The organism is Tidjanibacter massiliensis, assembly GCF_900104605.1.
GTDB lineage: Bacteria > Bacteroidota > Bacteroidia > Bacteroidales > Rikenellaceae > Tidjanibacter > Tidjanibacter inops.
This window is the reverse complement of the sequence record NZ_LT629960.1, coordinates 2,016,082-2,073,752: the sequence shown is the minus strand read 5'-3', so window position 1 is coordinate 2,073,752 and position 57,671 is coordinate 2,016,082. Positions and strand designations below refer to the sequence as shown.

Below are 57,671 nucleotides of genomic sequence, written 5' to 3'. Positions count from 1 at the left end.
GCTGGAAGCCATCGGGCAAAGGGCCTTCTCCAATAACGGCATTACCAGCCTGGTGATTCCGGATAAAGTGAAACGAATCGATTTCAGTGCCTTCGCGTACAACAACCTTGAGACGATTGACCTGCCCGCGTCGATAGAAGTGCTGGCCTCCACCGCCTTCCATTGGGAATCGCCGGCACTGAAAACCGTGATATGCCGTGCCGCGGCCGTACCGGAGATGCCGACGTCCTATACGGACGACTTGGGCAGCCATACCTATCCGGCCTTCATCCGTATCAACAAAGCCAACGTGATACTGAAAGTTCCGGCAGCTTCGGTCGAAGAGTACTAAACGGCATGGGGAAGCTATTTCAGCTCGGTCGAGGCCATTGAGTAGGCACCGACCGCATTCCGCCACATGAGGGGCACCCTTCCGGGTGCCCCTTTTTGCCAAAACGGGGTTGGTGAAAACGACATGGGACTGCCCGTCATACGGTTCCGACCGGCAAAAGTATTCGGAACAACAGTCTAAGGGGCTTTCTTTCGGACAGACCGGGATAAGTCACAGCACTGCACGTAGCCGGAGAAACGTTTTTTCCACAAACACGGCTGCCGGAAACAGCCTCCGTACAGACAGCTCCCTCTCCCGCCACGAAGCCGGCGCTCCGAAAACCGGACCGGCAGCCGATTCCCGCCGTCCCTTCCGGCGAATCCTCTCCGAATCGGCTCAAAGAGCCGATTCGGGTACCGAAAACCGAACCTGCACCGACCTCCGCCGCTCTTTTTCATCGAATATATCCTATATTTGCGGTACTTTCGCGGCCGTCGGCAGGAACTGCGAAAGGTCACCGTCTCTATCAGAAAATGACAACAGGGAAAAAATGGCTGCTCGTCGCGAGCAGCGTCATCATGTTATCGGTCGGGTGGCTCCGCATCAGCGGACTTCCGCTGCTCGCGGCCCTCGTCCCGCTGCTTCTCATCAGCAACAGCTACGACTCCTCGCGCCGGTCTTTCTGGCGTATGGCGGGCTGGACGGCGCTCACCTTCTGCCTCTGGTCGGTCGCCACGATATGGTGGGTATGGAATGCGGCCCCCATCGGCGTCTTCGCCGCCACGGCAGTACAGGTAGTGCTTTTCGGCGCAGTTTTCATGTTCTACCACTACACGAGCAAGCGCAGCCGCCCCGCACTCGCCAACGTCCTGCTCGTATGCGGATGGATAGCGGCGGAGTACATCTACCTCAACGGGCAAATCTCTTTCCCATGGCTACTGCTGGGCAACGGCTTCGCCAATGATACATGGGCGATACAGTGGTACGAATTTACGGGTGCTCTCGGCGGTTCGCTTTGGGTACTGGTCTCCAACCTGCTGATATTCCGGGCGCTGACATCCCGCAGAAAAGTGTGGTGGCTGCGCGAAACGGCCTGGGCGGCGCTTCCCGTCCTCCTGTCGCTCGTCCTCTTCTGGAGCTGGAAGGAGCCTGCCGGAGAGCGGGTGACGGTGACCGCCATCCAGCCCAACATAGAGCCCTATACCGAAAAGTTCACGCTCCCGCAGCAAGAACAGGACTCCATTATCCTGGCCCTCGCAGCCTCCTCGCCGGCCGATGCAGATTTCATCATCGCCCCCGAAACGGCCGTGGACGACAACATTTGGGAGAACCGCATCGGCAGCTCCGCCGCGGTGGCCCGATACCTCGCATTCATCCGGAACGAGCGGCCCGAAGCGCAGTTCATTACCGGAGCGACGACGCTGAAACTCTACCGCAGCGAAAGAGAGAAGACCTTTTCGGCACGCCCCCTCGGCGACGGACGGTGGTACGATGTCTACAACAGCGCGCTGGCGATAGATTCCGCAGGCGGCATCGCCGTCCACCACAAGGCCAAGCTCGTGATAGGGGTGGAGATGATGCCCTTCATGGAGCTGCTGGCTCCCTTCACGGATTTCATCGTGGACCTCGGCGGAACAACCGGACAGCTCGGCACGGACAACTACTACCGGATATTCCGGCTGCAGCGCGACGGCCGCGAGATACGCACTGCGGCACCGATATGTTACGAATCGGTCTACGGCGAACACTTCGCCACTTTCGCCCGGCACGGGGCCGAACTGCTGTTCGTCATCACCAACGACGGCTGGTGGGGCGACACCCCCGGCTACAAGCAGCATTTCGCCTTCTCTCGCATGCGGGCGATAGAGACGCGCCGATACGTGGTGCGCAGCGCCAACACGGGCATATCGGGCTTCATCAACTCCCGCGGCGACGTGCTCGACACGCTCGGCTGGGACTTTCGCGGAACGGTCACGGACACCGTACCGCTGTCGGACGAAGTAACGCTGTACGTCCGTTACGGCGACGTGCTCGGCCGGGTGAGCGGCTACGTCTTCCTGCTCTCCGTACTCTACTACATCGTTTACCGGTTCCGGCGCAAAAGCCATCTGGTGGACGAATAAACGCCCGGCCCCGGCGGAATTGAAAACAGACCGATACAAACACACAGCAAATCCATGACCTATCAGGAGGCCCTCGATTTCCTCAACGGAAATTTCGTTTCGTTCCAGACTGCAGGCCGTACCGCATACAAGGGCGGTCTGGAAGCCATCACGGGGATGTGCCGCGCCATGGGAGACCCCCAGCGCGACTACCTCTCCATCCACATCGCAGGCACCAACGGCAAAGGCTCCGTGGCCCACATGCTGGCCTCCGTCCTGCAGGCGGCGGGGTACCGGACGGGACTCTACACCTCGCCCCATCTGCACGATTTCCGGGAGCGCATTCGCGTGGACGGCGAGATGATACCGCAGGAGAAGGTCGCCGCCTTTCTCGACCGGTACGGAAAGGAGATGACCGAACGGGGGCTCTCCTACTTCGAGATGACGACCGCAATGGCTTTCCACCGCTTCTCCGAGGCGGGGGTGGAAGTGGCCGTCGTGGAAACGGGACTCGGAGGAAGGCTCGATGCCACGAACGTCCTGCAGCCCATCCTGAGCATCATCACCAACATCGGACTCGACCACAGCGATATTCTCGGCCCCACCGTCGCACACATAGCGGCCGAAAAGGCGGGCATCATCAAGCCGGGCATCCCGGTACTCGTCGGAGAAACCGACCCCGAAAGCGCGCCCGTATTCACGGCCCGCGCAGCGGAATGCGGCTCACCGCTGGTCTTCGCCGACCGGACCTACGAATGTACCGGCAGCACGCTCCGGCCGCCCCTGCAATACTGCACCCTGCGCCGCATCGGCGACGGTGCCACCCGCACAATAGCCATCGACCTGCTGGGGGGATACCAACGCAAGAACCTCGTCACCGTCCGCACCGCCGTCAGCCTGCTGCGCCACCGCACGCAGCTCGACATCAGCCGTCGGGCGATGCTCGACGGCTGCCGGAACGCCATGGCCACCACCGGGCTTTCAGGCCGCTGGCAGGTGCTCGCCGAGACACCCCTGACGGTGGCGGACGGAGGGCACAACCCCCACGGGATAACCGAAATCGTCCGCCAGCTCAATGCAGGCGGATACGAACGGCTCTATATGGTACTCGGCTTCTCGGCCGACAAAGAACTGGACGACATACTGCCGCTCCTGCCGGGAGCGGCGTACTATCTTTTCACACAGGCCGCCTCGCCGCGCGCCCTGCCGGCCGCGGAACTCGCCGCGAAAGCGGAACGGTACGGACTGCACGGCGAAACGCTTCCGGAGGCCGCGGCAGCACTCGCCCGCGCCCGCGCCCTCGCTTCGCCGCACGACATGATATTCATCGGCGGCAGTTTCTATCTTATCGGGGAAATTATCTGAAATAACCGAACATGCGAGCATTCCGGAGGGCCAGAACGCGCGACAGCAGCTTACCGTCCGGTGAAGAAACAGGAAAAGAGAACGCCCCGGAACCTACCCTTTCGGAGAGCAGGCAGCAATCTTCCCCACACCTGCCAGCTCCCTGCCCGACAGGCAAAGGAAAGCTATCCGTTTGTGCCGGCCTCCCTGCCGCTTTCTCAACCGTCGTATTCCAGCAGGTAACGCTCCAGCAGCCGCGGCACGGCATAATCGCCCACCGCGGCGGTATCGACCGCCAGCGCAGCGGCCGCCGCAGACAACGAGGGGGTTTCGATGCGATAGACCGTCGCATGAATGGTCTGATGGGAGAGCTGATGGCGGGGCATGACCACCGTTCCGACGAGTCGCCACTCCGCATCTCCCAGCAGTTCGCGGAAGTCGGACCGTGCGGCCAACGCGGGGAAGTCCGCCGGACCCTCCGTTTCGAGCAGCGGAAATTCATAAAGCCCCTGCCAAATATCGCGCCCCTCCCGGCGACACAGCAGTGTCCGCCCTTCACAGCTAATGTGCAGATAATGGAACCACCGTTCACGCACCTTCGTCCGTCCCTGCTTCACGGGACGCAGGGCGACCGTCCCGGCCGCGAGGGCGAGACAGCATCCGGCCAACGGGCACTCCCCGCAGCGGGGCTGCGCCGGAGTACACAGCAGCGCCCCGAAATCCATCAAAGCCTGATTATAGGTTCCCGGCCGCTCCGTATCCAGCAACGACTGCGCCAACTCCACAAAAATCCGACGCCCCGCCCCGGTATCGACGGGCACCTCTACGTCGAAAAGCCGGGCCAGCACCCGGAAGACATTGCCGTCCAGGACGGCGTACGGCAGGCCGAACGCCATCGAAGCCACCGCAGCAGCGGTATAATCGCCCACGCCCGGCAGCGAACGGAGGGCGTCCGGCTCCGCAGGGAACTCTCCGCCGAACCGGCCGACGATCTCCCGGGCGGCGGCGTGCAGATTCCGGGCACGACTGTAATACCCCAATCCCTGCCACAACTTGAGTATTTCGTCTTCCGAAGCGGCCGCCAGCGAACAGACATCGGGAAAACGCTCCGTAAAGCGCAGGTAATAACCGAGCCCCTGCCCTACACGCGTCTGCTGGAGGATGACCTCCGAGAGCCAGATACGATAGGGGTCGCGGGTACGGCGCCAGGGCAGGTCGCGCCCGCTGCGGGCGTACCAATCGAGCAATATGGGGGCGATTCGATTCATAATTCGCCGCAAAAATAGGATTTTTCCTTTTTCAGAATTATATTTGAAATTGCAAAAACCGCGAAGGGGAACGGGAGGCAACGACGGCGAGCAAAACCCGGCCATGCCTCCGGGCCAAGACGACAAGAACATTTAACCAACAAACGACTACGGCTATGAAAACCCATTTACTACTCAAAGTCATGCTGATGGCCGGCCTTCTGCTGGCGGGCGCCTGTACCCCGACGGGGCAGGAGGAGGGCGAATACACCCTCTCGAGCGACAAGACCTCCGTAAACATCAACGAAGAGGTAACTTTCACCGTCAAATCGGAAGAGGGGCGTGACGTCACGTCCGAATGGAACTTCTCCGACGACACGGGCATCCGCGAAGGCAACCGCTTCGGCTGGTCGGAACCAGGAACCTACACCGTCACCGCCGTCGCCAAAACGAATCCTGCCTTGAAGGCTGCGAATACGGTCACCGTGACCGTCAGCGAGACGGAGGTGACCTATACCATCTCCTGCGACAAAACCGAGGTCAAGGTAAACGAGGAGGTGACATTCACCGTCACATCGAGTGCCGGCGAAGACGTCACCGAAGCATGGAATCTCTGCGACGAGAGCATGTGCCGCGTAGGCAACAAGTTCGGCTGGTCGGAACCGGGTACGCACACGGTAACGGCCCACAGCAAGGCGAATCCCGAGATAGAGGCGGAGAACACCATCACGATTGAAGTGAGCGGCTCGGTCTACAAACTGTACGCAGACCAGGATGTCGTTTACGTGCTCGACGAAGTGACCTTCCATGTAAAGGAGATTATCGACGGCGTGGAACAGGAAGAGGATGCCTACGGTTTCGAGGCAGGCATCAAGGGAGGCGAAAGATTCAGCCAGTTCGGCGCCATGGCCAATGTCTTTCCGGAAGCGGGCGTCTATACGGTGGATGCCGTGAAGTACGACTTCAAAGGCGCCGAGATAGCAAGGGCCGAAAATACCGTGGAGATAATCGTGAAAGAACGCGACATCACAGGGTACGAAGACCGGTACTACCGCCGCTCGCTGATGGCAGAAGGAACGGGCACGAACTGTACCGGCTGCCCGGCAATGGCGGAAACCATCGAATACACGGAAACCTATCTCCTGCCGGACCGGATGATACCGCTGGCATTCCACCTCAACGACGATGCATGCAATGTACCTCTGTACCGTAACTTCTTCATCCTCACCAACGACTACGGCATCTTCGCCTACCCGTACTACATCATCGACTGGAATCTTACCTACAAATCCACCAGCTCCGACGCCGAAGCGCTGAAACACAGCATCGAGGCTTCACAGGCAAGATATGCCCAGACACCGGGGCTCGCCGTCGAAACGACGCTGTCGGGCCGGGAGCTGACGGTGAAGATAAAAACCACCCCACGCGAAACGGCCGAATACTTCCTCGGCGCCTACATCGTGGAGGACGACATCTACACGGAACAGTCGGGTGCCGACGACGGCATGATGATGCAGCGGAACGTGGCTTACTACTGCCTGACCGAACCCGAAGGCAATCAGGATGACCTGCCCGAAGAGGGAATAGGCAAATACGGCAGGCTTGGTCTGGAACCGCTCGGAACGCTGGAGGGCGAACGCGAATATACCTACGACTACCGCTTCACCATTCCCACCCATGAACCCATCGACCACAACCTCGACAACTGCCGCCTCGTTTACTTCATTTGCAAAGCCGACGCTACGATAGAACCCTACGGTTACTTCTGCGCGAATGCCGCCACCTGCCGGCTCGGCCAATCGCAGGAGTACGAGTTCGAACCGATATACGGCGAATAACCCCCCGGAACAAGAGGAAACGGTGAGTGCCGGGCCGAACGGGCCCGGCACTCACCGTTTCCTGTACAAATCCTGCCGAAGTTCCGGCGTCACGGATTCATGACGACGTTCTGGCGGGCAATACTCTCCATATGTATCGCATCGAGTATTGTCCGGATGAATTCGGGACTCAAACCCAATTCTCCGGCACGGGCCACCATATTGTCCACAATTTCGTCCCAGCGCCGCCGCTGCAGGATAATCACGTCATTTTCACGTTTTATCCGCCCGATATCCTCGGCTATTCCCATTCTGCGCGACAGAAGCGCGAAGAGCTGCGCATCTATCTGGTCTATTTCAAGCCGTAGGCGCTCCATATCCGCTTCAAACTGCGGTACATCGACCGTCTCGCGGCGCCACCGTATCCCTGCGAGCAGTTCGCCCAGCTGCTCCGGCGTCACTTGCTGGGCGGCATCGCTCAGTGCCTCGTCAGGACGGACATGGCTCTCCATGAAGAGTCCGTCGTATGAAAGGTCGGCCGCTTTCTGCGCCGTAGCGGCAAGCCCCTCCCGACGGCCGCAGATATGCGAAGGGTCGCACAGCATTTTCAGTTCCGGAAAACGGCGCCTCATCTCAAGGGCCACATGCCACACGGGGGGATTGCGGTACTCGTTGCCGGAAGTCTGCGCAAAACCGCGGTGTACCAACACGAGCCGCTCCGGCCCGACACCTGCCGCAAGCATCCGCTCCACGGCACCCGTCCACAAACCGGTATCGGGCATCTGTGCATTCTTCACCAACACCAACACCTCCGTTCCACGGAGCGCATCGGCCACCTCCTGTACGCTGAACGGATTACCCGTCGTACGCGCCCCTATCCACACCATATCGGCGCCCGCACCGAGGGCTGCCTCCACATGGCGGGAGTTGGCGACCTCGACCCCGAACGGAAGCCCCGTTTCCGCTTTCGCCTCCGCCAGCCACTCCAGGCCGACCTCGCCCACCCCCTGAAAACACGACGGATAGGTACGGGGTTTCCACACCCCTCCCCTTATCATATTCACGCATCCGCAGGCAGCCAGTCCCCGGTATGTCGCAAGCGTCTGCTCGCGGCTCTCGACACTGCACGGTCCGGCTATTATCACAGGTCTTCTCGCTCCTTCTGCTGCCATAACCATCGAATTCTTTCCGTCGCAAAGTTACGAATAATGCGGGAAAGTGGATAGCGGACGTGTCTCCGGCACTATCCGTCCCGAAAAAGCTGCATATGCGACATGCGGTTCCGACCGCGACAACCGAGCCTTTCGGAAAGTACCGGAATGCAGAAAATAAAAATCCCGTGTCCTTCTCGGATACGGGATTCGGTTCATCTCCAACTTTTCATTACACCCTATAATATTGCAGCAAACCTTTGTCAATTCCATCATCCTTCCCGAAAAGGAAGGAGGCAGCTGTTAAAGAGATGACGTAATAAATGTATTTTCGCATTGCAAATATATACATAAATTCCATATCAACAAGGATTATATGCATTTTTTTCTGGCATTCTTCCTGCATGATGTGTTTTTATTCGTATTTTTATGCTATATGCACAAAATACGGGCACTCGCCCGCAGAAAACTCCCGCAGCAACCGACCGAAAAGGTAAACCAAACACAAAGAGAGATTTGTAAACGACACCCGGACTTCCCGACCGGCGAGATGCTACCGACGACAGAAGACGTCTCCCGCTGCCGCAGGCAATACACCCTCAAGGCAGGTCGGACTGTCGTCAAAGGCGGAACGATATCCCCGGCGGCCTCTCTCAGAAAAGCGTCGTGCCGTCCGAAAGCGGAGCGATACCGAGGTGCGAATAGGCGAGCGCCGTTACCTCCCGGCCGCGCGGGGTACGCTTCAGGAACCCCTCCTTTATCAAGAAAGGTTCGTACACCTCTTCGATGGTACCGGCGTCCTCGCTGACCGCCGTAGCGATGGTATTGATGCCGACCGGGCCTCCTCCGAACTTGTGGATGATGGTAGAGAGTATCTTGTTGTCCATCTGGTCGAGACCGCGGGAGTCTATATCCAGGGCCTTGAGCGCCGTCCGTGTAATGGGCAAGTCTATGACGCCGTCCCCTTTCACCATGGCGAAATCCCGTACCCGCCTGAGCAGGGAGTTGGCGATACGGGGCGTTCCGCGGCTTCGCAGCGCGACCTCCTGTGCCGCATCGTCGTCTATGTCTATACTCAGGATGGAGGCCGAACGCTTCACGATACCGGTCAGCACATCCGTGTCGTAATATTCGAGATGACACTGGATACCGAAACGCGCCCTCAGCGGCGAAGTCAGCAATCCGCTCCGGGTAGTGGCCCCTATCAGGGTAAACGGATTCAGTTCGAGCTGTATGGACCTTGCCGAAGGCCCCTTGTCGAGGACGATGTCTATCCTGTAATCCTCCATGGCGGAGTAGAGGTACTCCTCGATTATCGGACTCAGGCGGTGTATCTCGTCAATGAACAGCACATCTCCTGCATTGAGGTTCGTGAGCAACCCCGCCAGGTCGCCCGGTTTGTCGAGCACCGGGCCGCTGGTCACCCGGAGCGTCGACCCCATCTCATTGGCGATGATGTTGGCGAGGGTGGTCTTCCCGAGCCCCGGAGGGCCATGGAGCAATACATGGTCGAGCGAATCGCCGCGCATCAGTGCTGCCCGTATGAAGACACGCAGATTCTCCGCCACCTTCTCCTGGCCGCGGAAGTTGTCCAATTCTTGCGGGCGTATCCGGTTCTCGAACTCCGAATCGCTCTCCATATTCCTTCTGTCCCTGTCGAATGCCATACCGCAAAGATAGCGCTTATCCCGAACTTTACCTAAGACCGGGAAGATGCGGCGGCCCGCTTCCGTTCCCCGGCCACCAGCTCATCGAACCGTTCACGGACGATATCGCCGAAGTTGCGGCCGGTTATCTTGCTCTTAAGCCACGAGATGAGGTCGAAATAGTAGAACGTGCGGCGCTCGTAAGGATGGTTTTCATAGGGTTTCAACCGTTCGTACAACACCTGGAACTCCTTCTTCAGCTCCAAAGTGGCCAGGTTGTTGAGCTTGCGGAAAAAGGCGAACAGCTCCCGCTTCATGTCGGTCATATCCTTCATCTTGACGATGAAAGTGAACACCGAACGTATCTGGTAGTCGAGGTTGTGGTCGATGCCCGCCTCATAAGAGGCTACCAGATTCAGCATGCGCGCGTAGCACTGCAAATCGCGCCGCACCTGCGGGTCCTTCACGGCGATTATTCCGGAGAGATGCTCCATGCACTTGGCGTAATTGCCGTCGCCGAAATAGAGCAGGGCTATCTTGTAGTCGAGCATCATGCGGTCGTACAGGCTGAGGTATTTGGCATACCGGCGCAGATAGCCGTCCACGCTGCGCGCCATCCACAGTCCCTCCTTGAAGGCCCCCTCCAGAATACATTTATTGATACGGGCCGTAAAAAGCACCTGCTGGGAAATCATGACGGCATTTTCGTTCAGACTCCCGGTAATCCGGCTCTCCCGCTCGAAATCCTCTATCGCCTTCACGAAAAGCCCGTATTTCCTCATCAGGTACATCCCCTCCAGAAAACGCGAATAGCCGTGCAGATAGCTGTCGTACATGACCTCCTTCATACACGGCTGCTCCTCGAACATGTCTATCCACGCCCGTCCGTACCGGTAGGCATAGGCGAAATTGTGGCGGATGTAATGGTACCATGTCATTGCCTGATAGAAATGGAAACGTTCCGTGAAGGAGAGCCTATGCCGCGAATAGACGCAAAGGCGGGGCTTGAAATAGTCGTTCAGCAGGTCGAGGTCTTTTTGGGAACGGGCGTAACCGAGCTGCAGGTGGAGCGAATAGAGTCTGACGGCAAGGTTGGAAATTTCATTGGTACGCTCCAGTTTGTCGCACGTCTCCATGATACTGCGGTTGGAGGCCGCGGCAAAATGCGTCATCTCATCGGAGACCTTGCATTCGTACACCTGACGCCGGAGTCCCGTCACTTGCAGCATCAGAGCGTGCTGTTCGAGCTCCGCCGCCATGCGCTCCGCCTTGTCGAGCTGCTTGTCCGCCTGATTGTAGAGGCCTTTGTCGAAGAGAATGCGGGCGAAATCCAACTGCTCCTGCAGTTGGAGAAGGGGCGAATGCTGCACGCCCAGCAGGCGCAGGCTGATGAGTATCTGACGGTGCAGATGCGCCTTCATATTGGGAAGCTGCTCCTTCCTGATGGAGGGGCACCGGCTGAGTATCCGCTCCTCGTCGTAGGATTCCATTCCCTCCAAGCAGTCGAACAGGATGATGAATTTGGATTCACGAGGGTCACCCTGCCTCGCGGCATACAGTTTGAAATTGCGTTTCTCGGCCTTGCTCATCGAGCGTATGAGGTCGAAAACACTCTCCCTCCGGTCGTAATGTTCCATCGCATATCACACTTATAGTCCGTGTAAATATAAGGATTTATTACGACAGCCAAAAACGGACGCGTGCCCGAACGCCCTCCGCTGCCAGACACGTGTACACGCCGCAGTCCCGCAGACAGTCTCAAGATTCCGCGAATATGCGGCGAATCAGAACAATACCGCCTTTACGATAGCGAAAGTCATCAAGAGGGAAACTACGAGCTTCAACCCCGTACCGAGTACAAAGGCGAGAAAAGAGCCGAATGCCACGCGGAACGCCCGGGCATTATCGGTACGGTCGTGCAGCATCTCTCCGATAAAGGCACCGGCGAAGGGACCGAGCACCAATCCCCAGGGCATGAAGAACAATCCGGCCACGGTGCCTATGGCCGCCCCCCGTGTCGCCTGCCGCGAGCCGCCCAGCCGGCCGGTTATCCATGCCGGAAGCAGGTAATCCGCCAGCGTTACCGCCCCCGTCAGCACCGCCCACAGGGCAAGGTATTCGCCCGAAAACTGCGCATAATCGGTCCAATGCACCAACAGCAGGCCGAGGTAAGCCACCGGCGGCCCCGGCAGTACGGGCAGGAAACATCCCGCGACACCCGTAAGGCCGCACACTACCGCCAATATCGAAAGAAGCGTATCCATCCGTGTACTCTTTTCCGTCTACCATCCTAACGCCCCCGGAACGGAATTATTTTCCCGGCCGAACGGATACGCCATGCAGCGACACGACCGGTCCCGCCGGAAGGCCGGCCTCAACGGACACCCGCCGAAGAGCGGGCAGCCTCCCGCTTCGTCCGCGGCACTTCCCAATGGTAACGGTCATTCAACCGGGAGAAAAGGTACCACATCAGCAGCGCGACGAGCAGGCCGAGTATCCAGCCGAACAATATCTGGAACGGCCAATGGACGCCGAGGTATATCCGCGAATAGGAAGTAAGCAGCGTATAGGTGAGCATCATCCATGTAAACCACCGCCTGCGGACGGCGAGCGACGTGAACAGGAAGATGCAGAAACTCGTCGAGGCATGGCCCGACACCGTTCCCATCAGGCCGCCCAGATACCCCTTGACCGTATGCAGATAAGGCAGCATATCCTCCGTATGCGTGGGACGGAGGTAGGGGACATTCCGCTTGAAAAAGTTGCACACCTGGTCGCAAAGTCCTACACCCAACCCCACGAAAAGCAGCGCGAAAAGCATATACTTCCACCCGTAGTTACGGTAAACGATATAAAGCACCGCCAGGTAAAGCGGTATCCAGTTCGGTATTCCGGATGCGAACCACATGACGGCATCCATCACGGGGCCGCCGTCGAAATTAAGGGCGAGCATGACGCTCCTGTCCAATTCATTCATATATGCCTGTCAATTTACTGTACTCTTTCGTTCCGTCGCTCCGACCGCCGCCGTCAGAACTGGAAATAGATGAACGGCTGGATGTCCGCCGACTTCACCTGCATCACCACCCATATTATCACCACGATAAGCAGAGCATTCACTGCGAGCGGATTCCGGATGACGGCATCGCATGCCCGCTCCTGCAGCCGCCGGGGGATGAAATGGGCGACATAGCCGACGAGCATCATGGCGAAGATTTCCCAGTATCCGGTTATTATGTTCGGAATAAGTGAAATATCGAAATTGGTGAAGACCTGTTCGAGGATATCCGCTCCCGTACCCACGTCGCGCGCACGGAAGAATATCCAGCCGAGACATACGAGATGGAATGTCACGAAGATACCGGCGATGCGCCATCCTCTTTTCATATCCGCACCGGTGGCTTTCATCCGGGGAAAGAGCCGCATCAGAAACTTATGCAGTGCGAGCAGCAGGCCGTGGAAACCGCCCCACAGGACGAATCTCGGCGCCGCACCGTGCCACAGCCCCCCGAGCAACATGGTGACAACGAGGTTCACATAAGTGCGGAACCGGCCTTTCCGGTTGCCGCCGAGCGAGATATAGAGATAATCCTTGAGCCACGTCGAGAGCGAGATGTGCCAGCGCCGCCAGAACTCCGTTATCGTGGCCGACTTGTAAGGCGAATCGAAGTTTTTCGGGAACCGGAAACCGAGCAGCAGCGCGATGCCGATGGCCATGTCCGAGTAACCGGAGAAATCGCAGTAAATCTGGAGTGCATAGCCGTAAACGCCCATGAGGTTCTCGAAGCCGCTGTACAGCATCGGATTGTCGAACACCCTGTCCACGAAATTGACGCTGATATAGTCCGATATGACCGCCTTTTTGACAAGACCGGTCATAATCAGAAACAGCCCCCGGCCGAACATCTCCCTCGTCACCCGCAGCGGGTTCTGTCTTATCTGCGGAATGAAATCGCGCGCACGCACGATAGGACCTGCGACGAGCTGCGGAAAGAACGAAAGATAGAAGAAATAGTCCAGCCAGCAGGTCAACGGCGTGAGCTGCCGCCGGTAGATGTCAATCGTGTAGCTCATCGACTGGAACACGAAGAAAGAGATGCCTACCGGCAGGAAGATGTTCCGGAAGGCCAATACGTCGTGCCCTGCAAGGTCGTTCGCTATCTGTATGAAGAGATTGGTATATTTGAAATAGGCGAGCATACCGAGATTTATCAGTACGCTCAGCGCGACAAGTCCCCGCCGGTAAGGCTTCGCCTCGGTGGCAGCCAGCAACCGTCCGATGACAAAATCGGTCACGGATACAAGTATCAGCAGGAAAAAATAGAGACCGCCGGTCTTGTAATAAAAATAAATCGAAAAGAGGGAGACATAGACCATGCGCAGCACGGGTGTCCGGCGCATGAAAGAGTAGAACAGAGTGAACCCTGCAAAGAGAAAAAGGAATATCCCGCTGCTAAATATCATCGGGCTGGCCGGATTGTATCGCAGCAATTCGGCAACGGCCTCCGTTATGCGGGAAATATCGACCATCTGTTCTCTGCAAGGGATTACTATTCCGCTGCGGCATCCGTCAGCCCCGTTTCCGCGCCCTCTTCGGCCGGTTCCTCCGTCCCTCGGCCGACATCGGATGAAGCAGCAGCCGTCTCCCCGCCTGCTGCCAAAGAAACGGCATTCCCGCCGGCATCCGGAACCTCTCCTCCCTGCACCCGCGCCGCAGAGACAGGCTGAGAATTCGAATTTCCATCCGGCGATACGAAGGGCATTCCCTCCTTCCGAACGCCGGGAGCAGCGCTGCCGTTACGCACCGCTCCGGCATCTGCCGTGGGCACGGAGAACTCCGTCCCTGCATCGCCGCCGAGACCGGAAGCACCCATTATAGGTTCCTCCGCGCCATCGGAAGCTACGGCTTCGACGTCGCTCTTTCCATCGGCCGTCCCGAAAGAGAAGGCTCCGCCCGAGACCTCCCGCAGCCTGTCGGAGAGGCTGTCGTCGAGCAGCGTCCCCCGGCCGAGCAGAGTCGCCGCACGCCGCTTCTCCTCCTCCCGTCGTAGCTGCTCGGCACGCCGGGCCTTCTCGGCATCCTGCTCCCGAACGTTCTCCACCGCAGCATTGATGAATTTCACAAACTGTTCGGCGATGTATTTGCCTCCCGGATAACCGATATGGGTATAATCCTTCGCAGCCCAGTGGCGCTCCACGAATTTGGGCATCGAGTTGTCGCCCCCCATGGCCTCGTACGTATTCCAGAAACCGACGCCGCACTCCTCGGCGGCACGCTCCTGCGTCTTCAGCATGGCCTTCACGGCAGGCATGGTGACGGCGGTACCGTTCTGCATGGTACTCCTGTCACCCACGCTCATGACCACGACGGCGCTGCCCGGAAAACACTGCTTTATGTAATTGATGATTTTGACAAGCTGTTTCTGGTAATAGCCGTAATCGGTCACATCCGCCGACATGGCATTCAGTCCGTATTGAAGGATAACCATGTCGTAATTCATGTATTCGTCGAACTCCCGATTGATGCGGTAATCCGTACCGAGCAGGGCGAGTCCGCTGTTGCTGCGTACCGAAAAATTGTGGACGCTGACGCCCACACTGTCTTCGAGCACCGCCCCGTAACCGATGAAACCGGCCGTATGGGAGAGATTTATCCGCAGCTCCGAAATATCGGGCCGGCCGATGAATATCCGCTGCACCTGTTCGCCCGAATCGGGGGCATAATTACGCCTTTCGTCGCCATTGACGGTAACCTCCAGCACTGTATGTTTCCGGTTGACGAAAAAGAGGGAGGCCGTATTGGTCTTCTCGATACGCCGACGGAACTGCACCCCCTTATACTCCGCCGAGGCGTTCTCCCCGGGAATGGAAAGCATTCCCGACACGAAAAACCACTCCTTATACTCCTCCGGCACGCTCTTGCGCTTTATCAGGTTGTAGTCGGTCCACCCCTCGTGATTGTGCGTCACCGTACCGCGGTATTTAGACAGGGGCGTGGAGAAAGGGACGAAGCCGACTCCGCTGCCGCCGTATGCCATCTGCAGCTGTTCCCTCATATCGGCAGTAATGATATCGGCCTCGATGAAAGAATCGCCGAGCACCGCTATGCGTACCGTACGTTCGTCGGCTTCGTATGCCAGCGCATGGTAGAAACGTGCCATCATCTGTTCGTCCGGACTGTAATCCGTTATTGGAACGATACCGGGCCCCTCCACACAGGGGACCGACAACCCCTCCGCATCGGTTCCGTCCTCGCCCGGAATTCCCTCCGGTCCCGTAACACCCGTGGCATCCACCACCTCCTGTACGGGCACGGGCTTGAAATCATCGAGGAACGACGTGTCGAGCAAATCCATATCGGAAACGGGCACGAGCCTTTCATCCTGAAAGGTCACGACATCCGAAAGGATATTGGCCCTTTTCACCACCACGTTTCCCACCCGGAAACTCGGAATGAACGAAACGCACAACAGCAGTATGATGACGAGCGAAGTGATATAAAACCCGCTTCTTGTATAATCCTTTGGCCCCGGCATACGATTCTAAGGTATAACGTCGACAAAGATAAGAAAAAGAAAGATTGGCGCACTATCCGTTGTCCGCCTATTATCGCCCCGAACCCTTTCGGAGTCGCACCGTTCACGGAACTGTCCCGCAGGCAGAACCGACTGCCCGAAACCGGAAAGCACCGCACCCGCCGCATGCCATCCAATCCGCCGGTGCACCCAACATGCGCTACAACAAGGAAACACCGGACACAAGCACAGGATACCAGCCCCGATTCCGTCCCCGGTCCGCATAAGCAGCCTCCAGCCCGGAGCGTGCATCGCACGACACACATTCCGTCAGATACGCACAACGATACAGACAAACCCGACAACGGTCGTCATGTCCTGCCCGCAGGCAACCGCCAAACGCCTCCCGGCCGGACCGCACGAAAAAAGGCGGCGCCTTCAAAGCGCCGCCTTCGTATCATATCTTTTCTGCTCGATTAGAGAGCCTGGAACTCAGGAGAGTTGAAGAGCCTTGCAAACTCAACATCGGTCTTGGCAGCCTCCCGGAGCGACGGTTTGAGAGCAATAGCGTTGCGCAGATAGCTGATAGCACCCTGGCTGTCGCCCTCCCTCATGGCTATGATAGCACGGAGATATTCGGAATCCGCACACTTGCAGTTGCCGAGAGCCTGTTTCGCATTCGCATAGTTGCCGTTCAGCACCTCCACCACAGCAAGGTTGTACCCTTCGAGGTCGCGGGTAGCTACCACGTAGTCGCCTTCCTGGAGAGCAACGAGTCCTTTGTTCATCTGAGCCTCCTTGCTGTTGAGTGCAGAGAGGTACTTCTTGGCAGATTCGAGGTCGCCCTGTGCGATGGCCACGGCTGCGAGGTTGTTGGTCACCGTCGGGTTGCCGTTGATACGCGCAGCCTTGTCGATAGCCTGCTTTGCACCGGCTACATCGCCGTTCATCATCAAAGCGACTGCCAGGTTGTTGTAAGCGGCCACGTCGTTGTACTTCTCGGCTGCCATCCTATAAGCGGCAATCTTCTTGGCCGGGTCGTTGATAAGCGTAGCGCCGTAAAGTATCTCATCGAGTCTGAGGCTGCCGTCCTTGGACTGAATGGCGGCCACAATCTCCTCGTCGCTGAGGCCTACTACATCGGCCGAAGCAACGAGCTGGGTACGGCGGAGTTCCGGAAGAATCTTGGTCTTGAGCTCGTTATATACGGCGGAAAGGTTCTTGATTTCCTGTTCGCGGCGTGCGGAGGAATCGTACATCGAAAGCACCTGAAGAATAAGGTCCTTGTCGGCGATATCGGAAGCGGCAACCAGTTCGCGGAAGCCTTCCCAGTCTTCACCGTAAGCGGCTGCGTCGTACTGTACGTCGATACCCTTGAGGTTCTCCTTGATAGCCTTTTCACCGCTCTTGCTGCGCTCTGCGGAGAGTTTCTGGTTGAAGTTCTCCGGACCGTCGGGCGATGCGTAACCCTTTGCATAAACGGTTCCCATCGTCACATCCTCGGCAGCGGAGTTCTCACGCACGAATGCCTCGAAAAGTTTCACCTGCTCCAGGGAGAGCTGGTTCTTGCGCACTACCGGGCTGTTTATCTGATAATGGATATCGGCCTCGCCGGTAACAGTCCTGACTCTCTTGAAGTTGTGGTCCATAAGAATCATGTAGGGCATATCGGCCAGCGACTGTACGGTGCTGATACCCTGCGCAACCACTACGGAGCCAAAGTCGCCGAAAGTTTTGAACTTGTCACGACGGCACTGGTCGGCCGTACGGCCCTCCACGCGGAGAACGAGCGTCGAAAGATTGGCCCTTTCGTCATACGGGAAAACGACCTTCTGCGTAAATACGCCACCATTCTTCCACGAAACCGGGGTGTAGTTGTCCCTTACGTCCTCGCCCTGGAAATATTTCGGGGTGCCTGCAACCTCGCCGCCCTCGAACACGAGCACCGGGGTTACCTTGAGAATCATTTCCTCATAGAAGTACTTCTTGGGGAAAGTATAAGTGATATCGGCTTCAACGGTCTGTCCCTTAAGCGCAAGCACCTCGGGAGTCGCGTAAGCGTCTATCTTGCCGACATTCTTCTGCATCTTGTTGTACGGATTACATCCGACGAGCAGAACCATCATTGTGGTAAGCGCCAGGCCCACCTGAGCTAATCTTCTCATAATTAATGTATTAAGATAGTTTGTTATTATTTATTGCATCTCTTTTCCCACACGACTAAACGGCGTTAGTAAAGCAAAAATAAGAATATATTTTATTTCCGCATAATTTTCACCTACAATTCTTTCTTTGCCCGACGGAAGTTAAAAACGACACGCTTTCCCGGCAATCCCTCTGTTCGGTTCGAATCAGGCGTCAAAAACTATACCATTCATTTCTTATGTTCACGCCTTTCATGCTTGCCGTCGCGTTTTTCGGACCTCTCTCCCCGGTCGCGCCGTTCACGCTTTTCGGGCTCTTCGTAACCCTCCGGTTTCGGGAGCAGTGCCTTGTGGGAGAGCTTGAGCTTGCCGGTCTTGGGGTCCATGCCTATCAGCTTGACCTCTATCATGTCGCCCTCCTTGAGGCCGGTCTCGTCCATCGTCTCGAAACGTTTGTAGTCTATCTCGGAGATGTGCAGGAGCGCATCCTTGCCGGGAAGTATCTCCACGAAAGCGCCGAACGCTACGATGGAGCGTATCTTGCCGTTATAGACCTCGCCCACCTCGGGAACGGCCACGATGGCCTTGATACGGGCGAGCGCGGCATCCATACCCTCCTTGTTCTCGCCGAAAATATCCACGATACCCTTGTTGTCCTCCTCGGTGATGGTGATGGTCGTACCAGTCGTCTTCTGGATTTCCTGAATGACCTTGCCGCCCGGGCCGATAACGGCTCCGATGAAGTCGGACGGAATGGTAATCTGCACGATACGCGGTACGAACGGACGGAAGTCCTCGCGCGGTTCGGCTATCGTGTCGGTCAGTTTGTCCATAATGTAGAGACGGCCTACGCGGGCCTGTTCGAGGGCTTTGGCCAGCACCTCATAGGAGAGGCCGTCCACCTTGATATCCATCTGCGTGGCGGTGATGCCGTCACGCGTACCGGCAACCTTGAAGTCCATGTCGCCCAGATGGTCCTCATCGCCGAGAATATCGGACAGGATGGCATACTTGTCCGATTCGGAGTCGGAAATAAGCCCCATGGCGATACCCGAAACCGGTTTCTTGAGTTTCAGCCCCGAATCCATGAGTGCCAGCGTACCGGCGCATACGGTAGCCATCGACGACGAACCGTTCGATTCGAGAATATCCGACACCACCCGCACCGCATAGGGATTCTCCTCCCCGACCGGCACCATGGGCTTGAGGGCTCTCCATGCGAGGTTGCCGTGCCCTATCTCACGGCGCGAAAGGCCGCGGGCCGGTTTCGCCTCTCCCGTCGAGAAGGGCGGGAAGTTGTAGTGCAGGACGAACTGTTCGGAACCCTGTACGAGTACCTGGTCGATCTGCTTTTCGTCGAGTTTCGTACCGAGCGTCACGGTCGTGAGCGACTGGGTCTCGCCACGAGTGAATATCGCCGAGCCGTGCGCGGCGGGCAGCGGACCCACTTCGCACCATATCGGACGAATCTCGTCCGTGCGGCGGCCGTCAAGGCGTTTGCCCTCGTCGAGTATCATACGGCGCATCGCCTTTTTCAGCACGTCGTCGTGGAAATAGCGCTTGATGAGCGGCAGCTTCTCGGCGAGCTCCTCCTCGGTATAACGGGTGCAGAATTCGGCCTCTATCTCTTCGAACTTTTCGGTACGCTCCTGCTTGCCGGATGCACTCGTAGCCACCGCGTACACCTTGTCGTAGGTCTCCCGGATGACGAGCTGGCGCAGTTCCTCGTCGTTCACTTCGTGGCAATAGGTCCGCTTCACATCCTTGCCGAGCTCCTTCATGAGCTCTATCTGCACGGCGCACTGCTTCTTTATCTCCTCGTGGGCGAATTTGATGGCCTCCAGCATGTCGGCCTCGCTCACCTCGTTCATCTCGCCTTCGACCATCAGAATGTTGTCTATCGTAGCACCGACCATGATGTCGATATCGGCACGGGCGTTGTCGCTGAAAGTGGGGTTGATGACGAACTTACCGTCGATACGCGATACGCGCACCTCCGAAATGGGACCGCCGAAGGGAATATCCGATACGGCGAGCGCCGCCGATGCGGCGAGGCCCGCGAGCGCATCCGGCTGAATGTCCTTCGCCGCCGAAATCAGATTCACCGTCACGAAAACCTCCGCATGGTAATCCGCCGGAAAGAGCGGACGGAGGGCCCTGTCGATGAGCCTCGCTATGAGTATTTCGCTGTCCGACGGACGTGCCTCCCTTTTCAGGAAGCCGCCCGGATAACGGCCGGCAGCGGCGTATTTCTCTTTATATTCCACCGAAAGCGGCATGAAATCCACGTCCGGCTTGGCGTCTTTGGCTGCGACCACGGTCGCCAGGAGCATCGTATCCCCCTGTTTGACCACGACCGCACCGTCGGCCTGCTTGGCAAGTTTTCCCGTCGAGATGGTAATCTCGCGGTCATCCCCCAGCGGAATGACCTTCGTCGTCTCTTTGTACATCATCATATTTTTTATCCTCCAAAAATGTCTTATCCAATAAAAGCGAAGGCAATTACTGTCTAATTGCCTTCACTTGACTCCAGCCTTGCAGGAACCGTATTATTTCCTCAGGTTCAGAGCTTTCACAATAGCCCTGTAACGTTCTATATCAACCTTCTTCAGATAATCGAGCGACTTGCGGCGCTTACCGACGAGCCTCAGCAACGCGCGCTGGGTCCCGTAGTCGTGCCTGTTCCTCTTGAGATGTTCCGTAAGGTGGTTGATACGGTAGGTGAATAACGCAATCTGGCTCTCAGGCGAACCAGTGTCGGTATTGGAAGAACCGTACTGCCCAAAAAGCTCCTGCTTCTTTTCAGCTGTCAAATAGCTCATGACTAAAAATTATTTAGTGTTCCACTTTACGATGCATCCGCCTTACCGGGTGACATCAAAGCGTGGTGCAAAGATAAATCTTTTTTATCTTTACGCAAAAAGACCCCCTTTAAAATTATTTATTATCATTATTTTACCTCCGTATGCGGAGAGACAGCCAGAAGAGGGGTTACTAAAAATATTTAATAACACATATACACCGAACGGGAATGGACGGCAATCCACCGCAGCAATTCTCCGGTCCGGCAGACAGGGAAATCCCCTGCCGATTGGTTATATTTGCAGTCGGAACGTCCGCCGATGCGGACAGCCATCCAAAACCATACGCCCATGCACAAGCTCTGTACGGCAATACTGTTCCACCTCCTGCTCTTTGCCGCGGCGGTATCGGTCCGCGGGGCGGAGATATCCGCCCGGGAAGAAGCCGCCCCGTATGCCGGCGCGACGGTCTATCTCCTGCCCATACGCGAAGATATCATGCCCGCGACGGTCAGGCAGGTCACCAGATGCCTGGAAGAGGCGACGGCGCTGAACGCCTCCTGCGTGATCATCGACATGAACACCTACGGAGGAGTGCTCGACGCAGCCGACTCGATACGCACCATGCTGCTGGACTACCCCGCCCCCACCATCGCTTTCATCAATAACCAGGCCGCCAGTGCGGGAGCGCTGATTGCCCTCGCCGCCGACAGCATCTACATGCGCCCCGGCGCAAGCATCGGAGCAGCCACGGTGGTAGACGGAAGCGGCGCAGTGATGCCCGACAAGTATCAGAGTTTCATGCGCTCCATGATGCGTGCCACGGCAGAGGCGCACGGCCGGGTTCCCTCGGCCGAACGGGGCGACACGGTGTGGCGGTGGCGGCGCGACCCGCAAATAGCCGAGGCCATGGTGAGCCCTTCGACAGCCGTTCCCGACCTTGCTGACGGCACGCAGGTGGTTACGCTGACGGCTGACGAAGCCATCGCATGGGGATTCTGCGAAGGGAAAGCCTCCTCGGTGGAGGAGCTTCTTGCACTGGCCGGCATCGACGACTATACGCTTTACGAATACGCCCCCTCCTGGCTCGACCGGTTCATCGGTTTCCTCACCAATCCCACCTTGCAGGCGCTATTCATCATACTCATCATCGGAGGCATCTATTTCGAACTCCAGACGCCGGGCGTAGGATTTCCGCTCGTGGTCGCCATTCTGGGTGCGGTACTCTACTTCGCTCCCCTCTATGCGGAAGGACTGGCCGCCCATTGGGAACTGCTGCTGTTCCTGACGGGCATCGTACTGATAATCCTCGAAATTTTCGTCACTCCCGGCTTCGGAGTTCTCGGCATACTCGGTATCGTCGCCATGATTACGGGACTGGCTTTCGCACTGATAGACACCGCATTGCTTCGCTACGTACCGACCGGGGAGCTTCCCGTATCGGTCGTGCTCGGCCCCTTCCTGATAGTGATTATCTCCGCCGGAGTCGGACTCCTCCTGTCGATATGGTTCGGCAACCGTTTCCTGCGCGGCAAATCGGGTTTGCGCAGGCGCGTCGTACTTGTCTCGGACATGAAGCCCGCCGACGGGTACGTCTCCGTCGCCGCCGACCGGGGGCTGACCGGCCGGGAAGGCATCACCTCCACGCCGCTCCGCCCGGCCGGGAAGGTGGTCATCGGCGGCCGACACTACGAAGCGGCGGGAGACGACGCCGCATTCATCGGAAAAGGCATCGCTGTCATCGTCACGCGCGACGAAAACGGCATCCTCTACTGCCGGAAAAAAGAGGCGTGAGCCCTCCGCCCACACACCGGACGGAGCGTAAAAAAACGAACGAATACCATGCAGACAAGAGAGACATCGGGACAGGGCCGCAAACGGCACCGGAACAACATCGGAAGGAGAAACGCGCTGGCAGTCGGGGCCGCCATTCTGCTCGCAGCCTGCGGACGGCCCGCCGAAACGGCAGAAACCGTCGAGGGATTCGCCCTCGGCACCGTCTACAAGGTAACGGTATCGGACAAGGCGCCGGACAGTCTACGGGAGAAGGTAGAAGGGATATGCGCTGCGGCCGACAGCTCCATGTCGGTATTCAACCCCCGCTCGCTGCTCAGCCGCATCAACCGCAACGAGACCGATTCGCTCAACGAAGACATCATCCGCAACATCGAGCTCGCCCGCAGTGTCAGCGAACTCTCCGGCGGCAAGTACGACATCACCGTACAGCCCCTCGTGGACGCCTACGGTTTCATCGACGGCCGACAGGCAGCCGAGGTGAACGTGGATTCGCTGCTGCGGTACGTCGGTTACGAGAAGATAACCATACGCGAAGGACGACTCATCAAGCAGTATCCCGAGATACAGATAGGTCTCAACTCCATCGCCAAAGGCTACACGGTGGACAAGATAGCCCGCATGTTGGAACAGGAAGGGGCATCGGACTATCTCGTCAATGTGGGCGGCGAGATTTTCTGCCGCGGCGTCAATCCCTCCGGCGAACGCTGGCACATCGCCATCGACACCCCCTATGAGGGAAATTACCTTCCCGGCGCCAGCACGAGCACCGTCATCAATGTATCGGAGGCGGGTATCGCCACCTCCGGCAATTACCGCAATTTCCACACGGGGCCCGACGGACGGAAATACACGCACATCATCGACCCTACGACGGGAGGAAATACCGAAAGCAACCTGCTTTCGGCCACCGTCGTGGCGGAGAGTTGCACGCTCGCCGACGCGATGGCGACAATGTACATGGCACTGGGACTGGAAGGATCGCTGGCCCTGCTGGCGGAACATCCCGAATTCGCCGTCCTGCTCATCTATGCCGACGGGAACGGAGAGATGAAAATGCACATCTCCCCCGCCATGGAACAATACATGTGACCTCCCCCCCCCGAAGTTTTCCGTATCCATCCCATACATACGCCGCAGCCTGTCCGGACAACGGAGTGCAGGCCGCCCAGGGGCGGGCATACCGTGCGGCCGATATGCTGCGGGAAACATTCCGCAGCAGCCGTCCGTTCCGTATCCATCCGGAAAAGAGGTAATCCTTCAGGTAAAATGTATAAGGCGAGAATGGCACAATCTCTGTATCTTTGTTCATCTATCAATAAAAAACGAAACACTATGCAGAGCGTGACACTGAACAACGGCGTTGAAATGCCGCAGTTGGGGTACGGAGTCTATCTGGTTGCCCCCGAAACGTGCGAACGGTGCGTGCTCGATGCGATTGGTGCGGGCTACCGCAGCATCGACACGGCCCAAGCCTACTACAACGAAGCGGGCGTCGGCGCCGCCATCGCCAAATGCGGCATTCCCCGCAGCGAACTCTTCATCACCACCAAGGTATGGATTAGCAATGCCGGCGAAGAGCGGGCGGCAGCCAGCATCGAAGAGTCCCTGCGCAAGCTGCATACCGACTACATCGACCTGCTGCTGATACACCAGCCCTTCGCCGACTATTACGGAACGTATCGGGCCATGGAAAAGGCTGTACGGGCCGGCAAGGTACGCGCCATCGGAGTAAGCAACTTCTACCCCGACCGGTTCGTGGACCTGGCCGAAAACGTAGAGATTAAACCGGCTGTCAACCAACTGAAGACGAATGTCTTCAGCCAACAGTGGGATTCGGAAAGGGAGATGGAACAATACGGAACGAAAATCATGGCGTGGGCACCGATAGCACAGGCCGATGCCGACCTGTTCGAAAATCCGACGCTCCAAGCCATCGCCGAAAGCCACGGCAGAACGGTTGCGCAGGTGGCCCTGCGGTACCTCATCCAGCGCGGCATCATCGCCATCCCGAAAACCACGCACATCGACCGCATGAAGGAGAATCTGGATATTTTCGATTTCGAGCTCTCCGCCGCGGAGATGGATTCCATCCGGCCGCTCGACCGGCCCCGCGAATTTCAGGGGTCGCACCGCGACCCGGAGCTGGTCCGCTTCCTGCTCGACTACGACAAGAAGTTCAATCCGGCCAACAAATAATCCTGCCCGAAAGGGAGACACGAAAGGGACGGACGGCGTTTTCGTCGTTCGTCCCTTTTCTTTCTCCTCCCGAAAAGGGCCGCCGACGGAGACCATGCAAACTATTCCTGCCGGTATATACCGTTTCCGATATAAATGCCTACCTTTACCCATGGAGAAAGCCATCGGCACAAGACAGGGACACGGCCCGGAAGCACCGTCGGGCTATCCTTCGCCTCCGCCTGCACGGCCTCCGGAACATACTCCGGAATTTCCCGAAGAGCAGGGAAAAGCACGGACCCCGTTCCCGGTACTCCACGGCCTGCCCGGTTCTCCGTCGGAAACATTACAGTATATGTTACGAAAAGTACTCTTCATCTATAATCCCTCTTCGGGAGAGAGCCCGGTAACCGGCCGCTTCGACCGCATCATCGAACTCTACCAGGCTCACGGCCTACACATGCTGTTTCACCGTCTTGCGTTCGATGCCGGCGACGAAGCGGTCCTCGCCGCAGTGGACGGCAGCTTCGACCACCTGCTGTTGGCCGGAGGCGACGGCAGCATCAATTACGCAGTGAATCTGATAAAGGGGATGGGACTGAACCTGCCCGTCGCAGTACTGCCTGCAGGAACGGCCAACGATTTCGCCACCCTACTCGGCATGCCGACCGACATCGAAGAGGCATGCCGGGCGATACTCGCAGGACGCATTCACGCCATGGACCTCGGACGGGCAAACGGCCGCTACTTCGCGAATGTCTTCAGTTGCGGTCTCTTCACCGACGTATCCCAGAAAACGCCGACCGCATGGAAAAACAACCTCGGCAAAATAGCCTACTACATCAACGGGATAGGCGACCTGCCGCGTTTCCGTAAGATGGAGCTCTCCATCACCTCCGACGGAGGCGACTTCCGAGGCAATGCCATCATCTTCTTCGTCTTCAACGGACGCACGGCCGGCACGCTGCCGCTCGCCTATCTCTCCGAGGGGGACGACGGCCTGCTCGACATTTTGGTACTCAAAGGCGATACGCCGCTCGACACCCTGCACACGGCCATCCGGTACCTGCCCCGGCTGCTTCACCGCCGGCGCTACCCGGAAGGCATCGTTCACATCCGGTGCAGCCGACTTCACGCGGAGTGCGACCGGGACGAACATACGGATGTGGACGGCCAGCCCGGCCCATCGTTCCCCATCGACATCACATGCGAGCACGGTGCGCTGCCGGTCATCCTTCCCGACCGAAAACGCTAAGGGCCGAACGATACGGCTCGCCACCCCGGCGCCCAGATAGGGAAAGGTGCCGCAACACTATTTTAACCCCATTTTTTGTAAAAACAAAAAAGTATATTACATTTGCATCCGCGTATCCGCTGAAGGGTACGCTATATGGTGGATGTAGCTCAGTTGGTTAGAGCACCAGATTGTGGTTCTGGGTGTCGTGGGTTCGAGCCCCATCTTCCACCCCGAAGGCCTTCTTAGAGGAAGGCCTTTTTTATTGCCGAACGGCTTCCGGAACATACGGTCCCAGCAGGCCTACCAGCCCATCCGGAGTACCTCACACCGCCCGATTAGCCCTTTCTCCACACAATCGTCCCGTCCCGCAGGCCATCGTCTTCCGAGCAGCCCCCGGCCATTCCTTTTAAACTTTTTTCTTACACAATACCTCTTCCCGCGCGCACGCCAGTCCGTACTTCGGATTCCACACTTCGTTTTTCCGTCATCCATAGCCCTGCATTCCGGTTTGCTAAACCAGCCCCATACATTGACTTTCTCCGTCACCCGTAGCTCCGGCCCCCGGCCGTCCCCGCTATACTACGACAGTTGCACCGACATACCGTTCCCGGCCGACACGCCCGAAAACCGTTCCGCAACGGCCGACGGTTCCTGTCCGCCTCGTCGGCCCCTCCCTTGCTTTCCCATCCCCCGTCTCACTCCTGCGGCAGGAGAGGGAACGGTTCCGCAGCGGCAGGCAACAAAAAAATGCGGGCGCCCTTCCGGCCGCCCGCAAAAACTACGTATATATTCTACGACTAATTGTATCCCAGCGATTTGGACGCCGCATAAGTCACACGAAGGGCATTCGCCTTACGAAGCTCCTGCTTCACGTCGGTAATGATACCCATTCTCGTATAACGGTCGGCCTTGATACAAACCGACATGGCATTGCGGTCGCTTTCGTTGAGCTTGTCGCGCTCGGAAGCAATGAAGTCCAGAATATCCTGCGGAGTACGATAGGTATCGTTCAACTGGATACGGGGTGCCGTACCGAACTGGGCCTGAAGCTGCTTGGTAGGCTGTCCCACATAGATGTAGCTTACGAGACTCTTCTTCTCCAGCTTCTGGATTTCGGTAGCCTCCGGCAGCGTGAATGCCACCCTCAACTCGGTCTCCTTCATGGATGTGGTCGTCATAAAGAAGAACAGAATCATGAAGATTACGTCGGGCAGGGAGGCCGTCGAAATGGGCGGCACACCCTTGTTACCTTTTTTCCTTATAACTGCCATACTAATTTCCTCCTATGTTTTTAGGTTCGGCCTCGGATATCTTGGTCTGAACCGCCTGCTGGATAGCCTTGCGTTTCGCCTCGTCGAGCTCGCTGAACGAAGCACCGAACCGCTCGCGCGCCACGGCATCACGGATTTCGTTAAAGGCACGCGTCAGTTCGTTCTGTACCTTGATATACATGTCGTAGCTCGTACCGCGGTCGTTCTGGAGCGATATCACCCCTTCGCTGACCGGATAGGGCCCCAAAAGCTCTATGTCGGTCATGACCTTTTCGGGAAGGTCTTCGCTGTTCCCCAGGTTCAGGATAAAATCCTTTGCGAGGTCCTTCACCTGCAACAGGTGCACCAGCTTGCCCTGAACCTGTATCTGGTCATACTGATTGACCTTTACCTGCATCAGGTTACGCTCCTTGATGGGAGGCGCATCGTCCGTAGGATTATCGACCCAGGGGGGCAGGACACGCTGAATACCGGTGTCCGTGTTCATGGTGGTGGCGACAAGGAAGAAAATCAGCAGCAGGAAGGCAATGTCGGCCATCGAGCCGGCATTGATTTCCGGGATTTTTCTTTTATCTATTGCCATATTAATTTACTTTTCAAATCAGCCTTTCTTTACCGCACTCCTTATCTCTCCCCAAAGGATGACCAGAATTGCAATGACAAAAATAGCGTAACCCGCATACAGGCCGACATCGGTCAGCTTAAGCACGGCCGAATTGGTAAAATAACCGTTCGCAGCAGGATTCGGCACCGGAGCGTCGCTCGAAAGGAGATAGCTCACGAAGAATATTACCAACATCGCCACAACGCCAATCAGGGTACGCATGGCGCCCTTGGGATTACTGATGATGTTGATAAGGGGGAACATGATGGCAAGTACCAGCGCGACGGCAAATACCACATAGGCATAAATCAGCATGACATTCACACCCATCGCATTGCCCACGGTACCCACCGGGAATTCCGTCGCAGGCTCCGGATAGAGTACCGAAGCGACGACGAAATATACGAATACCCCGACGCCGAGCAGCAACAGCACGTAGCTGAGGTATTTGATATATTTGAAAATCTTATTGTTCATATTACTGTAAGGTGGTGTGAAACTGATTATTTTTTATTGTACTCCGTAAGCATATCCACCAGGATGATAGAGCTGTCTTCCATGTTGATGACCAGCGTGTCTATCTTGGAAACGATGTAGTTATAGAACAACTGCAGGATGACAGCCGCGATAAGACCGGCGAGCGTCGTCAGAAGGGCCACCTTGATACCGCCTGCCACCAAGGTAGCGGACACGTCGCCTGCTGCCTGAATGGCGTCGAAAGCCTGAATCATGCCGACCACGGTACCCATAAATCCCAACATAGGGGAGAGGGCGATGAAGAGCGAAATCCACGTAAGACCCTTCTCCATGAGACCCATCTGTACGGAACCGTAGGAAGCCACGCTCTTCTCAACGACCTCAAGTCCTTCGCCGTAACGGCTCAGTCCCTGATAGTAGATGCTGGCAACCGGACCGCGCTGGTTGCGGGCAATCTCCATAGCGGCAGGAACGCCGCCCTTCTTGAGGGCCTCCTCAATCTGCGCCATGAACTTCTTGGTGTTGATGGAAGCGAGGTTGAGATAAAGTATACGTTCGATAGCGATAGCCAGACCGAAGATAAGGCACAACAACACCGGCGTCATCCAGCCTGCACCGCCCTCGAGGAATTTCTGCTTGATGGCCTGGTGCATCGGAGTACCCTCGACTTCGGTTTCGGGGTTGATGCCCACCACCTCGGTCTCTACCTCGGCTGCCACCTGCTCCGTAGCTTCAGCTTCGGGCGCCTGGGTTTCTGCCTCCTGAGCGTAAACATTCACAGCCGAAAAGCCCATAACGCCTACCGCTGCCAGAATCAAAAAAAGTTTTTTCATAGCTTTAATTTAGAATTGATTAGACTTATTGTTTTTATCGTTAGTCAAATAAAAGCTCTCCCTTTCCGTGCGGGCCGTTCAGACCGCACTGCATCGCAGTCAAAAAACACTGTCCGCCTCTCCGAAAAAAACGGGCCGGACGAACTGCGGAGAAAGCGGGATTCGAACCCACGATACCCTTTTGGGGTATACGCACTTTCCAGGCGCGCACCTTCAGCCACTCGGTCATTTCTCCCTTTTTGCAGATAAAAAGCAGATTTTCAATTATTTAAACATCAAATCCGCTTGATACCCAAACCGGCATGTCAGTAAAAAGACATACTGCCAGCTTAAAAACCTCCGAAATATAGAAATTTTTTTTCTTCTAAAAAAATACACCTATTATCCCGGTCAGACCCTGTTCCCGCTGTTTCCGGGGCATCCTGCCATTTGCCGGAACGGTCTCCCCGCGGCGGGCGGGCCTCACTCCTCGGTCATCTCACCCCGAACGGAGTGCCTCATGAGCTCCACGAACTCGGCCGTACCGCAGCCGCGGCCGAGCAGGCACATCATTTTGGCAAGCGCCGCCTCGGTCGTGATGTCGCGGCCGCTGATGACGCCTGCCTCCTGCAGGCGCCGACCGGTTTCGTAAATATCCATATTCACCGAACCGCTCACGCACTGCGTCACGTTCAGCACATGTACCCCCCGCGATATGGCCTCTTCCAGCGCTCCGATGAACCATCCGAACGTAGGTGCATTTCCCGCCCCGTAGGTTTCGAGCACCACGCCCCTCACCCCTTCGGCCGAAAGCATGGCCCGGAAAACAGGCTCGGTCATGCCGGGAAATATCTTGACGACCGCCACGTCCTGCGATACGGCGGTATTCACCGAGAAGGTCTTCCCGGCGTCGCAGCGGCATATTGCGCCGTAACGGTAGTGGATGCCCACGCCCACGTCGGCGAGCGCGGGATAGTTGTGCGAAGCGAACGCGCTGAGCTCCTCGGCGCTGTGCTTTTTCGTCCGGTTCGCCCGGAACAGCCTGTTCTGGAAATAGAGCGACACCTCGGGTACAATGGCCCGCCCCTCCTCCTTGGCGGCCGCAATCTCGATGGCGGTAATCAGATTCTCCCTGCCGTCGGTGCGCAGCACTCCGATGGGTATCTGGCTGCCGGTGAACACCACCGGCTTGCCGAGGTTTTCGAGCATGAAACTGAGGGCGGAGGAGGAATACGACATGGTGTCGGTGCCGTGCAGCACCACGAATCCGTCATAACGCTCGTAATTCTCCCGGATGATATCCGCCAGCCTCACCCAGAGTTCGGGGGCCACATTCGACGAATCGATAGGCTCGAAAGGCAGCACCTCAAGGTCCACGTCCAGCCGCCGGAGCGACGGAAATTCGTCATAAATACCGTTAAAGTCGAACGGTACGAGCGTCCCCGTAACGGGGTCCGTCTTCATTCCTATCGTACCGCCGGTATATATCAAAAGCACTGACGACCTTCCCATAGACCAATAATTTCTTCAACCACTTCAACAAATATGCTGTAAAAGACGCCGCACGGCCCTCCGTGCGCTGGAAACGGGGTGCAATTTAATGACTTTTTCGTTATCCGCGAAGCTGCAGAGGTAACGAATTCGTTAAAAACCGGGGAAGGAAGAATCAGATGCCGAACATCCGGCACGCATTGACGGATGTCGCCGCAGCCACCTCCTCCGGAGCGATGCCCTTCAGTTCGGCCACTTTCCTGCAGACGTGGACGATGTAGGCCGGCTCGTTGCGCTTCCCCCGGTAAGGAACCGGCGGCAGATAGGGGGCGTCGGTTTCGAGCACCATATCGCCGAGCGGCATGCGCGACACGACCTCGGGCAGTGTGCTCTTCTTATAGGTAACGACGCCTCCTATGCCGAACAGGAAATCGCCGCACGCCTTCACCGCCTCGTACTCCTCCCACGTACCGCTGAAAGCGTGCATGACACCCCGCACTCCGCTTCCCCGGAATTCCCGCAGGAGGCCTAGCATCTCCGGCCACGCCTCCCGCGTATGGATGACGAGCGGCAGTCCGAAGCGGAGCGAAAATTCGACCTGCCGGCGGAAAGCCTCCTCCTGCTCCCTCTGCCATTCCCGGCTCCAATAGAAGTCGAGCCCCACCTCTCCGACGGCATAGAAACGGCGGGACGCCCCTCCCGAAAGGTACTCCTCCACGAGCGCCACTTCCCGGCGCCAATCGGGATTGTCGTTCACCGAAGTGGGATGCAGGCCCATCATGGGCAGGCAGACATCCGGGTATGCGTCGCACAGTCCGAAGAGGGCCGCATGCGTCGCAGCGTCAATCGCGGGACACATCATTCTGCGAACCCCGGCTTCGCACGCTCGCGCGACCACCTCCGCCCTGTCGACATCGAATGCCTCGTCGAACGGATGCGTATGCGTATCTATCAGTTCCATATCGTTCGTGTTTCGTATCCTTCCTCTCCGGTACGACGGACAGACCGGCTTCCGGACTCCTCCGTCCGCCCGTGCCGCATTCCCGCCGCACCGGTCAGCTCTTTTCGTATCTTTTCCCCGGCAACGCCCGGACCATCCCGCCGAGTTCCAGCCCCAGCAGCACGGCCGAAATCTGTCCTATCGGTATGCCGCTGCGCAGCGCCAGCGTATCCATGTCCGCAGCCTCCCCGTCATGCAGACACTCCATGATACGCCGTTCGTCTCCGTTCAGCACCGGCGGCGACTCCCGGACGGGAATAAATCCCGGACATGCAATGTCCCATCCCAACTCCCGGACGATATCGTCGCCCGAACACACCATGGCGGCCCGGCGCTCCATGATGAGCCGGTTGGCTCCCGCCGAACACCGGTCGCCCGCACGCCCCGGTACCGCCATTACGATACGGCCGTAACCGTCCGCCAACGCCGCGGTGGAGAGAGCGCCGCCTCCGGCCGGGGACTCCACGACCACGGTTCCCTCACCCATCCCGGCGATTATCCGGTTGCGCGGTATGAAATAAGCGCCGTTCTGCCTGGTCCGCGAGTGCAGCTCCGTCACCACGGCCCCGCCCCGCTCCGCAATGTCGTGCGCCAGTGCCCGGTGCTGTACGGGGGTAACGCCGGGCAGCGGATTGGCGATAACCGCCACCGTCCGGAGCCCATACCGCAAAGCGGCACGGTGTGCGGCGGCATCTATCCCGTAAGCGAGCCCGCTGACGACCGCCGTTCCGGCGGCGAGTTCGGCCACGCGGCCCACCAGTACATCGCACATCTGCTGACCGTAAACGGTCGCCGCACGGGTACCGACCACCGACAGCATCCTGCCGCGGAAAGCCGCGGCGTCGCCGACGAAATAGAGGACATGGGGATAATCGGGACATTCCCGCAGCAGCGCCGGGTAATCCACATCCGTGGATGCGACAGCCGATATGCCGTGGCGCCTCATGTAGCGCAGCTCCTCTTCCGCCTCCCGATGCGCGGTTTTCGCCGCCAGGGCACGCGCGATGTCGCTCCGCAGCCCGAACTTTCCGGACAGCTCCCCCTCCGATGCGGCATACACCGCAGAGGCACTGCCCGCCAGGGAGAGCAGGTGTGCCGCTCCCCGGACACCGAGTCCCTTTTGAAGCGTAAGCGCTATGTCGTCCACCGTCATGCCGCCGCAGTTTTTACCGTAAAGGTAATAAAAAACCCGTACTGTCTCTCCCGTATCTTCTCCTCCTTCCGTTCTCCACCGCCTGTGTCCTTTTCCACCGCCCGCACCGGCGGCCGACAGCGGAGACGGTTCCGTCGGATGCCGGCCGCTCCGGTCGAATGCGGCCGGCGGAAATGCCCCGGCACCAAATTTACCGCACCCGCATCGCCTATTTTTTGGAGAATGAAGATTATTGGCTATATTTGCACACCGTTTCGTACCCCGAAACGGGACAGCGAAACACTACGGTGCGATGGCCGAGCGGTTAGGCAAAGGTCTGCAAAACCTTCTACAGCGGTTCGATTCCGCTTCGCACCTCGAAGATACCCCGCCATACGACGTATGGCGGGGTATCTCTTTCACGGACCTTCCCGAGACAGAAAAGAGAAACCGACAGCAACGACAGAGACGAAGAGGTCGGGCAAGACGCGGAATGCGGACTCCCGCCTATCGGGACACAGATACGTCCGTCATTCCGGCCCGACACGGCGAAAATTCCGAAACAGGAAGGAGAAGAGCCGACAGAATCCGGAAGACCTTCCAGGATATGGCCGGTGCGGCAAGATAGCGGCCATGCATCCGTTCCGGCTCCTCCGAACTATGACGGTCGCTTCGCAGCCGCAGCCTGTCCACTGCACAAGGCTGCAAGCCGCTCCTCGACCTGTACCACGGAAGCATCCTTCAATATCACGCACCGTTCGCCGTCGAGCAGATAGAGCGTCGGCAGAGCCCGCAGGTCATAAACCGTCCGGCAGGAGGAGGACATCCCTCCGTCGAACCCGTCAATTCCCCCCATCGGACATCCGGAACGCTCCCAATCGTCCCGCTCTCCGACGCATACGGCCAGGAGGACAAGCCTCCCCCTACGGAGCGACTCGCCCACAATCGGCGAAGCCTCCAGCGCGGCCTTCATCCGGCGGCACTCCCCGCAGCCGGGATAGTGGAAAAACAGCAGAATATGCGGTGCCTCGATATCCGACAGGCGATGCCGGCTCCCGCCGCGGTCGACATAGATGAAATCGGCGGCCGGAGTACCCGGCCGGTTCATCGACAGCCTCTCCAGCGCCTGCCGGGCCCGAACCTTGTCTATCTCCGCGATGCAGGGACTCTCCGTAAATGCCCGCAGCGCGGCCGCATACAGCTCATCGCTGCGCATCGGCGACCAGGGTTCGTAAAGATACCTGTCGCACAGCTCCATCAGACGGTACAACCCGTCGGAACCAGCCGCGCGCCCGAAAAGCGCACCGAATGCACCGTCCGCCGAGGCGATACGGGACAGCAGTCCGAGGAAATCCACGAATGCCTGCTCGGCCTCCGGAGCAGCGATATCCGCGCCGGCGAAATCGAAACCGTCCCAGTAATGGAGCGCAAGATACTCGGCCCGTGCGGCTCCCCGAAGGGTGTCGGGAATATCCGGCAGCCGGAACCCGACCCCGTCGGACAGCTCCGTTTCACCCCCCGCACGAAGCGGAGAGCCGGCGATAGACGCACAGCCGGCGACGGTCAGGCAGGCCGCACACACCGACACGACAGAGAGAAAACCCATACGTCTGATTCTTCCGATACCGCAAAAGGCTCCGAACCTTCGGCAGGTTCGGAGCCGTGCGGCGGTCCAAACGTGCGGTACGGGCAGGGCTGCACGGCGCAGCGATACCGCAGCCTCGATACCGCATGTCGTCAATTGCCCTCCTCCAGCCTCATTTCGATGGCCGTATCGTCGAAGAGGTCGGCCAGGCTGGTCACGTCCGCATGCCATGTATTCCCCTCTCCGTCCCGATAATATACCCCTATCGGGTCGGTGTACCAGTTGAAGGCATACTCCTTGCGCAGGCGCAGTTCGTACTCTCCGTCGGCCGTAATCGTCATGGAGCCTATCCGCGTGCCGTTGCTGACGCGTTCAAAGGAGACGAAGGCATTCCGCGGCACGTCGCGCATCACCCCGTTGTCATTATACCGAATGATACCCCGGATGGACTCGTTCGTGACACGGAAGGTCTTCCGGAAGAATACGACCATCTCCTCGTCGGAGCTGACGGTGATGTCGCCGGCACTCACCACTTCGCCGGTAAGGAAAGGCAGCCGCTTCCGTTCACCCGCCTGGTCTACGGAGCCGCCGTTGTCGAGGAGCGTTCCGTCCTTTTTCAGCGCACTGCCCGTGCCGAAGGTACGCTCCGTACTTCTCTGCGCATCCACCGTATAGATGAATCTTCCCGGAACCGACGGGTCGGCCTTCAGCTTCCCGTCCGTCAGGTTGCACTCGGCCAGCCTCGATTCGTCTATCTCGAGCATCGGAGCGTCGATATATATCTCGAACGGCTCCCCGAAGGGGTCTACGGACTTGCCGTCGGAACCGGCGAAGCTCGTCACATCCAGCTCGATATCCACCTGCTGCTGCGGACGGTACGTCCACGACAGCGGCGTCACGGTCTCCTCCTCCGCTCCCGAGGTATCGGTTCCCTCTCCGTTCACCCGGGCCGCGAAGCGGAACGGATTGTAGTTGGCCAGCTCGAACGTCACCGACCGATAGGCATTTCCCTCGTAGGGCGCTCCTCCGTTACCGGGGTACCCAGAAGACGACCCGGGCTGGTTGGAGGCGATACGTACCACTTCGGCGCTCTGCGCGCGGTTGGTGTACATGTAGATGGCATACCTGCCCGTTTCGGACGCAGGTTTCTGGGGCCTCTTCGGCATGAACATATGCACGCGGCCCCCGCTTCCCCAGGACTCCTCATCTATCGGATAAAACGTACAGTCAAATTCGGCAACACCCGCCTTGTCCGTCTCGTCGTCGAGGTAATAGTTCAGATTCTGGGAATAGAGCAGGAATTCGTCCCTGTCCCCGGCATTGACAGGCTGTGCAGGCTGCTCGCCGTTGTTCATCATCTGCATATCGAACTGCACGTTGGCCCCCTTCTTCTGCGGTACCAGACGGTAGAGTATCACGTCGTCCTCCGCATAATCGCCGCCGGGCAGGTTGTTGTATTCATTCAGTCCGGAGACCGTAATGGAGAATTGGTGGTCGGCGAATACGACCTGTTTGGTCAACTCGTCGAAGAAATTCGCTTCCAGCATCACATCGCCGACATGTCCTTCCCCCTGCAGGAGGACGTTCTCGAAATAGACGCGCTGCACACCGGTCTGCCGGGCCGTGTAAACATATTTATAGCCCCACTCGTTGTCCAGCTCGCCATAGCCCTCTTCGCCCTTGAAAACGAGCGGCAGGTCCATTCCGGATTCATGACGCACGTCGAGGTCGTTGGTGGAAATCAGTACGCGCAGCGGAAGCAGCTCCTGCGGACAGCTCTCCGGAATCGTGAACATCAGCGTCACGTGCTCGCCGATATTGTGGCCGTAAACCTGCGTTCCCACCCATGCAGGTTCGAACTTTTGCGTCTTGACCGTTATCACCTTGATTTTCCGCTGCAGACGCCCCTTCTTCACGAGCAGCGTACCCTCCAGTTTGTCATTCTCCCCCATCCGGAGCAGATTCACGGTTATCTCGCCGTAGCCGACCGTATTGTTTTCGATGCGGGCGAAACGGTTTCCCACGTTCATGCCCCCCACCTTGTTACCGTCCAGCCACGTCACCGAGGGGAGGTCGGCTTCGGTTATCCGCGTACCGTTCTTGCCGGTCACGGTATAATAGAGCGTATAGGAATCGCCCGTCTCCTCCTCACCGAGCACATAGCTCGTCTTCGCCACGGCCAGGATGTAGTTCTGGTCCTCCACCTCATTCACCTCGTCGGATATGGAGACCCAGACGTTGTTCGTGGCGGGCGCCTCCAGCGCGCTGACGAAGTCGGGCTGTCCGTAGGAAAGCGTGCCGGCTATGTTCAACCGGTAATGGCAATTACGGCGTATCAACACCTGTTCTCCCTCGTCGTCGATGAGCATGACACGGTAATAGAGGTCGGTATCCTCACTGGGCAGATGCCCACGAAGGATGACGCTCACGGGATTGTCCGAAGCATTCTCGCTCTCGAAGACATACTGGTCGGAAGCGGTGCGCACGTCCATGATGTCGCTCACCACCGCCCTGTTCTGCGGAAGCGTTATAAAAGGCTCGGTACCGGGCCATACGAACCCCTCCTGAGGATGCCAGGGGGCCACGGTCCCGTAGGCATTCGTATTGCAGACCACGAAACCGGTGACTTCGAGGAAACCGTTGCCCGTAGGATTCAGCACCGACACCCTCGCCTGGTTGCGTACGAGGACGATGGTACTGCCCTGCATCTGCTCGTCGATTTTCCGGTTGTCTCCTGCCGCACATGCGAAACGGGCCCAATATATCATCTTGCCCGCGGAACCCTCCAGTACGGCCATGACTTCCGCCTCGGACTTGTTGCGGAAACTGTCCTCCGCAAAATCCTGCATATTCTGGTTCCCGATGAAATGTATCGTCCGCGTATTCTCCGGTACACGGGCGGTAAGCGAACCCTGCATATCGCCCTGCCTGTCCAGTTCCGCATCGGCGGTCGATATGAAGAGCCCGTACGAATCGAAACAGAACAGCGTCATGGTCTGCACATCCAGTCCGTCGGGGTCCACCGACCTCGTCACCACCTCGGGCATGGAGGGTATCTCGACCCCCGCACGCAGGGTCACATAACCGTCCGACGCCGACATTCCCCCGTCCGCCGGCCACTCCTCCCGCTGGCAGGCGGCGGCCAGAAACAGCGCACCAAGCAGGGCCGCATAGCGTATTCTCCTTGTCATATCTCTCGATTTTAATTGCCTTTCACAATTCATTTCCCGCCGTCGTAAGCATCCCGGATGCAGCGGATTGCCGCAGAACCCGCCTGAGTGGCCTTCGGATTCTCGACGATGCCGTTCGCGCTCCAGTACTCCGGGCCGGCGAGCACCTCGTCCATCGCCGCATTCGCTCGGTACTGGAACTCGATGATGACCCCTATCTCCGCCCTGGTGGGGAGACGCCAGTCGTCCAGATGGACGACCTCGTTCGTTTCGGGGTCGCGGTACACCTCCACATACTCCTTGCAGTGGCTCGCCGCACTCTCCTGCGTGGGAGAGAAGGTCGCCCCCAACTGCGACGCGACCATGAAGGACGGGGACACCATCACCTCGTTGTCGGTACCCGGGTCGGTCACGCCGTCGCTCATGCGCGGCCTCCCCACGGTATAGTCGCCGGACGAGGCGGTAATCCGTACATGGTACATGCGGGCGTTGCCGGGTGTAAACAAACCGGTGGTAGCTATCTCGTAGCTGTACTCATAACGAGGCCTCCACCAAGACCCGACATTCTCCTCCGACTCGTCCCAAGAGTAATAGTAAATGTTGGACTTGCCCCGATTGTTCCCAGAAGTAATCTGTTCGGCCACCTTGGAGGTGAAGAAATAGGACGAATTCGACCCGCCCCGTTGATAATAGTTCCTCCAACTGCCCGTCCCGTTGTTCCATCCTCCGACGGCCACGATGCGGTCATCGTTTCCGTTGAGGCGGTTATCGGAATCGTAGGGATTATCGACCGGCTCTCCGTTTATCAGCTCGTAGGTCGTACCGCCGAAATCGGAGCGGTAGGAGTACCATCCCTGGATATTGGTGATGTACTCCAGCGGATACTGCTCGACGATGACGGTACGCGGCGTAGCCCCGTCGGTATTGGTCACCTCCAGCTCAATGTAACGCACGGCATTGTTGAGCGGCAGCGGACTGTACACGTCGATATTGCCGGTAAGCCCCTCGGCGGGGGTCGCCCGGATGGCATCGAAGATATCCCGGTCCACCGCTTCCTCCTGTCCGAACTTGTTGATGAAATAGGCACGAAGTACCTCCACCCCGACCTGCGACGAGGAGGCGAAACGAAGCGTGGCGGTATCCGCCTCGATGTTATACATCTCCATCTCGTCGGTATTCACGGTCAGATATATCGGATGTTCCGTCCCGCCTCCCACGTCTATCGTCTCTTCGTCCCACTCGCTCACCGAATATTCGACAGGACCGAGTTCGAGCGCCTCCGAAGGGTCGGTCGCACCCGCCGCATTCACCGTAACGGCCACCTGATAGCAATGGTTGCGCAGCAGGTTCTTGGATTTGCTGACGGGTATCTGGTAATAGCTCCTCGGCTGGAACTCGCCGCGGTTGCCCTCTTTGTCCAGCGGATAGAGCGGCACGTTCACGATAAGGCGCGTCTCCTTCTCCAGCGCACTCTGGTTCGCCCAGTCATGGCTGTATGCGTAAGCGGTCACGGTCACGACATCGGCCGTCCAGTGAAAATAGGAGGAGGCGTTGCGTCCCGGCGTCCACAGCTCGGCATCGGCATCGACGCCGGAGATGACCGACGTGGTATAGGGCATGTTGCGCAGGTAATATCCGGCTTCACCTGCGCCGGACTCGTTGCTGAACTCCACCTTCTCTCCTTTCCGTATCTTCACCACTATCTTTGCCGCCGCACGCTTCAGCATGGCCTTCAATTCGGTATCGGCCGACGCATCGCCGTCGTTGAGTACCACTGCGGCAGGCGATGCCGGTTCGCTGTCGCCCGTATAGGCAATCCCGTCCATCAGGAAGGTCTGCGGTATGTCGGGCAGGCTGGCGATACCGGTCATGTGTATGTTGGGGTCCCGTTGCTGCATGGCCTTCAGCCCGTTCAGGTTGGTCAGTGCATCGAAGGCCTCCGATTCCTCGGTGCTGTTGGCGACGAGATATACCCAATATCCGACATTTTCGGCAAAACTGCTGCGCTTTGCCGAAAGGATTATCTTTCCGCCGGCGGCAGCCGCTCCCGTCACGCGTTCATGGACCACCTTGGTCTCGTCGCCGGCGAAGATGAGCACGTCGATATGGCTGACGGCGACTTCGGCGCCCGACGCCTCCGCACGGCTGACGGCCCCCGCCGACGACACATCGAGAACGATGTTGTCGCCCGACCCGCAGCCGGGAAGAAGGTCACCCGTTTTGCTACAGGCCGCCAGCATAACGGCAGCCGCACAGCAGGCAATACGATACAATACTGTCTTCATCGTTTCATTCGGTTAATCGTTCGGATTGGGAATCTGCTCTATCTCAATATACTCCGGCATATTGCCGCTGTCGGGCCACGCAATGGCGTCCGTCAGTCCGTTTATCAGCAACAGGGTGGTCTCGCCCGGAGCCAGCCAGGTCGGCGTGATGGCGATGCCGAGCCGCACCGTCTGCCCCACCATATCGGGATTCAGTGCCCGTACGGTAATCGTGTACCACTCCTCCGAGGCCGTAGGATTCGTTACCTCCTCGCCGCCCTGATAAACCCTGACCTCGAAATCGGCCGGCGAAGCATCCATCAGGGTGGCTTTCCACTCCTGCTGGGCCGGCGCCGTCATGCGGAACCTCACGGAGAAGTCGCCGGCCTCCGGATTGGTATCGTTAAGGGAACAATAGACCGTCGGATTCTTCATATCCGCCACGCTGCCCGACAAGGGCATGAGCGGATTGTCATAGGTCGGATAGGCGAACTCCATATCGTCCCATGCGGGTGCGTCGTCCCAGTCGGCCACGAGATACTCCACGGCAATCTTTCCGTCGTTCCGCATCAGGCAGCACACCGCATAGTAGTGGTTCCGGAGCATCGGCGGCAGATAAACCGTCCCCGAACGTACCTCTCCGCCGAACGTATAGTCTATCCGAAGCACGTTGCCCCGGCCCTCTGCGTCGGGCAGGCTCCAGTCGCCGCTTCCGAACGGATTCTCGAAAGGATAGAAGGGAACGGCCAGCACGGGGGTATAGTTCTCCGGATTCTTGCGTTCGGCATCGGAAATGTCCTCCGCAAGCGCCGCCGTCACCTCGCCGTTCGCCGCCGAAAGGAGGATATCCTCCGACATGGTCCCGATGCTCCCGAGTACGGTTTCGTTCTGCGGCATCAGGTAGTTGTACATCCGGGTACCCTCCTTCAACAAGGTCAGTCCCGTGACGGTCAGAGCGGCGGATTCGCCGGCCTCCTTGGCCGCAAAGACACCGAGTTTGGCGACGGGGCGCCGCAGCGGGACATCGAGCTCCTGCTTCAGCAGCGTATGCCCTGCATGTCCGGGCAGGGTCTGCGGGTTATCGTCGGCATCGGTCGCCACATCTATCTCCACCCGGTCCCGGTAAAACATCGGGAGACCGTTCGCCGTATCGAGCGCGGTAAAGGTATAGGAATCGAGCACACTCCTGGGGGTATCCTCCGTCAGGTTTTCCGACGAACCGGGCTTCACCATGGCGGCCTCGTTGGCAATCACATAGAAGTCGACGGTCTGCATCGAGAGCGAACGCACGGCCATCTCCATAAGGAACGAATCGGCTATCTCCGCGTCATTGAAATAGTATCCGACCAGCTCGTCGCCGATGAAGGCGTAGACGCGGAGCGAGTGCAGCTCCGCCTCCGCGGCAGTCGGCGTACCGTCCGTACTCTCCACCGCACGGGCATCCACGTTCACCTGTACCGCCACGTTGATTTCCTCGCCGGACACCGGCCCCTCGCCCTTCGCACATCCGGCCAGGGCGGCGCAGCAGGCACCGGCCAACAGGGAAACAAACAAGATAAATCCTATTCTTCGCATAATTATCGTTCCTTAAAATTCGGGTTTCACATCCTCTATGTACCATTCCGGAACGGTCACGACCACCTTCCCCGATACGAATTCCATGCGTATGGGGATAAGCACTTCGTTGCGGGAGCAGTCGATGACCGGGTTTTCGGCCAGGAACTCGGCCAGATTGACCTCCGCCAGCAGCGTCCTGCCGTCGGGGGAACGCAGACAGACGCCCACCTGCGAATGGTCCGTATGGCGCATTATATTAGTGCGTGCGGTCAACAGATTGCTGCCGCCGTCGTATTCGGTTTCGAGCAGATAATCCGTCGCCTCTCCGCAAGCGCGGTTCTCAAAGTCGGTGCAGGGCGATACACCGCAAATCTCAAGTGTCGGCATCGAAGCGGCCGCAGCATTCATTCCTGCATCGGGAATACCGGCTACCTCGACCGATACGTCGTAGTGCGAGCTGGCGAACTCGACGAGCCGTGTCTTGTTGTCGTCCTCCCTGCCGGTGAAAGGTTCCACCGTAAAGGGCGTGGTCGCATAATAGAGCGAATCGTTGCCGGAAACGGTCTCCCCGGCGAAATAGCCGCCGTCGGCAAAGGTAATCCGGCTGAAATCGCACGAAGCGACGTTGTCCACCTGCGTATGGTGGGTATTGCCCAGACAGACGATACGGTAGTCTCCGGGCTTCAGCTGCGGCAGTTTCGCCGCCCGTGCCTCCACTTCGTTCGGGGGAAGCACGCCGTTGGCAACGCAACGGTTCTCCGCATCGAAAACATACATTTCGACCCGACAAATCTTGTCGCCGAAAATCTCGGTCTCTCCATCGCCCTTATAGCTCAGCAGCAGCGTATTGGTGCTGAAGCAGTCGCTCAAATCCTCGCGTATGCAAGAGGTGGAGAGCCCTCCGAGCAGCAACAGGCAGAAAACAGTATTCCCCAATTTCATATAAGTCCTTGTATGTTTACGTAATGGAAAAAACGGAAGCGGGAGGCGGAACGTTCCCGCTTCCGTGATAAATCGGATGAATTAGAACTCAGGCGTAATCGCCTCCACCGTCCACGGCTCGACGGTCACATTCACGGTAATGCACTTCTCCGGAGTCAGCGGGTCGTTCCACTTGAACGAGAAGTTCACATTATAGATGTAACCTGCCTTGAAGGTATTGTCGCTCAGACCGCTGAATCCTTCCGTTGCCAGATAGTAGGGAACGGGACTGCCCGCATCGGTCGTATCGTTGAGCTGTACGAGGAGCTGAGGCGTCACACCGGGGAAGATGTCGTAACAGAAATTCGCGTCATCGGCCAACGCATGCGTGTTGCTGCCACCTTCCACGTCGCTGTTGTCCAGATGGATGGTCGCCTCATCGTGACTCCACGCAGGCCTGTCGGCATCGGCGAAGAAATCGAACACGTTACCGGTGATGGGCGTATTGTTCAGGCCGCCCGGCGTACCGCCGAGGGTGCAGGTCGTATAGTAGTTGTTCAGAGCCACCTGCTCGATGTCGTAGGCCGTGATGCCTTCCGTATCGGTGAAGTCGCAGGTGAAGGCACCTATCTGGATACGTGCTACCAGCGGCTTGATGTTCACGGCTGCCGTATAATAATCCTCATGGCCCTTGTCATCGGCGGTACCCGCATCTACCAGCGATTCGCATACGCCGTAGAGCACAAGGTCGGCATTGTCGTTGGGATTGACGCTCTGCTGTGCTGCGGCAGCCACGACAACGCTTTCGATTTCATTGATACCGGTCGCCGCATCGGCTGCGGTCTTAATCTCATCGGTCGGGTTGGCGATTACATACACCTTTTTCACGCTGTTGTCGAGCAGGTGGAAAGTCATATCGCCCGCTGCGGCCGCATTGGCGAAATAGATGGGTGCATCCGTGGTAAGGTCCGCACTCTTTCCCTTGTAGATTTTACCGGCATCGTCGGTAAACAGTACGTAAAAATCCTCGTACAGGGCGGTCTTGTCTTTATCCACCTTGTCGCCGACCGAACGGGTGACATTGGCGAACGATACGGTCACCGCTTTCGGATTGCCGGATACTGCGACGCCTTCCTCTTTCTGGCTGCAGGAAGCCAACGCCACGGTCAGGGCTGCACCTGCCAGCACAATGTTTCCAAGTTTCATACTCTTTTTGTTTTAAAGGTTAATTAAAATGAATTTTCAGTCCGTGTATCGGGAGAATCAAAGTTGGTCTATCACACCGCGCACCTGCTGCAGGTTATGGGCCGCATCCCTGCAGCCCGCTTCCGAGGCGCGCAGGAAAGCGCTTTCGGCCTTGTACGGTTCGCCGGCACCGGCGTATGCGACACCGAGCGTGTTGAGCAGCACGGGTTCATCGGCGGAAGCCACTCCTTCGAGCAGTTCCACGGCTTCGGCATAGTGTCCCGCCGCCATGGCATCCAATGCCCGGTCGTTCAGCACCGCCGGTTCATAGGGGAAACAGCGGGCGGCAGCGGCCATCACCTCCTCGTATCCGGGGGTACCCTTTCCGTAGGAGGCGGCCACCTTGTACATTTCGGTAAGGCTCAGCAGGTCGGGCCGTTCGCGCACCATCCGGCGGGCCTCCTCGATATTGAAGTTGCGGACATTGTATTCGATACGGTATTCGTTGCGGCGCAGGGCCGGGTAGACCTCGTTCAGCAGCCGCTGGTATATCTCCGCAGGCTGAAGTCTCTGGAACTGGAGGTCGCAGTAATCGCGGTTGTCGGGATACCGTTCGATAAGTTCCAGAATCCGGTCGCGTCCGAGCAGTTCCGGATAGTTGTCGAGCTCACGTACGAGTCCCTCCCAGTCCTCGCCCATCCACGCGACATGGAGCATGTCGGCCTCTATCGCATCGTGACGGCGGATGTAATCGGCCAACGCCTTGGCACGGTTCTCCGACAGGGTGAGGTTATGCGCCTCGCTGCCTTCGGGCGAGGCATAACCGGTGATGAAGATGCCCGTTATCTTCACGTCGTCGTTCTCCTTCACCAGCCGGATGGAGTTGGATACGGTATCGAGCTCGGCCCGGTTGTTCTTGTAGTCGGGTATTATCCGGTAACTGTCCTGGCGGAACTGAAGGCGTGCGGTACGCGTCTCTGCACGCACCTTCACCGGTTCCGGCTCCGGCGCGATGGTATCGAGACGATACTCCGGTATGAACTCCGGCAGCACGCGGGGCATCAGCAGCGCTTCCGCCTCGCCTTCGCCGCAATTCACGCAGCCGTACACCTGTTCGCGCATTTCGATACGCCCTTCGAGCATCCAGCGCTGGTAGGGCAACGAGGCGGCGTAATCGTAAATCTGCTCCCTGCCGTTGCGGCGCCGGATGATTACCTGCGCTTCACCGTCGTGATAGGGCGGCAGCTCCACGCTTTCGAGGCGCCGGGCACGCAGATACACATTGTTTCGCGTCTTACCGTCCACCACAATCGGCGGAAAGGCGGCCTCCCGGCTGCCGTCGCGCGACACGAGCACGGGTGTCAGCGCCATCGTGTGTTGCGTTCGGAGCCGCATTTCGCTCAGGTCCACCGTCATCGTCAGGCGTACCTCGCGGGCCTCTTTCTCGACCGCCCCGTCGCGGATTTCGACGGCAGGAAGATAGGTAATCTCCTTTCCGCTCTTTTGGGCATGCGCCGCCGCAGAGCAGCACGCCAATATCAGCAGAAGTGTGCAGTATCTGTATTTCATCGCTTTATCGTATTATTATTTAATTATGTAGACGAACGAAATGCCTATCTTCGTCGGGCCGAAGTAGTGTTTGGTATTGGTACCGCGAAAGGTTCCGCAGGTCACGCAGTCGTATTTGTCGTAGTCGGTATAGACATATCCCACACCTACCGTCGCCTCCAGGTTCCACCGGCGGCCTATAATCCATGAATATCCGTAGGAGATGCCCACGCCGGCCCCCCACCCCTGGTAACGGTGGTCTTTCGACGAGGCCGGCCGAAACGGGATACGCACGTTGCTGATGTTATATTCGGTGTAACCGGCATGCAGACCGAAGAAATGCCCGTTGAAACGTTCGCAAAGCCACCAACGGACCTCCGGCATCACCACGAAATGCTTAATCTTACGGTTAGCCTCCCGGTTAAGCGTCCAGAAATTGTATCCGCCGCTTATATCGAGCGTCGTCCGCGCACCCAGCCCGAATTCGAATCCCAAATTGGGAGTGGTCGTTGCCCAATAGGGAATATTCGTTTTTACCGCCACCTTCTGTGCGACCGCGCTCCCCGCCCCCAGCATCGTTCCGAGAAGAAGCAACAAGGCAAATTTTCTCATACATCCATTTTTTTATCAGTTCAGAACCGTCCGCCCACCCGCCTCCCTGCCGCCCTCCTGTCCGGCAATTACGGGTACAACCGAACGCTCCATCGCTTAATCGAAATATAAATCGCTCATTAACAAGACATTAAACGAAAAATATCACGATTTAAACGTTGGATAAAAAAGGTATGTCGAAAAAAGCTCTCTATAAACTTGAATAGAGAGGGCAAACAGGCCCCTTATGTTTTTGGTTGAAAAAATGTTAGTCTTTTTCTATGTATAAATAGTTTTTCATGTTTATCTTTGCATGTGAAAATCAACGTTTTATCCAACGTTTAATAGCGAATGCGGGAGAGCTGCAAATAGGGTGGTTTTACCGTACGGACCGGTATCGTACCAAGCGCTGCACAGTACAGGGGCCGTTCGGAAAGACATTCCGAAACGGTTGGCCGGGTTTGCCGTCCCTCCCATCCGGTTACGGCATACGGTCAAGCCGTTAAAACATCGTCCTCTTCTTTCGGGCCGAGCCCCGCATGGACGGCACCGCTTCGCAGCATGCTCCCCGCAAAACACCCCTGCAACATCCTTGTCCCTGCCGACAGTCGGTTCGCCGACATCACTCACAATTCATAATTACGATTGAGTATTTTCCATATATGCTTCGGAATTTTCGGACACTGTCCCCGTCCGACGCTATCGACGCCACGCCTCTTTCTCCTGCGGAGAAGCGGGAAAAATGCCCGGAAAAGGCGCCGGCCCCCCTGACGGGAGGAGTACAGAATGTACGGAGCATTCCGCAACGGCCATACCTGCGAACCGGAAAACCGTACGGACAGGCGGAAGGTACCGCACGGAAAGGGGAGTACGGAACGCTATATGAAAATCCGGAGAATAATTGGTAGATTTGCGCCGGTTTCCGCACACTGCGGAAGACCGGAGAAAGGAAACGACCATGAAGAAAGAGCATACAAAACTGAAAGAGGCTGCCCTGAAATACCATTCCGAGGGCCGGCCCGGCAAACTCGAAGTCATCCCCATCAAACCGTTCGGGTCGCAGCGCGACCTGTCGCTGGCCTACTCCCCCGGCGTAGCCTATCCGTGCCTCGAAATAGAGAAGAACCCCGAGGACGCATACAAATATACCTCGAAGACCAATCTGGTGGCCGTCATCTCCAACGGAACGGCAGTACTCGGTCTGGGCGACATCGGAGCGCTGGCCGGCAAACCCGTCATGGAAGGAAAAGGACTGCTTTTCAAAACATTCGCCGACATAGACGTTTTCGACATCGAGGTGGATACGCACGACGCGGACGAATTCATCCGGACGGTCAAGAACATCTCTCCCACCTTCGGCGGCATCAACCTGGAGGATATCAAAGCCCCGGAGTGTTTCGTCATCGAAGAGCGGCTGCGCAGCGAACTCGACATCCCCGTGATGCACGACGACCAGCACGGCACGGCCATTATCTCCGCCGCAGCCCTGCTCAATGCGCTGGAGGTGGCCGGAAAGAAGATAGGCGACGTTCGGGTCGTGGTGAACGGTGCAGGAGCCGCCGCCGTCTCCTGCTCCAGGATGTACATCACACTCGGCGTAAAGCCCGACAACCTCGTCATGTGCGACAGCAAAGGGGTGATAAGGCGCGACCGGCCGGGCCTGGACGGCATGAAGGCCCGGTTCGCGACCGACCGCGACATCCGCACGCTCGAAGAGGCGCTGAAAGGAGCCGACGTATTTCTCGGACTCTCGGTCGCCGACGTACTCACACCCGACATGGTACGTTCCATGGCCGCGAATCCGATTGTCTTCGCACTCGCCAATCCTAATCCCGAAATATCCTACGAGAACGCCATGGAGTCGCGCGGCGACATCATCTTCGCCACCGGCCGTTCCGACTACCCCAATCAGGTGAACAACGTGCTCGGCTTTCCTTACATCTTCCGCGGAGCGCTCGACGTGCGGGCCCGCAAGATAAACGAGGAGATGAAGGTAGCCGCCGTACACGCACTGGCCGAACTCGCCAAACAACCGGTACCGGACATGGTGCTGACCGCCTACAACAAGGAACACATCGACTTCGGCCGCGAATACCTCATCCCGAAGGCCCTCGACCCGAGGCTTATCACCGAGGTAACCTGTGCAGTGGCCCAAGCCGCTATCGACTCCGGCGTCGCACGCCAGCCGATTGCCAACTGGCATGCCTACCGTGCGGCGCTCGTCTGCCGCACCAAAGTGGTGCACCGCCTGGCGACGATGGCCGCAGCCGGCGGCATGGAGTGCGAGATTCCCAACGGCCGATAACCGGCACGCACGAAAGACAGGAGAGGGGAAACGGTTTCGACCGTTTCCCCTCTCCTGTCATATATCTCTTCGCAAGCCGTTAACGCACCCGGATGAACTGCACGGGCTGTTCCGCCGTCTTGTCGAGCGGTTCGGAACGGTAGGATATCGCAGCGAAATCTATCGAACGAAGGTCGAACGCCCGGATGTTGCTGTCGTACATCGTCCGGTAATAAATCACCCGGTTCTTCACGTCGGTGACCGCCGTCCACTGCGTCGCGCTCGGAATATCCGTCGGTTTGCCGCCCCGATCGGTCTCAATGCCTATCGGGATATCGAAATTGTTCAGAATATGGAAACACTGCGTCACAGCGTCCGCAGCAGTAGCCTGCTCCGGTGCAGAGGTCTGGTAGAAAGCCGCCCGGACGAAGCGCGACGGGGGCGTGATGTCGCCGGGAATACCAAGGAAACCGCTGCCTGCCCCGAAGGGACTCAGCCGAAGAGCGCCGAGCATCTGGGAAGGAGCGGCACCGGGATAGAGATTGACATAGTTGTTCAGGTTGGTAAGCTGCCACTCGAATCCGGGGGAGTTGGTCAGTACGCCGAGTTCGTTTTCATAGAATATCGGTTCGCCGTCGATTATCTCCAGCACCAGTTGGCGGCCCGAAGCGTCCGCAAAGCGCCAGTGTACGGTCGAAGCGTCGGGATAAATAGCGACCACATGCACCTTTCCCACTGCGGCCTTTACCTCCTCTACGGTCGCACAACTGCCCAATATCCACGGCACGAGCTGCAAATCGGCGATGCTGGAGGATTTCTTCGAGGCATCGAACGCCTCATAACGCCCGTAACCGGGAAAATAGAACAACCCTGCGGAGAGTCCCGCTTCGTTCAGTCCTTCGGCCACGAACTCCTCCTGCTCGACCGCCATACCCACATAGCCGTAACGTGCGGTAAATTCCATGCCGTCCGTACCCTGCGGCGTATAGGAATGCTGGGAATACCCTCTGGGTACGACCACATAGCGGCTGTTCAGGTTACTGCCGCCCCACTCTATCGTGCGTGCCACAACGTACGCACCGTCCTTGGCCTTCAATGTAATGCCCGTACAGGCCTCCGCACCCTGCGGCCAGGCTGCCGCCGCAGCGGCAATCACCAACACGGCTACCAATTTCCGTTTCATAATACAGTAAAATATTTGGTTAATATCTGTCTTGTCCCGGAGACCGCACCGCAGTCCCCGGCTTTATCCCTGCAAATATGCCGCCGAGACGGGGCAGCGGTACGAAAAAAACGCACCGGCACAAAAAAACATCCCTTCATCCGCCTTCCCAATCACGGGCCGCACAGCAACGGAACGGACAGGAAAGGGGGGCGCCCGTCGGGCGCCCCCCTTTCATATACATAACGGCAATACCGCCGCAAGGCATCACGGATGCCCGTCGTTCTCGGCATCCTCCAGCGTCGCACGCCTCTTTTCGAGCGAACGCCATGCGTACACGATGTAAGCGAGCACGAAGGGGATGAGCAGCGACACCACCGACATCACCTTCAGGGTAAAGAAACTCGACGAGGCATTGAAGATGGTCAGCGAACTCTGCAGGTCGGCAGAAGAGGGATAGAAGGCCGTCCCGTTGTAACCCGCGCACAGCAGCAGACAGGTGACGGTCACGACCGTCCCGATGCCCGCAGCCCATATCCCGTGACGGACATCTGCGCAGGCGAGCGAAACGACGATGCCGTACAGCACGCCCGCTACGCCCAGCACGAATGCGATGCCGACGGCAGGCATCTCCACCATGTTCAGGAAATATTTATGCTCCTGCATGAACACCTCGCCCGTCGCGGAATTCACCGCATACCCGCTGCCGAGGAAAGTCCATATCACGAACACGAGGAAGAAGACGACGAAAGGCAGGGCATTGTACCACAGGCCGCGCCGGCACCGTGCCCGCAGCTCCTCGTCGCCGGCCCGGTTGATGAAGAGCAGCAGGGCGAGCGTCCGTGCAAGGAAGAGCACCGCCGCACCGAGGCAGAGGTTGCGGAGATTCGCGATGGACTCCAGCCCGTGCCATGCGTTTCCCCAACGGCTTATCACCGGAGCTCCGACCGTCGTGATGTTGTCTCTGGCCACCGTAAAGTCGGACCCCGTAAAGAACGTCCCTATCACGACGCCGACAAGCAGCGTACCGAGCAGGCCGTTGATGAAAAGGAAGATGTCGTACGTCTTCGTCCCGAACACGTTGCCGGGCCGGGAACGGAACTCGTATGAAACCGCCTGCAGCACGAACGACAGGAGGATGAGCATCCAGAGCCAGTACGCGCCGCCGAAACTCGTGGAATAAAAGAGCGGAAAGGAGGCGAACAGAGCGCCGCCGAAGGTGACGAGCGTGGTGAAGGTATATTCCCACTTGCGGCCCAGTACCGAGAGCATGACTTTCTTCTGGCCGTCGTTCCCCGGAAGCGAGAAGAGCATGGACTGGCCGCCCTGCACGAAGAGCAGGAACGCGAGCAGTCCGCCGAGCAGCGATATGAGGAACCACCAGTAATGTTGTAAAAAAGCGTATGTTATCATGACCGTCTATTTTTCCTGTTTGTCAATATCCGTAGTACCCGCGGCCATCTCCTCCACGGGCCCCCTCTTTATCTGGCGCAGCATGATGCGCACCTCGGCCACGAAGAGCGCCGTAAAGAGGACGAGGAAGATGAAGAAAGTAAGCCGTACCGACTCGGCCGATATGCTCGATATGGCCGCCTGTACGGGCAGGATATCCTGAATGGCCCACGGCTGCCGCCCGACCTCGGCCACTACCCAACCGAATTCGCCCGCCAGATAACCCAGCGGAATGGTGAGCAGCGCCACCCACAGCAGCCAGCGCTGCCGGGCGATATCCCGTTTCCATACGAAGAATCCGGCCACCAGGAAGAGCAGGATGAACCACATGCCGAGGATGACCATGATGCGGAACGAATAGAAAGTCAGCCCGACCGGCGGAATGAGGTCTTCGGGAGTTTCGAGGTAGCCGTAACCGAAGTAGGCGTAGTTGCGGCGCAGCTCCTCCTTGTAAAGGGCCGCCGCCTCATCGTCGCCGGCCTCGACCGCCGTGCGGTAATCGGCCAGGGCCTGTATGGCGAGCCTGCCGCGGGCCCGTTTCTCCTCGAAGGAAAGAGCCGTCTCCCCATCCGGCAGTTCGTACCCCCCTTCGATGATATCCCGGATACCGGGCACGAAAGCGTTGAAATCCGAGAAACCGAGGAAGGAGAGCATCTTGGGGAAGGCGATACGCCCCACCACGGGCTGCACGCCGTCGTCCCACGATTTCTTCTGCGGGTTGATGATGCCCACGCCTATCAGCTCGACCCCTTCGTATCCCTCGTAGTGAGCCTCCATGGCCGCCAATTTCATGGGCTGGTGATGAGCTACGTTATAAGCCGACATGTGTCCCGTTGCGATGACAAGCAGCGAAGCGACTACCCCGAACACCGTCCCAACCTTCATGCTCCTGACGGCGAAATCGGTATTCCTCCGGCGGAGCAGGAACCACGCGCTGATGCCCGTCACGAAGAGGGCCCCGAGCACCCAGCCCGACAGCACCGTGTGGCAGAACTTGTTGACAGCGACGGGCGAAAGCAGTATCGACCAGAAGTCGTGCATTTCGTTGCGGACGGTATCGGGATTGAACTCCATCCCGACCGGATACTGCATCCAAGCGTTGGCCACCAGTATCCATAACGCCGAAATGGTGGCTCCGGCTACCGTGAGCCACGTGGAAGCAAGGTGGGCCCCCCGGCTCAGCTTCTTCCATCCGAAAAACATGAGCGAGATGAAAGTAGCCTCCATGAAGAAGGCGAGTATGGCCTCTATGGCGAGAGGCGCCCCGAAGATATCCCCCACGAACCAGCTGTAATTGGACCAGTTGGTTCCGAACTGAAATTCGAGCACGAGGCCGGTTGCGATACCGAACGCGAAATTGATGCCGAACAGCCGCATCCAGAATCTGGCCGCCGACTTCCACTCCTCCTTGCCCGTCCGTACGTAAAGAGTCTCCATCACCGCCATGATAATGCCCAGTCCGAGCGTCAGCGGGACGAAAACCCAGTGGTACATGGCCGTCATGGCGAACTGCGCCCGCGACCATCCTACTAATGAAGCAGTCAAGAATTCCATCTGTGAAACAGATTAACGGTTACTATATATACGGGGACGACCGGACCGTCCCCCCGGTTATCTACCTCTTTCCACGAGTTCGTTGCCTACATAAACGGATTTCTCCCGCTCCGTATCGAAATTGGAATTGAGGAAGTTCGGGAAAAAGAAAGCCCGCAGGACAGCGAACATGATGAAGAGTTTGAGCAGTACCACGAACCACAACGTACGCCCCAGAGGCATGCTGCGGAAACCGTCCCGCACGAGGCCCGGAAAACTTTTTGCAATATCAAGAAAAGCCGCCATAGGCAAACCGTACCGTCGGATGCCGCCCGGACACACCGACTGTACCACAATGGTTACACCCGTTAAAGATAACGAAAAAATCGTAAAAAACATCCCGCAGGGAAAGATTCCGATAAAAAACAGCGACTGCCTGCTAAAAACCACCATTCCCGTCCAACATTCACGGTACCGACCTGCAAAAATACCGCACCCATGCAACAAAACCTGTCTCCCGCGCATCTTATTAACGGAAAAAGAACCTAAAACCCGAAGAACCATGAGAAAACAAACCCTGTTACGCACGCTGTTCCCGGCCTTGACCGTAGTCGCAGCGCTGGCATCGACTGCATGCAGTCTGGAACAAAACGACTACTGTCCCGGGACTCTCCCTCCGGAACCGGCCCCCGGCGAGAGGCCCTTCCGTCCGGGTGACAGATACACCGACTACGGGGAGAATCCTTTCGTAAACACATCGCAGGCTCCCGTGTCGACCTTCTCGGTAGACTGCGACGGCGCCTCCTACAGCAACATGCGCCGGTGGCTCAACCACGGACAGAATCCGCCGGCTGCCGCAATCCGAATCGAAGAGTTCCTCAACTATTTCACGTTCGACTGTCCGGAACCCGCCGCAGGACAAAACATCGCACTTACCCATGAAGTCGCAGCATGTCCGTGGCACGAAGGACATCTGCTCATGCGCCTCGGCATCAAGGGGAAAGCCATCCCCGACGACCGACTTCCCCCGACCAACTATGTTCTCCTGATAGACGTATCGGGCTCCATGGCGGCCATCGACAAGCTCGAACTGCTCAAAACCGGATTCTCCATGCTGGTGGACGTACTCCGCCCCACGGACAACATCGCCATCGTGGTCTATTCCGGCAGGGAAGAGGTGGTACTGCACTCCACCTCGTGCGAAGAGGCCAACAAGACGAAAATAAAGGAGGTAATCGCTTCGCTCCGTGCCGAAGGGTCTACGGCGGGTGCGGCTGCCCTCAAAACGGCATACGAAATAGCATCCCGCTACTTCGTCACCGGCGGCAACAACAGAATCATCTTAGGTACCGACGGCGATTTCAACGTCGGTATATCGAGCACCGAGGAGCTGGTGGCACTGGTGGAGCAAGAGCGCGAACGGGGCATCTACCTAACCGTACTCGGCGTGGGTTCGGGCAACCTGAACGATTCGATGATGGAACAGCTCGCCGACAACGGAAACGGCAACTACGAATACATCGACAACCTCGCTCAGCTCGAAAAGATATTCATCCACGAACGCTCCCGGTTCCACACCGTTGCCCGGGACTGCAAGGTACAGGTGACCTTCGACCCGAAGGCCGTCGCCGCTTACCGGCTGATAGGTTATGAAAACCGGCTGATGGACGACGAAGAGTTCGAGAACGATAACAGGGATGCCGGGGAAATCGGTGCCGGGCAGAGCGTGACGGTGCTCTACGAAATCGTACCGACTGCAAACGGAAAGGAGACGCTGGCCTCATTCGACGTCCGTTACAAAAAGGAGGCAGGCAGTACGGGCATCCCTCTCTCCGAAAATGTCCGGACCGGAACGGCACCCATTACGGAAGCCTCGGACGACATGCGTTTCGCCGCGGCCGTGGCCGGTTTCGGCATGCTGCTCAAACAATCGGAATACGCCGGTTCGGCGAACAAGGCGATGGTTCGGGAGTTGGCCGGGAAAGGAGTCGGCAGCGACCCGCACGGATACCGGGCCGAATTCGTCTCGCTGGTCGAACAGGCGGATATCAGATAACCCGTCCGGAGGCACACCGCCGGAGGATACGGCGCACGAAGGGCGGCATGGCCGAAAACCATGCCGCCCTTTTTCATCGTTCCTGCACGGGAAAGGTTTCCCATCCGCCTCATTCATCGTAAACCAGTTCGAAATCGTCCACCCACAGGATACTGTTGCGGCTCCCGGTATAGTAATCGCCATACCGCGACGCCGAGCAAACGAGGACGATATGCGTGGGAACGATATCCGTCGCCCGGTAATCGAGCTTTATCGTGAACTCCTGCCACTCGGTGACCGAACGGTCGAGCACCAGTTCGCCGTAGGCCACCACCGCAGGGCTGTCAGGACTGAAGAAAGTATTCCTGTCGCGGGTATCCACGCATATGGGCACTTCGTCGGTTCCCACCAGTTTGTCTCCCTCCTCCTTTTCGCAAACGCCGTACTCCTCTTTCGTCCACGTTCCGAGGGCGAAATAGATAATGCCGTTGTCGGGGTTACCTTTAGAGAGCGTCACGCCGGGCGGCTGTGTCGTACCGACATCCGTTATCTCCCCGCACTGGTATTTCACCCATCCCTTCAGTGCCGTAGGACGTACTGCGAAGGGACGTCCGAAGCCGACGATGCCGTTCGTCCCCCGCGTGGCGACATAACGCCCGACGAAGAGATTACCGGCCGCGAGACGGCCTACACCGGCGATGCCGGCCAGTTTCGATTCGAGTTTCGCGGCATACTGCCCGTCGGAACCGGGACGCACATCGGAAGTCTTGTCCGTCAGCGTCGCACCGGCTATCGCCGCACCCGTATTGCCCGTATCCCAAAAGATGCCCTCTTTCGAGAGACCGGGATAGACGATACCGCCCTCCGTACACCACTCCTCGAAACCGCCGTTCACGAGCGGCACCTCCGCTCCGGTCGTCACCGTCTCCACGGCGGAGAGTTCCTCGTCGGAATAGGCCACCACCTCGTAAGTCGTCAGGGGCTCCAGGCCCGACAAACAGGCCCGGAAAGTCCCGCCCTCCGTCTCGACCTTTTCGGCAGGCACTTCGCTCCACTCCCCGGCACCCTGCACACGGTAGCGGAAACCGAGCGCAGTACCCGGCCTGCCCTGCGCATAGAGCCAGACAAGCCGCGTCCAGGCATCCGTCCCGGTAAGTTCCACCTTGATATCCGTAGGAACCACATAGAGTATCCACCGCTCCTCGAAATCGTGGTAGCGTATGTCCACGGTGCGGTAAGTCTCGAAAGAGGTCAGCTCCTCCGGGGCAGGCGTCATGGTCGTGATACCCTCCGGCCCGAGTTTCAGTTCCGTCACCCGTATATCGTTCAGGTCGGTACCCTCCGGCACATTCACCCGTGCTGTGCGCAAGTCGGTATCGAATTCGGCAGCCCCTATCTGTCCCTCGACCGTAAACACGCGGGTTATCGTCTGTTCGGCCCGCAGCGTCCATTCGTAATCCTGATAGAGCGACAGCACCACGGGCAGGTCGGCCCGCAGGTCAAACTCGCCCGACAGGGGGATGGAAGCGGTCGCTCCTTCGGTCAGGGCGATGGAGTCGATACGCACGCGGCTTATGTCGGTGGTTTCGGCGAGGTGCAGCGTAACGATATTGTTTTTCGTATCGATATCGGAGGCTTCGCATGTGAAGCCCTCCCCCGCCACACCGAGAATCTCCAGCACGACTACAGGGTAGGGAATGTCGTTCCGGATACACGACACGGCGGCCAGCACCGGCAACATCAGCAACAATCGACGGAATCTCTTCATTCTGACCGTAATTCTAAAGATGGAAATTCAAACCTATCTTGATATCGGCGAGGTTCAGGCGCAACAACAGCTTCGAAGCCTGCCGGCTGCCCGTCACATTGCCCGCAGCATCCTTCTGGTTCACTTTGCTGAACTGGAAACCGCCCAACCCGAATGACAGCGTACAGCACACATTGGGAAATATGTAGACCGCGACGCCCGAGCTGAAGGCTATGCGTACCTGCATGTTGCTGCCGTCGGTACTCTTGACGCCCCCCTCCGGCGCATAGGAGAAGACCGACGTTCCCATGCGGAACATCAGCTCCAGCTCGCCGAACAGCCCGAAATGCCCCTTCGGGTCCACGCCCGCATACGAGCGCATGAACGCCCCCATGGTGGTCATCCGGTTCTTGAAACCGACATCCGACAGCGACATGCTGATGTCGTTGGCCGAACCGAGATTGAGCGACACATGGCCCAGCGTCCCCTGCGTCCGGGTATAGCCGAACCGGACGCCGAGACAGATGTTGTCCTTTATGAAGTAGCCGAACGAGGGGTTGAGCGTAAACACGCTGCCTTTCATGTCGATGCCGTCGAGTATCAGCATCAGGTCCGTGTCGTCGCTCGTCAGCGTACCGTAGGAGGCCGCGAATCCTATCGCCATCTCGCCCTTGTAGGCATAGCATATATCGTTTATCCCCCGGTCGATACGCCGGGAGGTCGGCAGGAACCGCCTGTCGGCCGGCACGGAAGTACGCAGCGAATCGCGGGCGGAAATCCCGCTCAAACCGCAGACAGAACGCATGCCGCAGCTGCGCAGGGAGGCCTGCCCCTCCGCAGCCAGAGACGGAACGGCGGCGCATATTGCGGCGGCAGCCATCCATGCAAAGCGTCTCATTCCTCTCATTCTTTCTCCGTATTTAAAGATAAAACGCCATTCCCAGGCCGATGGAGAGCAGATTGACCTTGAAACTCATCATACTGCCCGACCGGCGGCCGACCGCCACCTGATTATGTATCTGTTTCACGCTCTCGTAGGTAATGCCCATGACCCCCACGTTGAGTTCCAACGCCATGGCGTTGGTCACGAAAGCCACGAGCCCCGGCGTCACGCTGAGGGCGCACGTAAAACCGGTTTCATAGGTACCCCTCACCGGAGTATCGGCGGCGAACTTCGCCTGCGACCCGCCCAGTATCAACTGTACCTCGCTGAAAAGGGCGAAACGTTTGTTGTCGCCGAACGGGATGTATTGCCGCCAGAACAAAGAACCTTCATACAGATGCTTGAGCGCATAGTAGGAATCGACTTTCAGTTCGATACCCGTATCCCCGCCGCCCATGCTGAACCCGCCGCCGTCGAGGCGGAGGAAAGTGCGGGAATATCCGAACTTGCCCCCTACCACCATATTGTCCGCTACGGCATATCCCAGCAAAGGAGAGATTTTGATGGTATGGCCTTCCGATTCGATGCCCTCTATCACGACCAGCGTATAGTTGCTGTTGTCATGGGTGGAAAAAGAGGCGTTCAGTCCCGTCACCCACTGCCCTTTCGGCACGAAGACGT

General features: G+C 58.0%; 42 protein-coding genes, 3 tRNA genes and 1 pseudogene (2 of these 46 only partly in view). 12 read left to right on the top strand and 34 right to left on the bottom strand.

Annotation, left to right across the window (positions count from 1 at the left end; all coding sequences use genetic code 11):
• The 3 genes from BQ5361_RS09770 to BQ5361_RS09760 form a co-directional block, all read left to right on the top strand.
• Positions 1-331 carry the 3' portion of a leucine-rich repeat domain-containing protein gene (locus tag BQ5361_RS09770; RefSeq protein WP_161940448.1) on the top strand. The gene continues 1,535 nt to the left of window position 1, outside the view, so the window shows 331 of its 1,866 coding nt (coding positions 1,536-1,866); the start codon falls outside the window, past its left edge; the stop codon is at positions 329-331.
• Between the two features lie 512 nt (positions 332-843).
• On the top strand, positions 844-2,433 hold the full coding sequence (gene lnt, locus BQ5361_RS09765; RefSeq protein ID WP_052130911.1) for an apolipoprotein N-acyltransferase: 1,590 nt from the start codon (positions 844-846) through the stop codon (positions 2,431-2,433).
• A 54-nt stretch (positions 2,434-2,487) separates the two neighbouring features.
• Positions 2,488-3,777, top strand: a complete 1,290-nt coding sequence (locus BQ5361_RS09760; RefSeq protein WP_035471104.1) for a bifunctional folylpolyglutamate synthase/dihydrofolate synthase — start codon at positions 2,488-2,490, stop codon at positions 3,775-3,777.
• A gap of 197 nt (positions 3,778-3,974) precedes the next feature.
• On the opposite strand, the gene mutY is transcribed toward BQ5361_RS09760, so the two are convergent.
• The gene (gene mutY, locus BQ5361_RS09755; RefSeq protein ID WP_035471107.1) at positions 3,975-5,024 is read right to left on the bottom strand and encodes an A/G-specific adenine glycosylase; all 1,050 of its coding nucleotides are present in this window, start codon (positions 5,022-5,024) and stop codon (positions 3,975-3,977) included.
• Positions 5,025-5,179: 155 nt separating this feature from the next.
• Here mutY and BQ5361_RS09750 point away from each other — a divergent pair, with 155 nt between their 5' ends.
• The gene (locus BQ5361_RS09750; RefSeq protein ID WP_081976742.1) at positions 5,180-6,841 is read left to right on the top strand and encodes a PKD domain-containing protein; all 1,662 of its coding nucleotides are present in this window, start codon (positions 5,180-5,182) and stop codon (positions 6,839-6,841) included.
• 89 nt (positions 6,842-6,930) lie between these two features.
• Here the strand turns inward: BQ5361_RS09750 and BQ5361_RS09745 are convergent, their stop codons facing one another.
• The 10 genes from BQ5361_RS09745 to rpsO all read right to left on the bottom strand — a co-directional run bounded on the left by BQ5361_RS09745 (position 6,931) and on the right by rpsO (position 21,098).
• Complete coding sequence (locus BQ5361_RS09745) at positions 6,931-7,992, bottom strand: bifunctional 3-deoxy-7-phosphoheptulonate synthase/chorismate mutase type II (protein WP_257525787.1); 1,062 nt, start codon at positions 7,990-7,992, stop codon at positions 6,931-6,933.
• 632 nt (positions 7,993-8,624) lie between these two features.
• On the bottom strand, positions 8,625-9,638 hold the full coding sequence (ruvB, locus tag BQ5361_RS09740; RefSeq protein ID WP_022063071.1) for a Holliday junction branch migration DNA helicase RuvB: 1,014 nt from the start codon (positions 9,636-9,638) through the stop codon (positions 8,625-8,627).
• Positions 9,639-9,670: 32 nt separating this feature from the next.
• Positions 9,671-11,254 carry a hypothetical protein gene (locus tag BQ5361_RS09735; protein WP_022063072.1) on the bottom strand — a complete coding sequence of 528 codons (1,584 nt, stop codon included), beginning with the start codon at positions 11,252-11,254 and terminating at the stop codon, positions 9,671-9,673.
• Between the two features lie 147 nt (positions 11,255-11,401).
• Positions 11,402-11,881, bottom strand: a complete 480-nt coding sequence (locus BQ5361_RS09730; RefSeq protein WP_022063073.1) for a DUF456 domain-containing protein — start codon at positions 11,879-11,881, stop codon at positions 11,402-11,404.
• A gap of 110 nt (positions 11,882-11,991) precedes the next feature.
• Positions 11,992-12,594, bottom strand: a complete 603-nt coding sequence (locus tag BQ5361_RS09725) for a phosphatase PAP2 family protein (protein WP_022063074.1) — start codon at positions 12,592-12,594, stop codon at positions 11,992-11,994.
• A gap of 53 nt (positions 12,595-12,647) precedes the next feature.
• Positions 12,648-14,147 (bottom strand): MBOAT family O-acyltransferase, encoded by a 1,500-nt coding sequence (locus BQ5361_RS09720; RefSeq protein ID WP_035471118.1) that lies wholly within the window; start codon positions 14,145-14,147, stop codon positions 12,648-12,650.
• A 20-nt stretch (positions 14,148-14,167) separates the two neighbouring features.
• Positions 14,168-16,153 carry an SGNH/GDSL hydrolase family protein gene (locus tag BQ5361_RS09715; protein ID WP_052130912.1) on the bottom strand — a complete coding sequence of 662 codons (1,986 nt, stop codon included), beginning with the start codon at positions 16,151-16,153 and terminating at the stop codon, positions 14,168-14,170.
• Between the two features lie 455 nt (positions 16,154-16,608).
• A complete protein-coding gene (locus tag BQ5361_RS09710) occupies positions 16,609-18,297 on the bottom strand; it encodes a tetratricopeptide repeat protein (RefSeq protein ID WP_022063077.1) in 1,689 nt (562 codons plus the stop codon).
• Positions 18,298-18,506: 209 nt separating this feature from the next.
• Complete coding sequence (locus BQ5361_RS09705; RefSeq protein ID WP_143047573.1) at positions 18,507-20,729, bottom strand: polyribonucleotide nucleotidyltransferase; 2,223 nt, start codon at positions 20,727-20,729, stop codon at positions 18,507-18,509.
• A 96-nt stretch (positions 20,730-20,825) separates the two neighbouring features.
• On the bottom strand, positions 20,826-21,098 hold the full coding sequence (rpsO, locus tag BQ5361_RS09700; protein WP_022063079.1) for a 30S ribosomal protein S15: 273 nt from the start codon (positions 21,096-21,098) through the stop codon (positions 20,826-20,828).
• Between the two features lie 330 nt (positions 21,099-21,428).
• On the opposite strand from rpsO, the gene BQ5361_RS09695 reads away from it, so the two are divergent.
• The 5 genes from BQ5361_RS09695 (at position 21,429) to BQ5361_RS09675 (ending at position 26,517) form a co-directional block, all read left to right on the top strand.
• Positions 21,429-22,871, top strand: coding sequence for an NfeD family protein (locus BQ5361_RS09695; protein WP_035471428.1), 1,443 nt, complete (start codon positions 21,429-21,431; stop codon positions 22,869-22,871).
• 48 nt (positions 22,872-22,919) lie between these two features.
• Positions 22,920-23,963, top strand: coding sequence for an FAD:protein FMN transferase (locus BQ5361_RS09690; protein ID WP_052130914.1), 1,044 nt, complete (start codon positions 22,920-22,922; stop codon positions 23,961-23,963).
• A gap of 243 nt (positions 23,964-24,206) precedes the next feature.
• Positions 24,207-25,070 (top strand): aldo/keto reductase, encoded by an 864-nt coding sequence (locus BQ5361_RS09685; RefSeq protein WP_035471122.1) that lies wholly within the window; start codon positions 24,207-24,209, stop codon positions 25,068-25,070.
• A gap of 334 nt (positions 25,071-25,404) precedes the next feature.
• Positions 25,405-26,304: a YegS/Rv2252/BmrU family lipid kinase gene (locus BQ5361_RS09680; RefSeq protein WP_035471434.1), complete on the top strand. Its 900-nt coding sequence runs from the start codon at positions 25,405-25,407 to the stop codon at positions 26,302-26,304.
• 137 nt (positions 26,305-26,441) lie between these two features.
• A tRNA-His gene (locus BQ5361_RS09675) sits at positions 26,442-26,517 on the top strand.
• A 566-nt stretch (positions 26,518-27,083) separates the two neighbouring features.
• Here BQ5361_RS09675 and BQ5361_RS09670 read toward each other — a convergent pair.
• The 8 genes from BQ5361_RS09670 to BQ5361_RS09635 form a co-directional block, all read right to left on the bottom strand.
• Entirely contained in the window at positions 27,084-27,557 is a 474-nt protein-coding gene (locus BQ5361_RS09670; RefSeq protein WP_022063087.1) for an ExbD/TolR family protein, read from the bottom strand.
• A gap of 1 nt (position 27,558) precedes the next feature.
• Positions 27,559-28,140: an ExbD/TolR family protein gene (locus BQ5361_RS09665; protein ID WP_035471127.1), complete on the bottom strand. Its 582-nt coding sequence runs from the start codon at positions 28,138-28,140 to the stop codon at positions 27,559-27,561.
• 18 nt (positions 28,141-28,158) lie between these two features.
• Complete coding sequence (locus tag BQ5361_RS09660; RefSeq protein ID WP_022063089.1) at positions 28,159-28,638, bottom strand: hypothetical protein; 480 nt, start codon at positions 28,636-28,638, stop codon at positions 28,159-28,161.
• A gap of 26 nt (positions 28,639-28,664) precedes the next feature.
• A complete protein-coding gene (locus BQ5361_RS09655; protein WP_022063090.1) occupies positions 28,665-29,471 on the bottom strand; it encodes a MotA/TolQ/ExbB proton channel family protein in 807 nt (268 codons plus the stop codon).
• Between the two features lie 147 nt (positions 29,472-29,618).
• Positions 29,619-29,706 (bottom strand) — tRNA-Ser (locus tag BQ5361_RS09650).
• A gap of 227 nt (positions 29,707-29,933) precedes the next feature.
• Positions 29,934-30,962: an asparaginase gene (locus tag BQ5361_RS09645; protein ID WP_035471130.1), complete on the bottom strand. Its 1,029-nt coding sequence runs from the start codon at positions 30,960-30,962 to the stop codon at positions 29,934-29,936.
• 154 nt (positions 30,963-31,116) lie between these two features.
• Positions 31,117-31,902, bottom strand: coding sequence for a TatD family hydrolase (locus BQ5361_RS09640; RefSeq protein WP_035471133.1), 786 nt, complete (start codon positions 31,900-31,902; stop codon positions 31,117-31,119).
• Positions 31,903-31,996: 94 nt separating this feature from the next.
• The gene (locus BQ5361_RS09635) at positions 31,997-33,094 is read right to left on the bottom strand and encodes a DNA-processing protein DprA (protein ID WP_035471136.1); all 1,098 of its coding nucleotides are present in this window, start codon (positions 33,092-33,094) and stop codon (positions 31,997-31,999) included.
• A gap of 286 nt (positions 33,095-33,380) precedes the next feature.
• Here BQ5361_RS09635 and BQ5361_RS09625 point away from each other — a divergent pair.
• Positions 33,381-33,451 (top strand) — tRNA-Cys (locus BQ5361_RS09625).
• Positions 33,452-33,731: 280 nt separating this feature from the next.
• On the opposite strand, the gene BQ5361_RS09620 is transcribed toward BQ5361_RS09625, so the two are convergent.
• The 8 genes from BQ5361_RS09620 to BQ5361_RS09585 all read right to left on the bottom strand — a co-directional run bounded on the left by BQ5361_RS09620 (position 33,732) and on the right by BQ5361_RS09585 (position 45,915).
• The gene (locus tag BQ5361_RS09620) at positions 33,732-34,679 is read right to left on the bottom strand and encodes a DUF5106 domain-containing protein (protein WP_052130915.1); all 948 of its coding nucleotides are present in this window, start codon (positions 34,677-34,679) and stop codon (positions 33,732-33,734) included.
• 131 nt (positions 34,680-34,810) lie between these two features.
• A complete protein-coding gene (locus tag BQ5361_RS09615; protein WP_035471141.1) occupies positions 34,811-37,849 on the bottom strand; it encodes a hypothetical protein in 3,039 nt (1,012 codons plus the stop codon).
• Positions 37,850-37,878: 29 nt separating this feature from the next.
• Positions 37,879-40,113, bottom strand: a complete 2,235-nt coding sequence (fimD, locus tag BQ5361_RS09610) for a fimbrial tip adhesin FimD (RefSeq protein ID WP_035471147.1) — start codon at positions 40,111-40,113, stop codon at positions 37,879-37,881.
• 12 nt (positions 40,114-40,125) lie between these two features.
• Positions 40,126-41,667 carry a fimbrial protein gene (locus BQ5361_RS09605; protein ID WP_035471150.1) on the bottom strand — a complete coding sequence of 514 codons (1,542 nt, stop codon included), beginning with the start codon at positions 41,665-41,667 and terminating at the stop codon, positions 40,126-40,128.
• Between the two features lie 12 nt (positions 41,668-41,679).
• On the bottom strand, positions 41,680-42,591 hold the full coding sequence (locus BQ5361_RS09600) for a FimB/Mfa2 family fimbrial subunit (protein ID WP_022063100.1): 912 nt from the start codon (positions 42,589-42,591) through the stop codon (positions 41,680-41,682).
• 81 nt (positions 42,592-42,672) lie between these two features.
• The gene (locus BQ5361_RS09595; protein ID WP_035471154.1) at positions 42,673-43,776 is read right to left on the bottom strand and encodes a hypothetical protein; all 1,104 of its coding nucleotides are present in this window, start codon (positions 43,774-43,776) and stop codon (positions 42,673-42,675) included.
• 57 nt (positions 43,777-43,833) lie between these two features.
• Positions 43,834-45,324: a DUF3868 domain-containing protein gene (locus BQ5361_RS09590; protein WP_035471157.1), complete on the bottom strand. Its 1,491-nt coding sequence runs from the start codon at positions 45,322-45,324 to the stop codon at positions 43,834-43,836.
• Between the two features lie 15 nt (positions 45,325-45,339).
• Positions 45,340-45,915, bottom strand: coding sequence for a DUF3575 domain-containing protein (locus BQ5361_RS09585; protein WP_035471159.1), 576 nt, complete (start codon positions 45,913-45,915; stop codon positions 45,340-45,342).
• 937 nt (positions 45,916-46,852) lie between these two features.
• Between BQ5361_RS09585 and BQ5361_RS09580 the strand changes: the two are divergent.
• A pseudogene (locus BQ5361_RS09580) lies at positions 46,853-48,103 on the top strand (malic enzyme-like NAD(P)-binding protein); the annotation flags it as partial.
• Between the two features lie 175 nt (positions 48,104-48,278).
• On the opposite strand, the gene BQ5361_RS09575 reads toward BQ5361_RS09580, so the two are convergent.
• The 4 genes from BQ5361_RS09575 to BQ5361_RS09560 all read right to left on the bottom strand — a co-directional run bounded on the left by BQ5361_RS09575 (position 48,279) and on the right by BQ5361_RS09560 (position 52,631).
• Complete coding sequence (locus BQ5361_RS09575) at positions 48,279-49,361, bottom strand: linear amide C-N hydrolase (protein ID WP_035471160.1); 1,083 nt, start codon at positions 49,359-49,361, stop codon at positions 48,279-48,281.
• Between the two features lie 246 nt (positions 49,362-49,607).
• On the bottom strand, positions 49,608-50,753 hold the full coding sequence (locus BQ5361_RS09570) for a cytochrome d ubiquinol oxidase subunit II (protein ID WP_022064221.1): 1,146 nt from the start codon (positions 50,751-50,753) through the stop codon (positions 49,608-49,610).
• Between the two features lie 6 nt (positions 50,754-50,759).
• Entirely contained in the window at positions 50,760-52,346 is a 1,587-nt protein-coding gene (locus BQ5361_RS09565) for a cytochrome ubiquinol oxidase subunit I (protein ID WP_035471163.1), read from the bottom strand.
• Positions 52,347-52,403: 57 nt separating this feature from the next.
• A complete protein-coding gene (locus tag BQ5361_RS09560; protein WP_046445840.1) occupies positions 52,404-52,631 on the bottom strand; it encodes a DUF4492 domain-containing protein in 228 nt (75 codons plus the stop codon).
• A gap of 256 nt (positions 52,632-52,887) precedes the next feature.
• Here BQ5361_RS09560 and BQ5361_RS09555 point away from each other — a divergent pair, with 256 nt between their 5' ends.
• On the top strand, positions 52,888-54,381 hold the full coding sequence (locus BQ5361_RS09555) for a vWA domain-containing protein (RefSeq protein WP_052130918.1): 1,494 nt from the start codon (positions 52,888-52,890) through the stop codon (positions 54,379-54,381).
• Positions 54,382-54,490: 109 nt separating this feature from the next.
• Here the strand turns inward: BQ5361_RS09555 and BQ5361_RS09550 are convergent, their stop codons facing one another.
• The 3 genes in view from BQ5361_RS09550 to BQ5361_RS09540 are tightly spaced (at most 22 nt apart) and all read right to left on the bottom strand, a layout consistent with a single transcriptional unit that may run on beyond the window.
• On the bottom strand, positions 54,491-56,128 hold the full coding sequence (locus BQ5361_RS09550; protein ID WP_035471166.1) for a PCMD domain-containing protein: 1,638 nt from the start codon (positions 56,126-56,128) through the stop codon (positions 54,491-54,493).
• A 13-nt stretch (positions 56,129-56,141) separates the two neighbouring features.
• Positions 56,142-57,005, bottom strand: coding sequence for a CD225/dispanin family protein (locus BQ5361_RS09545; RefSeq protein WP_154822285.1), 864 nt, complete (start codon positions 57,003-57,005; stop codon positions 56,142-56,144).
• Positions 57,006-57,027: 22 nt separating this feature from the next.
• On the bottom strand, positions 57,028-57,671 hold the 3' portion of the coding sequence (locus tag BQ5361_RS09540) for a hypothetical protein (protein WP_022064215.1). The gene runs 136 nt beyond the window's last position; only the last 644 of its 780 coding nucleotides appear in the window; its start codon lies beyond the right edge, outside the window — the gene reads right to left on this strand; it ends in the stop codon at positions 57,028-57,030.

Coding starts and splice junctions, on each gene's coding strand:
- BQ5361_RS09735 (WP_022063072.1), bottom strand. CDS start 11,254: ATGGAACATTACGACCGGAGGGAGAGTGTTTTCGACCTCATACGCTCG.
- BQ5361_RS09550 (WP_035471166.1), bottom strand. CDS start 56,128: ATGAAGAGATTCCGTCGATTGTTGCTGATGTTGCCGGTGCTGGCCGCC.
- BQ5361_RS09545 (WP_154822285.1), bottom strand. CDS start 57,005: ATGAGACGCTTTGCATGGATGGCTGCCGCCGCAATATGCGCCGCCGTT.
- BQ5361_RS09570 (WP_022064221.1), bottom strand. CDS start 50,753: ATGATAACATACGCTTTTTTACAACATTACTGGTGGTTCCTCATATCG.
- fimD (WP_035471147.1), bottom strand. CDS start 40,113: ATGAAGACAGTATTGTATCGTATTGCCTGCTGTGCGGCTGCCGTTATG.
- BQ5361_RS09710 (WP_022063077.1), bottom strand. CDS start 18,297: ATGAGAAGATTAGCTCAGGTGGGCCTGGCGCTTACCACAATGATGGTT.
- BQ5361_RS09720 (WP_035471118.1), bottom strand. CDS start 14,147: ATGGTCGATATTTCCCGCATAACGGAGGCCGTTGCCGAATTGCTGCGA.
- BQ5361_RS09645 (WP_035471130.1), bottom strand. CDS start 30,962: ATGGGAAGGTCGTCAGTGCTTTTGATATATACCGGCGGTACGATAGGA.
- BQ5361_RS09730 (WP_022063073.1), bottom strand. CDS start 11,881: ATGGATACGCTTCTTTCGATATTGGCGGTAGTGTGCGGCCTTACGGGT.
- BQ5361_RS09715 (WP_052130912.1), bottom strand. CDS start 16,153: ATGCCGGGGCCAAAGGATTATACAAGAAGCGGGTTTTATATCACTTCG.
- BQ5361_RS09590 (WP_035471157.1), bottom strand. CDS start 45,324: ATGAAATACAGATACTGCACACTTCTGCTGATATTGGCGTGCTGCTCT.
- BQ5361_RS09750 (WP_081976742.1), top strand. CDS start 5,180: ATGAAAACCCATTTACTACTCAAAGTCATGCTGATGGCCGGCCTTCTG.
- BQ5361_RS09660 (WP_022063089.1), bottom strand. CDS start 28,638: ATGAACAATAAGATTTTCAAATATATCAAATACCTCAGCTACGTGCTG.
- BQ5361_RS09555 (WP_052130918.1), top strand. CDS start 52,888: ATGAGAAAACAAACCCTGTTACGCACGCTGTTCCCGGCCTTGACCGTA.
- BQ5361_RS09655 (WP_022063090.1), bottom strand. CDS start 29,471: ATGAAAAAACTTTTTTTGATTCTGGCAGCGGTAGGCGTTATGGGCTTT.
- BQ5361_RS09575 (WP_035471160.1), bottom strand. CDS start 49,361: ATGAAACGGAAATTGGTAGCCGTGTTGGTGATTGCCGCTGCGGCGGCA.
- BQ5361_RS09725 (WP_022063074.1), bottom strand. CDS start 12,594: ATGAATGAATTGGACAGGAGCGTCATGCTCGCCCTTAATTTCGACGGC.
- mutY (WP_035471107.1), bottom strand. CDS start 5,024: ATGAATCGAATCGCCCCCATATTGCTCGATTGGTACGCCCGCAGCGGG.
- BQ5361_RS09605 (WP_035471150.1), bottom strand. CDS start 41,667: ATGCGAAGAATAGGATTTATCTTGTTTGTTTCCCTGTTGGCCGGTGCC.
- BQ5361_RS09585 (WP_035471159.1), bottom strand. CDS start 45,915: ATGAGAAAATTTGCCTTGTTGCTTCTTCTCGGAACGATGCTGGGGGCG.
- BQ5361_RS09560 (WP_046445840.1), bottom strand. CDS start 52,631: ATGGCGGCTTTTCTTGATATTGCAAAAAGTTTTCCGGGCCTCGTGCGG.
- BQ5361_RS09685 (WP_035471122.1), top strand. CDS start 24,207: ATGCAGAGCGTGACACTGAACAACGGCGTTGAAATGCCGCAGTTGGGG.
- BQ5361_RS09745 (WP_257525787.1), bottom strand. CDS start 7,992: ATGGCAGCAGAAGGAGCGAGAAGACCTGTGATAATAGCCGGACCGTGC.
- BQ5361_RS09600 (WP_022063100.1), bottom strand. CDS start 42,591: ATGAAATTGGGGAATACTGTTTTCTGCCTGTTGCTGCTCGGAGGGCTC.
- BQ5361_RS09705 (WP_143047573.1), bottom strand. CDS start 20,729: ATGATGTACAAAGAGACGACGAAGGTCATTCCGCTGGGGGATGACCGC.
- BQ5361_RS09615 (WP_035471141.1), bottom strand. CDS start 37,849: ATGACAAGGAGAATACGCTATGCGGCCCTGCTTGGTGCGCTGTTTCTG.
- BQ5361_RS09595 (WP_035471154.1), bottom strand. CDS start 43,776: ATGAAACTTGGAAACATTGTGCTGGCAGGTGCAGCCCTGACCGTGGCG.
- BQ5361_RS09760 (WP_035471104.1), top strand. CDS start 2,488: ATGACCTATCAGGAGGCCCTCGATTTCCTCAACGGAAATTTCGTTTCG.
- ruvB (WP_022063071.1), bottom strand. CDS start 9,638: ATGGCATTCGACAGGGACAGAAGGAATATGGAGAGCGATTCGGAGTTC.
- BQ5361_RS09670 (WP_022063087.1), bottom strand. CDS start 27,557: ATGGCAGTTATAAGGAAAAAAGGTAACAAGGGTGTGCCGCCCATTTCG.
- rpsO (WP_022063079.1), bottom strand. CDS start 21,098: ATGAGCTATTTGACAGCTGAAAAGAAGCAGGAGCTTTTTGGGCAGTAC.
- BQ5361_RS09620 (WP_052130915.1), bottom strand. CDS start 34,679: ATGGGTTTTCTCTCTGTCGTGTCGGTGTGTGCGGCCTGCCTGACCGTC.
- BQ5361_RS09695 (WP_035471428.1), top strand. CDS start 21,429: ATGCACAAGCTCTGTACGGCAATACTGTTCCACCTCCTGCTCTTTGCC.
- BQ5361_RS09680 (WP_035471434.1), top strand. CDS start 25,405: ATGTTACGAAAAGTACTCTTCATCTATAATCCCTCTTCGGGAGAGAGC.
- BQ5361_RS09665 (WP_035471127.1), bottom strand. CDS start 28,140: ATGGCAATAGATAAAAGAAAAATCCCGGAAATCAATGCCGGCTCGATG.
- BQ5361_RS09690 (WP_052130914.1), top strand. CDS start 22,920: ATGCAGACAAGAGAGACATCGGGACAGGGCCGCAAACGGCACCGGAAC.
- BQ5361_RS09640 (WP_035471133.1), bottom strand. CDS start 31,902: ATGGAACTGATAGATACGCATACGCATCCGTTCGACGAGGCATTCGAT.
- BQ5361_RS09635 (WP_035471136.1), bottom strand. CDS start 33,094: ATGACGGTGGACGACATAGCGCTTACGCTTCAAAAGGGACTCGGTGTC.
- lnt (WP_052130911.1), top strand. CDS start 844: ATGACAACAGGGAAAAAATGGCTGCTCGTCGCGAGCAGCGTCATCATG.
- BQ5361_RS09565 (WP_035471163.1), bottom strand. CDS start 52,346: ATGGAATTCTTGACTGCTTCATTAGTAGGATGGTCGCGGGCGCAGTTC.